We start from the raw sequence: 50537 nt of genomic DNA, 5'->3' as shown, positions 1-50537 counted from the left end.
GGTAAGTTGCAAAGCCCCCATTTTCTATCATAAATCTCCATAGACAATTTTTAACCTTTAACCAAGGAAAGGAGATTTATGATGAAAGACTATTACCAAAAATCCATGAGAGCCCTGCAACTCGCCGGCATGAGCGAACGTACACAGCAATGCTATACGCGCTCAGTTCGGATGCTGGTAGATTTTTACAGCAAAACCCCCGACAAAATTAGCGAACAGGAGCTTCAAGACTATTTCCTCCACCGGAAAAACAATGACAAGTGGGCCGCTGCAACCATGAGAATATGCTATAGCGGTATCAAATTCTTTTTCATCAACGTGCTCAGACGTGAGTGGCATACCCTGGAACTCATCCATGCCAAACGGGAACAAACCCTACCTACGGTATTAAGCGTCAAAGAGGTCTGGACCATCATCAATACGGTCAATACCATCCAAAACAAAACCTATCTCACCACCGTTTATTCTTGTGGCCTCAGGTTGCATGAAGCGTTGTTCCTTCAGGTAACCGACATCGACGCCCAGCGACTGCGCATTCATGTCCACAGGGGAAAAGGCGCCAAAGACCGATATGTCCCCCTGCCGCAAGCCACCCTTCATATCCTGCGCCAATACTGGATAACCCATAGAAACCCCAAATGGATCTTTCCAAGACTCGGACATGGAGGCAATCAAGGTCCAACAGCCCAGGAGCCCATGAGCTATACCTCCGTGCAAGGGGCCTTGAGACGCGTACTTAAGCAACTCAATGTCACAAAACGTATTTCCATTCACACCCTGCGCCACAGTTACGCCACTCATCTCCTGGAAGCCGGCGTTAATATCCGACGTATCCAACAATATTTGGGCCATAGCAGCCTGAACTCCACGATGGTCTATCTCCATCTCACCACACAGGGCCATGAACACGCCTATGACATCATTGACTCACTGATGAAAGGAGATGACCATGAGAATAAATGAGATATTCCAGGAATATGCCCATCAGTATATCGAGCGCTTCGGTGACTCCATGCCTTTGGATCACCGAAAGGTCATCAACGCGATCGTCAACTGCCGCACCTCATCTTGTGGAACCATGATCTATCAATGCGAAGAATGCGGTCAAACCCACATCGTGTATCGATCATGCGGGAACAGGCATTGTCCCAACTGTCAACACCATAAGACCCATCAATGGTTGATAAGGCAGATGGAGCGACAGCTCCCCGGGCATCATTTTATGATCACCTTTACCGTACCTCAAAAACTCCGACGGTTCATTCGCAGCCATCAACGTCTCTGCTACTCCGCCCTTTTCAAAGCCTCTTCCGAAACCCTCAAAAAACTGACAGCCGATCAAAGATATGTCGGCGGGGACCTGCCAGGATTCCTGGGCGTGTTGCATACATGGGGGCGGCAGTTGGCCTACCATCCCCACATCCATTATGTCGTCCCCGGAGGCGCCTTATCCAAAAAGGATGGTTCTTGGCATCCTTCAAGGATCGATTTCTATCTGCCGGTAAAGGCCATGTCCAAGATCTTCAAGGCCAAGTTCCGGGCTGAAATGAAAAGGAGCAAACTTGATCCCCATATCCCTGAAGACGTCTGGAATCAAGACTGGGTGGTCAACTGTCAGGCCATGGGGGCGGGCGCTCACAGTATAAAATACCTGGCGCCCTACGTTTTCAAGGTGGCGATTTCAAACAGCCGTATTGTCAAAGTCGAGAACCACAAGGTCTTCTTCAGGTATAAAAAGCACCACAGCAACCGTTGGCGGACCATGGTCTTGGATGTCATGGAATTCATGCGGCGATTTCTACAGCATGTCTTGCAATGCGGATTCATGAAAGTACGCTATTATGGCTTCCTGAGTCCGGGATCTTCGGTTCCTTTAGAGAGAATCGAGGCCCTGATCGAGCTGTCTTTCGGGTTTGAAATATCCAAACCCGATATCACTATCGAACCCTTTGATCCCCCCACATGCAATCATTGCGGAGGGAGTCTCAAATGTATCGTTTCAATCGCTTCCCTTAAACCGATTCGATCCGGCTCCGGATAAGACCGGATTCGAACGTAAAAATCCTTCATAAACATAACGACCGTATCCATCTGTCGGAACGGCATAGGACTGCTATACTCCGATGAAGCTGAATTCGGCCTTCTACGGCTATGAAAGGCCCTTTACCGAAATGGATTGGAGGTGTTTCCCTCAACTCAAACCTCTGACTACCCTATTAAATCACCTTTCCTCTAAACCCTGGCGTCTACTCCCTTGCCAGATGCCGATTCTTTACCCTATATAGCATTTTCAGAAAATCGGGCTTCTTGAACAACTGATAGAGCCCGACCTTATCAGGATCGGCTCTATCCTTTGAGGTTATGCCTAATCCATTATCTCACGGTCAGCCGTCAAATTCATCTCTAGCCCTTATTAAATATGCCAAATCCCTGCCAGGGGCTTTCTTCTCCTGCTCGAGCAATTCGATGTTTTGCCTCTTGACGGTAAACAATGCTTTGACAGTCTTTGTTGGTTTCAACCTAATCACGCCCTCAATCATTTCAGCAGGGATCATAAGTAACGTCTCAAAGACACCGTGTTTTAGTTTCATCTTGTACAGACGGATGTGTTCTTCATACTTTGCACAGTAGTATGCAATTTCTTCTAGGATATCATTGTAATTTGCCTCTCTCTTAGAAACCTCTGTGATCCAATGCCGAAGGTATGTAAGGAGTTTCTTTGTTTCAGGATCATTTCGGAAATCAATAATCCTTTCCCAGGTAACACTTTCACACTCCGGTTCAGGCAATTGTTCTATCACAAGCCTGATTATATCGTCTTTACCAGTCCCAAAATCATCATTTAAAGCTATGTTGTCTGAATATAGAGGAAACGCATTTAGGGAAAAGCCGGTTTTCAAATCTATAGCTATCCCCCGCCTATCGTAATCCAGTTGATTTTTGAAACGCACTATTGATGCACCAACCCTCTGAAATGGAATGCCCAGTTTGTAGTGGAGCTGTTTCCCTATTCTTTCGAATGTTTCTTTGATGGCTTTGGCCAATATCTCAAACAACGATGTCAGATTCTGTGCTGTATAGCTCTGTATAGGGAACTCCAATTCTTTTGCCAGGGCATTCTCTCTTTCTTCAATTTCTTTCAATCTCTTTTCATAAAGATTCTGTCCTATCTTCTTTAAATAAGTAGTTTCACCAATATATTCCTTCACAGGGTCAATAATGATCCCCGCATCTATTAAATATTCTATCGATCGAATTGGGCACGCCAGTAGGGAATCCCTGAAGATAAACTCTGATAAAACGTTGGGTATCGCGATTTTGTCGAAAAAAAGCGCTTCCCGTTTTAACGAAGTTCCCAACAAATCAAGAGGAGATATAACCCCGACATATTCAAGACTCTGGATCATGCAGTCTTCCTTTAAGCATAACGCCTCGGATGAACCGCTCCGGTGAGGCCGTTCGCGGCCTTACCGGAGTAAAAGGGGAAAAGGGGTCAGGTCTGCTGTTGACTCTTGTTTGCCGTACCTTGTTTCTCATGATCTCCGTTGTCCACTTCGACAAACACCACGCATTTTATCACATAATGTCTCTGATATTTAATAGTCATAAGGCAAAACCGTTGCATGAATCCGTATCGATGCTGCCCGATCCCCCAAGGTCACGGAGGGCCTGGACCAGGGGATTCAGGAATCTGTTGTATTTGGGCAGACGGTTGTGTTTTGCCATGCTGAAATTTCTGCGTTGGAAGTCCGCATTGATGTGGACCGGCCTATTCCGGGATTAAAATCGTTCTGTGTGTATGGTTATGAAAATCGATCCTTGCGGATCGGAGATAGCGTTTTTGCTCCCAACAGGAAAAAAAGTCCCCATCAGGAGCGGGGTATGGGGTATTTGAGAGGATGCTTCATAAGCTGAAAGCTCAAAGGCTTAAGGCTAATGATTCATGGATTAGAATTTGGAAAGCTATTTGTCCGAAATTGACCAATTGTGGGGGATCATAGTGCAACTGATGGGTATGTCAAGCAAAATGTGAGAAAATGGGGCAGGAGGGCGATGCAGCGGGGTCATCAAGGCGTCGTGGGATAAGAAGGCGCAATTAACAGAGTGATGAGGGGCTGGTCCATGGGCGGTTCAATCTATGACGGCTCGTCCACAGGGTCCCGCCTCTCCCGGGATACCGGGATCATGGGGGTTTCGTTGACGATCAGCCGGAAGATATCGGGCCTGGCGTAATGGCCGGCCACATCAAAGTCGAACTTCCCTCGGCCGATATCGTTGAGGTCCAGATCCGCGGTGAGGATGGTCTCTCCGTCATAGTGGGGACCTGCCAGCACCTCGCCCAGGGGGCTGATGATGGCGCTGCCGCCCCGCATCAGGACCGCGTCCGGCGAATCCCCGAGCGATACGCGGACCGTGTCGGGAAAGTCTCTCTTGCGGATAAACTGACAGGCGGTCAGGACAAAGCAGCGGCCCTCGAGGGCCACATGCTGCATGGAGGGGATCCAGGTGTCCCGATCGTCCGCGGTGGGGGCACAGTAGAGGGCCACGTTTTTGGCGTACATGGCCATGCGCAACAGCGGCATGTAGTTTTCCCAGCAGATGACCGAGCCGATTCTCCCATAAGGGCTGTCCACCACGGTGAGGGTGGAACCGTCGCCGAATCCCCAGATCATGCGCTCCAGGGCCGTGGGCATGAGCTTGCGGTGCTTGCCGAGGAGCCGGCCGTCCGGGCCGAAGAAGAGGACCGTACAGTAGCAGGTGCCCCGTTCCCGCTCGATCACCCCGATCACCACATAGGCCCCGGAGGACGCCGCGGCCTCCCCGAGCCGTTGGGTCTGGGGGCCTGGCACCTCAATGGCGGCATCGAGATACAAGCGGAATTCCTCCCGTCCGGCCGGATCGCGGGCCCCCACCACCAGGCCGTAGTTGAGGCCCTTGGGATACCCTGTGATAAAGGCCTCCGGGAAAACAACGACCCTGGCCCCGGCGCCCGCGGCCTCGTCCATGAGCCGGACGGCCTTGTCCACACAGGCCTCGGTGTCAAAAGGGACGGCCCCTGCCTGTACCACTGCCACACGGACGTTCTTATCGCTTCCACTTGCGTTCATCTGCTCGCCTCCGTTGGACGTTGATTTAAACCGAAATGAGACTGGGCACCATATTAACAGATCCGATGGGCAAAAAACAGGTCTGCAAACTGTTTGGGCCAACCAACCGCACGATGCATACCGGCGTTTTCGCGATGATGTGCGAGAATTCCCCAAATTGTCTTTACACCGTCATTCCGGCGAAAGCCGGAATCCAGTCCGGCTTCAGCGGGATTTCTGGATGCCGATCGAAGATCCCGTACTTGCGGGGATCGAGTCCGGCATGACGAAAATGTCGGTACTATTTCGAAACAGTTAATAAGAAGGCAAAGAGAGATCACGGCGGGCTCACATCCGGCTCCTGATGAGACTGGGAAAGCTGTCCTTCCTTTTCTTGATTGCCCATTGATTAAATTCTGAAAAAGAGCGCCGTCGCCGTCAACCGGCTATATGCTCAAACCCGCTGATGCAACTGTCTCAATTTCGGACAGCTCGTGTTTCATTCGTTGTTCAGCATGCCACAGGTCATACGCCTGCTGCATGCGCAGCCAAAGCCCTGGGCCGTTGCCGGCAAATTTTCCGATCCTCAGCGCCATCTCGGTTGTGATGGGATGGGTACAGGCCAGGACACGATGCAACTGTTGTCTGGAAACACCTAATCTCCGTGCGGCTTCGCTTACCGAAATTCCAAGCGCCGGGAGCACGTCTTCGCGCAGAATTTCACCGGGATGAATCGGTGGGCGATTTAAGGGACGCTTGGCGTCATATTCAGGCATAATTTACACTCGTGCCGGCAATTTTAAACGGGCTCGGGAGAAAAAGGAGGCTTCTTCACATCATCACAGGTTCCCGGCAGGTCGGCAAGACCACCGCGGCCTTGCAGATTGCGGCCACGTGGAATGGTCCTGTCATTCATCGCTCTGGCCAGGGCTGCTCTCAGGGCGGCGATGCTGTAGGGTTTGCCCAGGAAGGCCTGTGGCAATTGCGAACCCGTGCCTGCCATGACATGCGCCTGGTCGTATCCGCTGACCAGGATAACGGGGATATCAGGTTCAAACCCTCGAAGGGCCTCAATGGTCTCCCACCCGCTCATCCGCGGCATGGTCAGGTCGCACAGCACGCAATGGATTTCTTTTTGGTGTTTTTGAAACACCTCCACCGCCTCAATGCCGTCTTTTGCTTCCAGCACGTTCATGCCCAGGCGCGTCAACACCATTGCGCCTGTCTCTCGAGCGAGCGGATCGTCTTCAACCAGCAGCACTGTCTCGGCCTCCAGGCGATTGGCGGGTTCCATTTGCGGAATCGCCTGTTGACGGGAAACTGCCTCGGTCGTCAACGGCAGATACACGCGAAAGACGCTTCCCTGCCCCGGCGCGGTCTCCACCGTGATGCAGCCGTCATAAGATCTTACAGTACCCAGTGCCACGGGCAGACCGAGACCGCGGCCGATGAACTTGGTGGAGTAAAACGGATCGAATAGCTTCTCGATGACGTCCTCTGCAATGCCGCAGCCCGTATCCGCCACCTCCAGATACGCATATCCCGGTGCCCCTGCGCCAAACGCAACCGGCTGGCGATGGACCGATGGGATGTCTGCAGGGGATGCCGTTCCTATGCTTACCGATACCAAACCCGGCTGCTCCCCCATGGATTCACAGGCATTGATCGCCAGGTTTCTCAGGAGCTGTTGGATTTGAGCGGGGTTGGCCTTGATGGCCGGACCAGGTTCGGGCATGTCGGCCTTGAGGGTGACATGCACCGGCATATCGGATCTGATGTCGGGCAGAAACTCACGGCAGAGCATGGACAGGTCCAGCGGCTCGCGGTTGCCCGCCGTCTGCCCAAGGTAGGCCAGCATCAGGCCGGTGATTTCCGAAGCGCGACGGGTCGCGTTAATGGCTTTCGTGAGGTGGTCGCCGGCGACCGACTCCCGGGCCAGGTCCAGCATGGCCATTTCCAGGTTTCCCATCACGACGGACAGCAGGTTGTTGTAATCGTGGGCAATAGCGCCCGCCATACGGCCAAGGCTTTCAGCCTTCTCAACCAGACGGACGGTCGCCTCGGCCTGCTTGCGCTCGGTTGTCTCCACAAGGGAAAAAACCAAACCATCTACCTTTCCAGTATCGTCAAATACCGGCGAAAGTGTCCAGTCCCAGTACGTGATTCCACGTTCCGGCTGGTCCGGGAACTCAAACGGTTTGTCACGGAACGAGATAGACTGACCGGTATCCCGTACCCGCTTGAATAAGGCTTCGTTCTCTTCGTGGGGATATAAGAAGAAATGGTTTTCCCCGATGAGTTCTTCCGGTGTGCGATGGCACGTTTCCGCGTACACGGAGTTGACGGCGACAAAATTGAAATGGGTATCCAAATAGACAAGGTGGGTATGAGCATTATCAATAATGGCCTGATGTATCCGCTTTTGCTTTTCCAGCGCCTCCGCCGCCTGCTTGCGGTCAGTGATGTCCCGGGCTAAAGCCAAGATGTATTCACTATTTTGAAAAGCAACCTTGGAAACAGTCACTTCTGCCGGATATACAGAGCCGTCTTTTCTCTTGTGTCTTACCTCAAAAACAACGGCGGGATCTTCTGTTCTCATTGACTCCCAATGCGTTTGCCGATCATGCCGATCACGGGCATCCGGGTCGATATCAAACACACTCATTTTTTGGAGTTCTTCTCTGAGGTAACCGGTATTCTTGACAGCGGCCGTATTTACATCGATGATATTACCTTTCAGGTCGTGCAAAAAGAGCATTTCCGCAGCCTGATCAACTAAAGACCGAAATTTCTCCTCACTTTCCCGTAGCGCCTCCTCCGTTTGCTTACGGGTGGTGATGTCGTGCATGGTAACGATTGCACCGATTCTTCGGCCGGTTGCATCGGTCAGTGCCTGTCCGTTACAAACCAAAAAATGGGGATTGCGGCCTTTGGGGAACACCATAATCTCTGCATTGCGAACGCGCTCCCCTCCCAGGGCTCGGAACAGTGGGATATCCGCTTGAGATAACGGCGTAATAGCGTCCGTCTGATACAGGCCGTAGTGTTCGGCCCATTGATGCGGCGGAAGGGGTTCTTCTGGCAGACCGTGTAAGCGTCTCGCCGCCTCATTGAACCTGATAATCCGCTCATCCTCGCCGCAGATGATGATGGCTTCTTCTATATTGTCGAGCACTGCAGATAGGAAGGTGCGTTCGCTCTCGAGCGCTTCCTCCGTCTGTTTGCGCTCGGTGATGTCAACAACCTGAATCAGATAGCCGATTATGGACTCTTCTGGTGCCACGACTAACGGGGTAATTTGCACATCCAGATGGATTGTCCCCGATTTTGTTGCTCTGTACAGACGCTGTTCTTTTATCTTTTCAAAATCAAAGAATGCGTCATACCTTACTTTTTCGCCTTTCCTCAGCCGTTCCATATACTCTTCTGGAATATGCGGGTCTTCGAAAAGCTTGAATCTCCTCATTTCAGAAATACCTGACACGCCAAAAGCATCTAAAAAAGCATTATTTGCATGGAGTAATTGACCTTCAGGGTCATAGAGCGCGATTCCGATGGGTGATTCTTCATAGATAGCCGCTAACCATGTCTGTGACGCTTTACGCCCAAACAGTTCACCTTCCAATCCTTTGACCTTTTGTTCCAATTCCTCGTAGGTTGGTTTGCTGCCCATATTGGTATCCTCCAATTTCCCCCCCTATAAGAGAATATTTTCTGTATTAGAACACAGGCCCGGTGGCTGTTCCATAAAATGCGTCGTGCTTTTTCGTCGGCCCCTTCCATTATCATACTATGGAACCAATAAAATTTCAGTCATATAAAAGCGGCTCCTCGTGTGCGTTTTGAATGCTGAAATCTACGGACTTGCATCGAAGGTTCGCTCCCAACAGGCGGTACAGCTCCTGTCAGGAGATGGGTTGGGGTAGGTTTGGGTACTGCACGTGGGAATGAAGGCCTAATCTTCTCCTGTGGGTTCGAAGTTGCGCTTGGCCGCCAGAAACGTCGGGAGGTGGACAAGAAGATGCCAGAGGCTCCTTCGGTGCTGCCATAGCCTTCCGCGAAATCTCCTGCGCCAGCCCTCATCTGAATAGAACCTTTTGACAAATCGATTGTAAAGTTCGTCAAGCCGTTCTTTTGACCCGATCCCCTTTGGCACGAACACAAAGTTGAGGCAGTTCATTTTGCGCCAGTCATTGTCGAACGTCCCCTGTTCGAATATGGTGGACCAGACGGGCGCCCCGGGAAACGGCGTGAACTTGGACATGTTCATGTCGTCGAGCCCAAGCGACATGACAAAGTCGCCGGTCCTCTGGATCGAGGCCTCCGTATCTCCGGGGAGCCCCATCATGAACAGCCCCTTTGCCCTGAGCCCCGTCGCCTGGATACGTCTCACTGTATCCCTCACCGCTTCCAGGCTCACCCCCTCCTTTAAAACCTCTATCTGCTGAGGATCCCCGCTCTCGATCCCCACTGAGACCTGGAGGCATCCGGCATCTTTGAGCATTCGCAGCAGGTCATCATCCGCATGCCCTACCCGCACCGCACAGTTGAACTGCATGCCCAGAGGTCTTCTGATGAGACGGTCGCAGAGTTCCTGAATACGCCGGCGGTGGGCCGTGAACAGGTCGTCGTAGATATTGATATGACGGACCTTGAAACGCGTCCCCAGGTATTTCATGTGCTCATAGATATATTCGGCCGAGTTGTAGCGATACCCCTTTTTGAAGACGGACCGGTCGCAGAATGAACATTGATAGGGACATCCCCTGCTGGTGATCATGGTTGCGCCGGGTCCCAGGATGTAGCTGAACAGGGGGAGGTTGTACCCCTTTGGAAAGCCCGCCAGTTTTTCATAAGCCGGGAACGGGAGCGCGTCCATGTCAGGGATGTGGGCCCTGGGCGGGTTGGTTACGGGATGGCCGTGATCCCTGAAAATAAGACCCTCCATTTGGTGAGGGTCCTCCCCGGATGCAAGGGCTTCCAGGGTCCCCTCCCCTTCGCCCGGGCAGAGGAAATCGATGTTGGGGTAGTCCTCAAGGATGGCGGCGCCTAATGCAGAGATGTGCACCCCGCCAAACACCGTCCGGATCCGGGGCACGGCCTCCTTGATCATTGTTGCAAGCGCGTACCCGTCAAGGAATCCGGATGTGGTCGCGGAAAACCCGACCATGTCGGGACGATGGTCGAGGATGATCCGGGCGTTGGCCGCATTTCCCTGAGGGGCCCCGGGCCCCAGGCAGTCGTGGACAAATACCCGGTGCCCTCTCCTTTCGAGGAACGCGGCGATGGAGAGGAGACCCAGCGGCGCCATCCGATTGGCTGTTGGCGTGATATCCCGTTTTCCCGGCACCCAGTTGGACCCGGCGGGATGAACAAGTACGATTCGCATGTGAAATCCTCATTCGGGGCAAAATGATTGAAACAAAGACATTTGGCAGAATAATTTGGGGCAAAATGATTGAAACAAAGACATTCGGCAGAATAATTTAGACCTCTGCAAATTTCTTAGATCCCCCAATTCCTGAACTCAAAAATTCGCAATGCCAGGCAATGGCTTTCCGCCACAAAAAACAAGAAATCCTTTTTTGTCTCTTTGTGTCTCTGTGCCTTTGTGTGAGACATTTTCGGGTTGCGGCTACGTTGCAGCAGACCCGTTTTTTCGATGATCCAAGAGCTTCCGGTGCGGCCAGGGAAGAATGGATCTCAGGGTAAGCTTGGCGTTGAGCCGGCTGAGCCGAAGGTTGTCCCAAAAGAGGTGAAAATGACTAACCCGCGCCTCTCCCCGGGGATAATAGACCGAAATATCCGTTTCCAGCAATTCAACACCGGCCCAGGCCGCCTTGACCAGCACCTCGATCTCAAAGGTGTAGCGTTTTTCAACCAGTTTCAACCCTTCCAGGACCCATAAGGGGTAGACGCGAAAACCGCTCTGTGCATCTCCCAGATTCCTTCCGGTCTGGAGCCTCAGCCAGAAGTTGGAAATCCCCCTTCCCAATTGATTTGCACGGGGAACATCCGCATGTTCGAAATCGCGCTTCCCAACGATAACGGCATCCGGCGCTTCCTCTATCAAAGGAAGAAATCGTTTGAACTCCTTGGGGTTGTGCTGGCCGTCGGCGTCAATGGTCGCAATATGGGTCATCCCCAATCGTCGCGCCTCCCGGGTGGCGGTGATAATGGCCGCGCCCTTGCCGAGGTTTCGGGGATGACGGATCAGGTGCATGTTGAGGCCCTGAAGCAGGCCTGCAGCGTCATCAATGCTGCCGTCATCCACAACCAATACCTCCTTGTGGATCTGAAGCGCCTCTATGACAACGTTTCGAAGGGTGGCAGCGTGATTGTATACCGGTATGACAATGAGGATTTTGATCCGGGCCGGATCCGGCCGGTCCCCGTACGGGGTCGCCTGCAAACCGGAAACGGGAGGGGATGGATTCAAGGAGACCATTTTATTAATGGGATGGCGTCGAACATGCGTGGCCCAGTTGGACCAGGGTTTCGATCTCTTCCCCGTTGAAAAAGACCCTGCCGCGTCTGTCGAGACGGAGGGTCCCGTAGGATGACCGGCCGTCTTCCGGAACCTTTTCCAGTACAAAAAAGAGGGCGCCCGCAGGGCCTTTGACGGGCAGGAAAAATTCAGGGGGACACCCCGGATCGCAGAACCCGCAGACCATCTTTTCCACCTCACCACCGGCAATGCCCTCCAGAGCGGCATGCAGGCAGGCCAGCCCTGAAGGAGAAGCGTCATTGATCACGTAACCGGTCCCCGTAAGTCCGAAACATATTGCCGCCTCACCCAAAAAAGCGTTGGGAAGGGTATAGGAAAAGAGGGCCGGGCTGGCCATCCGCCCCCCGTCCGGCATCACTGTCTCGAAGTAGTCCATGTCAGTCCGGAGACACCCGCAGACACTGACAGCAATAATGCCGATATCCCGCGGTTGTGTCCATTCGGCCAGGTGCGCATCCTTCAACGCAAATCCGATGGCTGCCAGGCCCAGCCGGGACAGGTCGTCCATCCTTCCAAAGTGCGGGCAGGGGGTATCCAAAACCCGTTTTCGGGCGAGTCGCGGCAATTCACCGGCTGTCACGGCAAACCCCTTCCGGTCACCGCCCGGTCCCATCCCGGCGGCGGTTATCCAGCCCATACCAATGACCGCAGCGGTCATTCGGGGGTCCCCTTCCCCAGGATAATGGCGGCATTTATGCCGCCGAAACCCGAATTGGTAGACAGGAGACAGTCGCCGGAAATGCGCACAGGATCCCCGTGCACCCATCCTTCTGCGCCGGTTTCCGGTTCCAGAAATCCCGTTGTGGGAGGTACCGTCTGCCGGGAAAGGGCCTTTGCGCCCAAGGCCGCTTCAATGCCGCCCGCCGCCCCCAGGGCATGGCCGATAGCGCCTTTTACGGAAAACAGCGGGGGCGTATGGTTGCCGAACACCCGATGGAAGGCGGTCAATTCCATGGCGTCATTATGAACCGTCCCGGTACCGTGGGCGCAGACGGCGGATATCTGCTCCGCGGCCAGCCCCGCCTGTTTCAGGGCCCCTGTGACGGCCTTTATCAGACCCGAGCCGTCTCTTGCCGGGGCAGTAATATGGGAGGCATCGTTGGCTGCGCCCCATCCCAGGATTCTTCCCAGGGCAGGCCTGTTCTCCTTACGGGCCCGGTCCCGGCTCATCAACAGGAGGGATGCCGCGCCTTCCCCCAGAGACATCCCGCGCCGTCTCCGGTCAAACGGCATGCAGGGGACAGGGGACAACGCGCCCAATGACGAGAAGCCCGAAAACACGAATTCGGTCACCAGATCCGCACAGCAGACCAGCACCGCATCCCTCATGCCCGAAGCGATCATGGCCGCCCCCCTGGCCACGGCGATGGTGGAGGAGGCACAGGCCGCGCTGATGTTGATGCCCGCATGTTTCAGCCCGAGGCGACGGCCCAGGATTTCCGGCAGGGAGGAAAGGAGGAGATCCCGGTAATCGGCACAGCCCCCCCGCTGTAATCTTTCCAGGCTGTCTATCCCTCCCTTGGTGGTTGCAGTGATGAGAAAGGCGTCTGACGGCACCGGTCCGATCTCCTGTGCCAGTCGATGGAGCAGATCGTGCATCATGGATTTCCCGGCCACGGAAGCCAGATCGGGGATGCAGGCCGCAACATCGGACGTGTACCCGGCCGTAGAAAATCTGGACACCGGTCTGATGGCGGTCTGCCCGGCCAGGAGCCTCTCCCACAGTTCCTGAAGGCTGCCGCCCAGAGAGGTCACTGCGGCAAGGTGGACGATCCACGCCTGGGCAGGGTCGGATCTCATCGGCGCTTCATCTTTGCGGAAGTCCCTGTCAACCGTCAAGCCCCTTGTGATGACCCGTCAGTCTCTCCATGGCCACCCGTGTGGCCCACCGGAAAAATATCCTCGCATACTGGGCGCCGGCCAGATACATCCCGAGGATAAAGACCACATGGGACAATCCATAAGTCATGGGACCGCCGATGGCCACGATCAGGGGCTCATGCAGATGAAGGGAGAGGATTCCCAGCAGGCCCACCGCGGGCCATCCGATAATGTAGCTGATGCCTATGGCCGATATGCCCACAATCATTCGGGGACTCGGCCTTTGGCGAAAGGCGCTCAGATCGGCCCCCTCTTCCATTGCAGTGCGGACGAATCTGGTCCCCGCGATTCTTGTCAGGAGTTTTTCCATTAGCCGGTTCATGATTTCCGTCGTTTTTCAGAAGATCGCCAAATCAAAGACCCAACCGAAATTGGGTTGAATTCTCTCATGGAACTATGTAAAACCATGCCTGTGCGTGTTTCCTGTTTTCTTTCAAAATTGATGGTCTCGTAAAAAGTCGTCACCCCGTTGAAAAACGGGGTCCAGAGGTTTTGTAACTGATTGAATCCCGCTATTGCGGGACTGGATTCCGGCTTTCGCCGGAATGACGAAAAATGACATTTCCTGACTTTTTACAAGACCATCAAAATTCATTCTCAAAACGATCAACGAGATGCTCCAGGATCCCGAATCTCCTTTTCCGGAGGCATAGCGTCCAAGGGGTCCTTCGCCTGCTTCGTTGAACCGGGGTCCCCTCAGGGGTGTTCATTGCGTAGAAGTTGCAAAAAAAGAGTCTAAGCCAATCGCCGTTGAACAATCAAGTTTTTTCACAAGAAGGGCCCGTTAAAGGCGGCTCTCATCTCCGATTACGTCCGGTTGGGGGACCTGGGTGCGGGAGGAACAGTGACGGAGAATCTGCCGTGTACTGGGAGTATTTTGACAAAATCTACTGTATTTCGTTGATTGAACGTCCGGACCGGCGGGAAGAGGCCCAGGGACAGTTCAGGGCAGTGGGGCTGGCGGACAAGGTCGAATTCGTCCTGGTCCACAAGCATCCTTTTGACTGTGAAGAGGGGATCTATGAATCCCATATGCGCTGCATGAGAAAAGGGCTCCAGGCAGGGGCCGCCAACATGGTCATCTTTGAAGATGATATCTGTTTCGATCGGTTCAGGCCTGAGACCCTCAAAAACGCCATCGATTTCATATCCAAACAACCCGACTGGAACATATTGTTCCTGGGATGCATGGTCAAACAGAGCAGCAGAACAGCAAACCGATCCGTTCTGCATGTCCGGTTCCGAAGCCTGTGTCACGCCTATGTGGTGAACCCCCGCTTCGCAAGACACCTGGTGACCGTCCCCTGGCAGAAGGTGCCGTTTGACGATATGCTGCGCGACTTGAAGGAGGACCGTTTTTACGCAATTTATCCGTCTTTTGCATTTCAGAGCAATTCCCGTTCAGACAACCAGAGGTATCTCCCATTGGACAGATTCAGGAGAATGTGCGGGGGACTTCAGTGTTTACAGAAGATGAACGAATTCTATCATCTTAACAAGACCCTCATCATCGGAATCCATATCTTTGTCGTGATCCTCCTTATCGGCATGCTGGCACTGTCACACAAATGAAATCCATCACCATTAATTTTCGTGCATTGATTCTATCATCGGTTCTCGTAGCAGGCCTTTTCATTGCCGCCCTGTATCGGATCGAGATAGATACGGACATCACCCGTTATCTTCCCAGGAAAGATCCGGTGATCTCAGATGCGGGATATGTTTTCAGGAACCATCCTACACTGGACCGGCTCATCATTGATATCGGACATCCCGAAGGAGACCCGGATACCCTTGTCGAATTCAGCGAACAGGTGGAGCAAAAGCTGAAGGCGAGCGGGCTTTTTGAGGAGGTGGGGACGGAAAATTTTCAACGCCTCATGCCCCAACTGATCACCCATATCGCGAACCGTCTGCCGGTCCTGTTCACGGAAAAGGACCTCCACGACAAGGTGACCCCCCTGCTGGAAGGGGACGCCATACGCAAGCGGCTGAAAGACATTCAAACCGAATTGCACAGCCTGGGAGGAATCGGTCAAGCCCAATTCATCTCAACAGACCCTCTGGGGCTGAAAAATCTGGTCCTGGCCAGGCTCTCCCATCTTGCGCCGCTGCAGGAGATCGACATATACAGGGGTAAAATCATGACCCCTGACAGAAAGCACCTCCTCCTGGTCACCCATCCGAAGGTTTCCAGCACCGATACCGCCTTTGCAGGAAAACTGGCGGATCTGTTTGAAACCATAGAAGCTCAGATCCGCAGAGACTGCCCTGAAAAAAAGAACTGCATCACCTTCACCCCGGTCGGCGCATACCGGGCGGCCCTGGATAACGAGATCATCGCGAAACAAGATGTTCGGAAGGCGATCCTCCTGGTAACGGCGGGCATCTCGCTCCTCCTCATCCTCGGCTTTCCCAGACCGCTGCTGGGTCTGTTTGCCTTTCTGCCGGCAATCGCCGGGACCGTGGCCGCGTTTTTTCTCTTCTCCATCCTCCACAACTCAATTTCCATCATGGTCCTGGGATTCGGCGCAGCGGTCATCTCCATCACCGTGGATCATGCCATCGCCTTTCTCCTGTTTCTGGATCAGCCCCATGCCACATCCGGCAAAGAGGCCTCAGGAGAGATACGCGCCGTCGGGTTGCTGGCCGCCCTGACCACCATCGGCGCTTTCGGGGCCCTGAGTCTCTCCGGATTTCCCCTGTTTGAACAGATCGGCCAGTTCACCGCATTCGGCATTGCATTCTCATTCATATTCGTTCATACGGTTTTTCCGATGATCCTCCCCTCCATGCCCCCTGCAAAACCCAGGGGTCTTCCCCTCCGCCCTGTTGTGGAGACGTTATTTTCTTTGGGGAAACCCGGGGCAATTGCCGCACTCCTTTTCGCCGGGGGCATGCTTTTTTTTGCAAAGCCGGAATTCAATGTAAATCTGAATGCCATGAATACGGTCTCCGAGGACACCGCTGCCGCTGAAACAGAGGTGTCAAAGGTGTGGGGAACCGACATATTCCAAAAAACATTCCTGCTGACAGAGGGAGAAAGCGTCGAAGATATTCAGACCACGGGAGACAGGCTGCTCCGGGCCGTGGAAACGGATATGGCGACCCGGGTGATTTTCTCCGGGTTTGTTCCCTCGATGGTTTTTCCCGGCAAGGCGCGCAGCAAAGAAAATCTGGAGGCATGGACCCGATTCTGGAATCCCGGCAGGATTGCGGAATTGAAAGAGGGGTTTTCCGTAACATCCGACATGGGGTTTACCGCCGATGCGTTCGCGCCTTTCTATGAGATGCTCCTGAGTCCCCCGTCTCAGCCGGGATCCACGGATATTCCCGAAAACCTGCTGGACCTTCTTGGCATCGCAAAGAGAGACGACGGCCATGGATGGATCCAGGTGTCGAGTTTCACGCCCGGCGACTCCTATAATGGTGAGAAATTCTACACCGCATACAGCGCTTTCGGAAAGATATTTGATCCGGGCCTCTTTTCCGTGAGGATGGGAAATCTCCTCTTCTCCACATTCACCAAGATGCTGGTGGTGGTAGGGGTAAGTGTCATTCTTCTTCTCATCCTCTTTTTCCTCGACTGGAAACTCACGTTCGTATCCCTCTTACCCATCCTGTTTGCCCTGGTCAGTACCCTAGGGACCCTGAACCTCATCGGACACCCGCTGGATATACCGGGGCTTATGCTGTCCATCGTGGTTGTGGGCATGGGCATCGATTATTCCCTCTTCATCGTCAGGGCGTATCAGCGATACGGGGATGCCTCTCATCCTTCCTTCCAACTCATCCGGATGACGGTGTTCATGGCATCCGCATCCACCATCATCGGGTTTGCCGCCCTGGTGTTTGCCGAGCATTCGATGCTGAAAAGCGCGGGGGTGACATCCCTTCTCGGAATCAGCTATGCCCTCATCGGCGCGTTTCTCATATTGCCGCCCCTCTTGAACCATCTGTTCCGGGCCGGGGCAGGAAACCCCGAGACCCTTGGAAAAAATTCCGATCCCGTCCTGGGACGATACAGACAAATGGAACCCTATTACAGATTGTTTGCGCGTTTCAAACTCATGATCGACCCGATGTTTTCAGATCTGCCCCGCTTTTTTGATCCTTCCCGTGCGGTCGGAACCATCATCGATATCGGCATCGGCTACGGGGTCCCTGCATGCTGGCTTCTTGAACGGTATCCCAGGGCAAAGGTCTATGGAATTGACCCCGATCCCGAGAGGGTGAGGGTGGCCTCCATTGCCATTGGCGGACGGGGGGAAGTCCAATGCGGCAACGCGCCCCATGTCCCCACGCCCCCGGAGCCGGCGGATGCGGCCATTATTCTGGATGTGATCCATTTCCTGAACGATGAGGACTTGCGGGCAACCCTGGAGAACATCCGCAGTAAACTTGGCCGTGACGGCATTCTGGTGGTCAGGGCCGTTATTCGGCCGCTGAAAAGCGGCTCCTTCATGTGGAAGGTCCAGGCCATAAAGATGTGGATATCCAGGACACCGGCATACTTCAGATCTGTTGAAAAGATCAAGGAGATGATCGTTAATGGGGGATTCGCCTGCGAACCCGTAAGACCGCTCCAATCCAACGAGGAATCCGTATGGTTCATTGGAAAGGCCCGCGAGGAAGAGAAGGTGAGAAGGTAAGAGGATGAGAGGGTGAGAGGGTAAGAAGGTGAGAGGGTAAGAGAACTTGCAATGACCGAGAGTAAGCAGTACGCAGTAGACAGTAAGGAGTCAACGGCAATGAATAACCGGCAACGCGCAACGGGCAACGAGTATCTTTGGACAGGGGAATAAATGAACCTGCAACCAGCGGATTTCCATCTCTCCCCCGCGCATGTGGCGGGATTCGTCTCCTTCGCGGCAGCCATCCTCCTCTTCTTTGTGGAGCCAAGGCTCTCCGCAATGCCTCTGGGGATATATCTCCTCCTCTGTGTTGCGGCGCCCTTTCTACCCCGCTTCAGCTTCTTTCTTCCCGTGGTGAGCAAAGGGACATCAGGGGAAAAGGCCGTGGCCCTCACCTTTGATGACGGCCCCGATCCCCGATCTACCCCTGAATTGCTTCGACTCCTTCAAAAATATCAGGTCCCGGGGACGTTTTTTGTGACAGGAGAAAAGGCATTTCATCATCCCGAGCTGATTATGGACATCCTGTCACTGGGGCATTCCATCGGGAACCATTCCTACAGTCACGACAATTTCATCATGTTAAAGGGCGCCAAGACCCTCATGAAAGAGATTCAATCTACACAGGAGATTTTGCACAACTTCGGAATCAGGCCCCTGGCCTTCCGGCCGCCAGTCGGCATTACCAACCCCAGGCTGGGGAAGGTCCTTGGAAAATTGGAGATGTACACGGTGAACTTCAGCTGCCGGGCCGTTGATGCCGGGAACCGCCGGATCAGAAATCTCTCTGCAAGAATCCTGAAACGCCTCCGTCCCGATGACATTATCGCCCTCCACGATACCATGCCCCCGGATGACGCCCTTTCGCACTGGGTGAATGAAATCGAACTGATATTATCGGGCATCAGGGAACGGGGCTTCACCGTCTACCCCCTGTCTCAACTCATCGGCCGGCCGGTGATGGTGACCGAAACCAGGGACCATGCGCCGGATCAGGATTGCAAATAACCGTCCAAGCTGGTATTTTCTATTCCTGTAAGAATTTCCCGGCCGCTGTTCCAGATTACACTTGAGTCAGGGGCGTGGGTCACCCCGGCCCATAAGACCTATTGCCCTTTCCCGGACATGATCCGGTTTCATCGAAGCGTGATGCCCTGTGAAAAGGCGCTCCGGCATGCCGTTCGGAAGATAAAGGAACTGGATATGGAGATAATTGCACCGCAGCATGGAAGCGTCTTGAACCAAAAACAGGACATCCGCCTGGTGGCCGATGCACTGGAATCGCTCAAGGGTGTCGGGATCGACGGCCTGGTCCAGGAATAGGATCTCTTCCCTTTCAATCTTATCCCATACCTGTCAGGCCGTCTTTGGAAGACTACCGACCCTGCCGACCGGCCTCATATCCCTTCTGGTAGGCCTCTTTTTCGGAATCTTTGTGCTTGCCGTAGAGATAGCCGCTGCCCAGGCCGACCGCGCCGCCGATGGCCGCCCCAAGTCCTGCATTCCCCGCAATGGCCCCTACAATGGCCCCTCCGGCAGCGCCCAATGCCCCGCCGCTCAGGGTCCGCTGCTCTGTCTGGCTCATGCCCGCACATCCCCCCAGGGCAAGGCATAAGGCCAGAATCAATGATATTGTGATCTTGGTCATGACCGCCTCCCTTCTGATCCGTGGATCTAATTTTTGCATGGATAGGTTTCGATCAAAAATCTGAACCATGTATCCACCGGTTCTTCATTCAGATACTCGGGATGATTCTTGACCCAGTCCACAAACCGGGTTACGACCTGGACCCGTGGCGGCGGCGGATCGGGCGGGCACACCAGCCGTTTTCCATCGGGACCCATGGTGGCCACCACATGGTAGTGATAGGCTCCCACCAAAAAGCCGATGCAGAAATGCGTCGCTTCCTTGTGGAGCGGATCGCTCGCAGGCGCGGTGCAGAGTGCAATCAGGTCGCCCGTGGTGTCCACCAAGAAGTCATCCTTTTCTACCGCCCCGACCCGTCCGGGCATGAGAAAGGCAACCAGAAGTATCCACATTACCCATCCTTGTTTCATGTCCATCTTCCTCCTTTCCCGTTCTCCTTGTTAGGGGTTTGGTTTGTCGAAACCGCTTGGCGTTGCGCTTGCCCCCGTCATCTCTGTCGCAAACGCCACGACAGGGTTACCGATCCGACAGAGGCGTCAACGGCCAGAACAGGGGGACGACCGCCATGATGATGGCCAAGACCACCAGTGTGAGAAGTCCCCCCACTTTCAGGTAATCCTTGAACCGATAACCGCCGGGACCCATGACCAGGATATTGGCCGGATGCGATATGGGCGTCATGAAACTGGCGGATGCCGCCATGGCCATACCCATCATCAGTCCATAGGGTGAGATGGCCATCTGCTGGCTGGTATTCAGAATAATAGGCGCCAGGATCAGCACCAATGCGGCCGTTGGAATAAAACAGGTGGCCAGAAACGTGAGGAGGAGAAGCGCCAACATGACCGCCATGGGACCCAAAGGACCTACCGATGCCACAACCCCTTCGGCCAGGAATCGAGCGGCCCCGGACTGGTCCAGGGCCGTCCCCAGGGGAAACATGCCCGCGATGAGAAACACTGCTTTCCACTCTATGGACCGGTAGGCTTCTTCCATGGTGAGGCATCCGGAAAGCACCATCAGGGCCGCACCGATCACCGTGGCGATATAGATGGGAATCCAGCCCGCAATGACAGGAAAAAAAGTTGCCGCCATGACAAGGACGGACAGCCGCGCCTTTCCCACTCGCGGCGGGGCCTGGGCCGACTCCGTGAGTACGATGAAATCGGGCTCCTGCCCCAGCAGATCCAGCTTTTCCCTGGGGCCGTGCAGCAGGATCGCATCTCCGAAGTCCAGGGCCATGTCGCGCAGGTTGGTGACAGAGGCCTTCCCCCGACGCCATACGGCCAGGACATTGAGCCCAAACTTCTCTCTGAAGTGGAGATGCCGCAGGGTTTGGCCTGCCAGGGTGGATTGGGGAGACAGAACGGCTTCCACCAGACCGACCTTCTCTGATACGAGGCGCTTCAGGCTTGGCCTTGCAATAACGTCCACCTCAAGAGTCCGGAATCCCTGAAGAATATCGATGCCGCGCATATGCCCCTCGATCACCAGCTGGTCTCCGGGGAAAAGCGTTTCCGCAGATTCGGGCGTCAGAATGATATCTTCCCCACGGATGATGCAGAGAACCCGCATACCCAGGACCTCCGCCAGACGACTTTCCCGCAATGTCTTTCCGGTCACCGGCGATTCCTCGGGAACGGTCAGGAGGAGGAGACGTTCGTTTAAATGGTATCGCAGGTTCAGCATCTCCTGATTCACGCTTTCGCAGGCGTCGAATCCTTCTTGCTCGCATATGGATTGAATGTCCTCCCTTTTGCCCTGCACCAGCAGCCGATCCCCTATCTGGAGGACATCATCCTGGAGGCTCGCCCTTCGAATGCCGTCCTTACGTCCAATGGCCAGCACCATGGCCCTAAATCGATTTCGGAAGTCGGCTTGGCTCAAGGTCTTTCCCCTGAGCGGAGACGTCTGGGTCAGTTCTACCTCGGCGAATTCCACCTCTTTTGAAAAGAGTTCTTTCAGGGATACGGTCTGGATGTGACGGATGAGCGTCTCCCACTGCCGCAGTTCAGCCAGTTTTTCCTCTCTTCCCTTGACAATCAGGATGTCGTTCGGATGCAGCCGTTCTCCCGCTCCCGGCGCAAGAACACTTCGGTTCTGTCGGGTAATGGCCATCACATCCATGCTCAGGACCGTTCCCATCCTGGTTTCGGCAAGGGTTTTTCCGATGAGGGGAGACGTCGGCGGCACCCTGACCTGGAAAATGTGGTCTTCCATCTGATACTGGGCATTCAGATCGGTCTCCATAATGCCTTTGGTTTGCTCGAGAAATCCATGATCGGGAAGTAACCGCCGGCCCAGGAAACTCATGAACAGGACGCCGAATACGAAGATGAAAGCACCTACAGGTGTGAAATCAAAGAGCTTGAACGGCGTTAGGTGGTTCTCCCGCAAGAGGGCGCTCACCAGGATATTGGGCGGGGTCCCGATCTGGGTAAGCAGGCCTCCCAGCAGGGATCCGTAGGCCAGCGGGAGGAGCATGGCCGACGGGGAGCGTCTGGTACTCCGGCAGATATCCATCACCACCGGGAGCATGAGGGCGGCCACGGCCACATTGTTCATGAAGGCTGAAAGGATGCCTGTAACAACCATGACGATCATGATCAGGCGCGTGTCATTTCCCCCCGCCAGTTTCACCAGCCGATTGCCGATGATATTTCCCACGCCGGTCCGGGTCAAGCCGCCGCTCAAGATAAAGACGGCCCATATGGTAACCACAGCGGGGTTGCTGAAACCTGACAGCGCATCTGTCGGGTTTACCAGACCGGTAACCGCAAGACTCCCCAGCACCAGAAGGGCCGTCACTTCCATGGGCATCTGTTCGGTCACCAGCAAGATAACGGCCAGCCCCAGGATCGACAGGACCAGCGCAATCTCGAACGTCACGGGTGCTTAACCTCCGATTTTTTTTGAAACGGTCGGGATACGCCATCCCCTGATTCCATCAAAAGGTCTGGCCAGCGGTCATTCCATGGAAATGCCTGTTCGTAGAGATGCGCGGCCTGTAGGACCCGGTCGTCTTTGTGTCTGGGGCCGACGATCTGAAGGCCCGCGGGGAGGCCTGATCCGGTCAGGCCTACGCGGACCGTGGCTGCAGGATGGCCGGAGAGGTTGAACGGATAGGTAAAGGCCACGGCCCCAAGGAGGGGGATGGGATGACCGTCAATCTCTGCGGGGGGAGGTCCCTTGGCGGCAAAGGCCTCGGTGGGCATGGTGGGGGTCAGGAGGAGATCAAACTGATCGAAGACCTTCCACAGGACCCGGTTCAACTCTGAACGAATTTCTTGAATGTTCAGCCGGTGGGCAAGAGAAAGGTGGTTGACGCTGTCCAGGGATTGGACAAGGGTCCGTCCTAACTCAGGCCGGATCCTGTCCAGATCGTGATAAAGCTGTCCATATAACTCCCTGTTCATGAGATCCGACCATGCCCCGCTCACATCGGGTAGTGACCCTTTCCAGATCTCCACCTGATGGCCCATGGTCTCAAACCCGGCTGCGGCCTTCTCCACCAGGGTCATCACCTCGTTCTGAACCCGGGCATATCCCAGGTCCGGGCTGAAACAGATTCTCAAATCCTTAAGAGGTCTCTGAAGGGTTTCCATGTAACGAACAGCAGGTTGCGGGAGGGAGTTGGGATCTGCTGGATGATAGCCTGCTGCGCAATCCAGGTAGAGGGCAGCGTCCTCCACGGTCCGGGTGAGGGGGCCCAGGGTCCAGGTTCGGGTTGTGTAGAGACGTTTTACCGGGCCCAAGGGGATGCACCCGTATGTGGGTTTCATCCCAAAGCACCCTGAATAGCAAGCCGGAATGCGGATGGAACCGCCCGCATCCGACCCCGTTGCTATTGGGACCATGCCGGCGGCAACGGCCGCGGCCGACCCCCCGCTGGACCCGCCGGGGGTCCGCTCCCTGTTCCACGGATTTCGGGTAACGCCGTGGAGGCGGTTTTTTGTAAACCCTGTGAACCCGAATTCCGGAGTATTGGTCTTGCCCACGATGATGGCCCCCGCACGCCGCAGCCGGGCCACCTGAACCGAATCCCGGGCCGCCACGTGGTCTTTGTAGGGGATCGATCCAAAGCTGGTGACCATCCCCTCTACATCTTCCAGGTCCTTGACGCCCACCGGAATCCCTGCCAGCGGGCCGGGGTCCATGCCTCTGGCAATACGCGCCTCCTGTTCCTTTGCCTCTTTGAGGGCCTCCTCCGCACGCATGGCCACAAAGGCATTGATCAAGGGATTCACAGACGCGATCCGATCCAGGGTCTTTTCTATCAGCTCCACCGGCGAGAGCGCCCCGGAATGGATCTGCGCCGCCAGTTGATGCGCCGGCATGTAGTGAATGGGCTTCATGGGGACATCCTTCTTCCTGAAAGCGTTCGTCTATTACCAAACCGCCCTGCCCCGGCCCGTCCGAGACTGACCGGGACAAAGCGAGAACCCCCCGGAGGGCGGTTCGGCCCTCCAGGGGTATCCATCCCAAAAAACAAGACAACCCCCAAGGCGGCCTAACGGCCGCAACCAAAAAGGTATGGGTGCAAATCCCGGCAATTTTTGAGCGCGCGTGGGGGTCTCTTTCTCCCGCCCAAGGGCGGGACATTAAAATGGGACCATAACGCTCGACGACCGCCCCAGAGCTTTGAATACCTTTTACGGAAAGGCAGCAAGAACGACCGTTATATGAAAGCCTGTTCTTGGGGCTGTAACGAACCGCAGTTTAAAGCCCTGCTGCCGTTCCCACGAGCTGTTGCAGGTTTTTGTCCCGCCGACAGCGGGAGAAAGAGACCCCCACGCGCTTACCCATATGACGCCAACTTCTCCGAAGGGTGCAGAGAAGTTGGCATCAAAGATTCTAAAGCCGCCCTTCCCTTAGATCCACGGCAGGATCAGAAAAGCGATAGATGTAATGACAAAGTACACCAGAAAGATGACCATCAGATATCCCATGATGTCCCGGAAATTGAGCTTGGCCACGGCCAGCATGGCAATGGCCCAGAAGGGCTGGATCATGTCGGTCATCATGTCACCCCAGGCATAGGCAATCACGGTCTTGTTGGCCGCGATCCCCAACTCCTTGGCCGCCGGGAGGAGGTAGGGCGCAGTCACCGCCCACTCAGACCCGCCCGAGGGAATCAGGTAGTTGAGCAGACCGGCATACCAGTAGGTGACCAGCAGGAATGTCCCGCCGCTGCAAACGGTCACGAATGCACTGGTAAATACCGTGGCCAGGGCAGTGAATTTGAACAGACCGAATATCCCGGCATAAAAGGGGAACTGGATGACGATTCCCCAAACGGCCTTTCCCGCGTCCTCGGCCGCCTTGAGAAAGCTCCAGGGCCGCCAGTGAAACAGGACGCCCAGCATCAGGAAAAAGAGATTGATATTATTCAGGTTGATCGCCTTGGCAAAGCCCGCCTCGGCCACCGCTGAACCCAGCCACCAGAATCCGCCCGCAGCCACCAGAAGGTTCCACCCCCACCACCAGTTGGCCCAGTCTGAAAAGCCCGTGTATTTGGCCGGCATCGGGGGCGCCTCGTACAATTTGAGTCTGTCCATGAGTTCAGGACTGACCTTGAATGTCTTTTCCTCACTGGGGTGCATGAGGGCCATGAGAACGGTCACCACCACAATGATAATGATGAGAAGGATGAGATTAAAGGGAGAGAAGATGGTCGCGTTCGTACTGATGGTATCTGTAAGATAGCCGCCCTTGATCAGGAAATTATCGGGCGTGTTGACCAGCAACGGCGCAGAAGCGGAGAGCCCTGCATGCCATGTGCATCCAAGCCCCAGGTAGGCCGCGGCCACCAGAAGCCGGTAGTCCACCTTGGGATTGTTCTTGGCAATGTAGAGGGCCAGCATGGCGCTCCCGATTAGGCTCAGGCCCCAGTTGATCCAGGCAATCGCCATGGAGAAGAGGGCCATGATGACGATGGCCTGCCACGGCTTCTCCCGGTTCGCCAGACTGGAAAGCCCGTCCAGAAGTCTCCTGACAGGGGGCGAACAGGCCAGAATATAGCCGGTCATCATGATCAGGCACATCTGCATGGCGAACTGCAGAAGGACCCAGAAGCCCTTCCCCCATGCCTGAACCGCCCCTCCGAGCCCCACCTTGCCCCAGATAAGCGCCAGAATAAAGGTGATGATAGTAAGGACCCACACGATCACGAGGGCATCAGGAATCCACCGCTCTGTCCAGTTCGTCAAACCCGCTCCCAAATCCTTCAGAAATCCCTGGCTTGAAGTTTCATTTTGTTGCGCCATGACATCCTCCTTAGATAAGGGTTCTTGCCAGTCTGAACACCTGTCCGATTACCAGCTATCTTATCAAAGCGCTTCGGGCATCACCTCCCTTGGAGTTATGTGAAAGCCATGAGACTGAACAAAAAAAACCCCTGACGCGGGAATACCGCAACAGGGTTTTTTGCAGGAAGTTTCATCTGGCAACCTTTATGCCCTCAAGCCATCAAGGAAGAAGCTTTACCCGGATAGTTACTGAGCTGCCTGAGCTGCGCCAGTTTTATCAATCCTCTTTGATTTGTCAATAAAAAAGATGAAAACAGACAACTCTTATGCCGATTCGATCACTTTACGGCATTCAGCTCGGCATATTTTTCCAGGTAACGAACCGGCATCTGGAGGGCATCCCTTCGAAAGGGTTCTGCCAGTACCGCCTCTCCGCCCTGAATAATGGCATTGATGACGCACGGTCTGTTGGAGGCCACCGCCTCCCGCACGACCTCCGCCACCTCAGCCGGGTCTTCCACCCTGAACCCTATGGCCCCCATCTCTTCGGCCAGCCGGGCATAGTCGGGATTTCCCCTGAGATTGGCGCCCACAAAACGGTTGTTGTAATAATCGATCTGGTTTTTCTTTTCCGCCCCCCACTCAAAATTGTTGGCCACCACGGCGATCACAGGGATATTCTCCCTGACCGCGGTCATCACCTCGGCAATGCCGCTGATGCCGTAGGCCCCGTCGCCCTGAAATGCAAACACGGGCGCATCAGGCCTCCCGATCTTGGCCCCCAGGGCCGCGCCATAGGCAAATCCGCAATTCCCCCAGCTCAGGGCCGAGATATGCCGGCGCACATCCGAAAACCGGAGGTAGGCATTGCACATGGATGAATTATTGCCGATATCCGTGGACACGATGCTCCCCTCGGGCATGGCCAGGGCCACTTCCCGGAGGAGTCGCCTCGGATGCATCGGCCTCTCCCCGGATGTGGACCAGGATTCCAGCTCGTCGGCCCAGATGCGCTTTTCCGTGTCGATGCCCGCCAGACGCTGTGCATTGACAGGCAGATCGGGATGACGGGCCTTGACCGCCAGAAGCAGTTCCGCGGCAAACTCCTTGACATCGGCACAGCTTGCCACATCCACCCGCTTGCTCAGGCCCAGGACCTTGGCGTCCTTATCCACCTGGATGATTTTTGCATCCTTAGGCCAGTAATCGATGTCGTACTGGGGCAGGGTCCCGAACGGACCGAGCCTGGAACCGAGGGCCAGGACCACGTCTGCCTTGGCAATGGTCCGCATGGCGGACTTGGCGCCGCAATATCCGATGGGACCGACAGCCAGCCGGTGATGGGCAGGAAAGGAATCATTGTGCAGATAGCTGTTGACCACCGGTGCACTCAGATATTCGGCCAGGGCAACCGTCTCGGCCAGGGCATCCCCCTGGCTCACGCCGCCCCCGGCCACAATCGCAGGGTATCGGGCATCCATCAGGAGCCGGGCCGCCTCCTTCAGGCAATCCCTTGGACCGCAGCCCCTGGAAATGGTCAGGGTGGGATAGATCTCATCTTCGCACACGCCGTAAAAATAGTCCCTCGGGATATTGAGCTGGACAGGCCCGTTTTCCGTCTTGGCCATGTAAAAGGCCCGGCGGGCCAGTTCGGCCATCCGTTCGGGACGGTTGACCCGGACCTGATAGACCGTGGAGCGTTGAAACATCGGCATCTGATCCAGTTCCTGAAATCCCCCGGTTCCGATGCCCATGGTGCCGGTCTCAGGGGTAATGGCCACCACCGGACTGTGGGCCCAGTAGGCCGCGGTGACGGCGCTGACAAAATTGGCCGCGCCGGGACCGTTCTGGGCAATGCATGCCTGAGGCCGGCCCGTGACCCGGGCCAGCCCGTCGGCCGCATGGGCCGCTGCCTGCTCGTGGGCCACCGAAATAAACCGGATGCCCGCATTCGGAAAGAGGTCCAGGGCATCCATATAGGCCGACCCCACAATGCCGAATACCGTCTCCACCCCCTCGGCCACCAGGGTCTCCACCAGGGCCTCGCTGGGGGTCATTTTGACTTTGCTCATATCAGGTATCTCCTTATTTCATCGGATTCAGACGGGTCCAAAGCTGCACACCGCCTTCCCCCATCTGTAAATCGGCCAAACCATACTTCATTCGGCAAAGATGATCAATGACATTCACCGCTGCCGGGCAATTGTTCTTTCCTCGCCTTTTATGGCTGTCAGGCAGGTGCCGCCATGGAAGGTTGGGGCGGGGAAGGTCTGGACCGGGGGACTCTCTATTGAGATCCCTGCTACACCACCTCCGTGATATACTTCTTCTTCAACAACCTCCAGAACACCACGGCAAACGCAGTCAGAGGGATGGCAAGCATCATACCGATGATGCCGTCCAGCGCGACGCCCCAGAAGAAGATCGCAAAGATAATGAGGGCGGGATGAAGCCCGGTGCGATTGCCCATGATTTTCGGGGTGAGAAGATAGCCTTCGATGATCTGCACCGCGCTGAATACACCCAGCACCAGCGCCGTCCGCGTAATCCCTCCCCCGTCGCTGAAATAGGCCAGGGGCAGGGCAACGGCGAGACCCGCGATGCTCCCCAGGTAAGGGATAATGTTGAGCAGCCCCAGCAGCATCCCGATAACCGCACCATAGGGAAGACCCACCAGGAAAAATCCGATCGCATACAGTACCCCTTGGATAAAGGCGATGATGATCTGACCGCGGAAAAATGTCAGGAGGATGCAGATAAACTCATCGATCAGATAGATCACGTCTTTCCTGGTTTCCTCCTTCAGGAAAGGCAGAAATTGGCCAATCTGATCGGTTTGGAACGGTTTTGCCATGAGGAAGAATGCAAGATAAATCGGGAGGACCACCCACGCGAACAACCCCGCCGCGGACTGAAACATCTGGGCGATGGACCGGGCCATCCGCTCTCCCGAAGCATGGATGGCCTTGGTGACCATCTCCCCGGGGTTTTCCAGCAGGTCGCCGAACCTGGACATCAGATCGTACTTCTCCAGCACTTCGGTGACTTGCGGCCAATACGATTCACCCGCTCTCTGAATGGCGTTGATCACGGAGGGCAACTCGTCCAACAGCCGGAGAAATTGCGAGACGATCAAGGCGCCGGCGAACCAGAAAAAGGCCGCCAGGGGGATGAACGCTGAAACAAAAAAAAGAATCAGGGCAGCGGCCCGGGACCCGCGACAGACCTTGAGCAGAAAGTCGTAGTAAGGTCGTAACAGCATCGTCAGGATGCCCGCCACTACGGGCGGCAGCAATACATTCTTAAAGGCGCCCACAAAGTGGGCCAGCCCCCATACGATCGCACTGAAAATCAACACCAGCACCAGCACGGCCCCCAGCGTCATGGCAGCGGCAACGGTCATGCGTTGCTTGGGTCCCAGGTCGAGTTCTCTAATCATCATGCCTCCCAAGGCAGCCTATATTGAACCAAAGGTGAAATGCAAAAACCCTGTCTTCTCCCCTCCCGTCCATTGGTGGATCATTTAAAGCGCTGCATCCATAAGGGGTTGTAACACTCGGCGACCTTCCCTGTTCCTTGAAAGCCCTATGGGGAGGGGCTTAAGACATAACTGTCCAGATCCCGGCCGATTTCCGCCCTCTCGAATCTCTTTTTTGCGGCCTCCTCGAGCCCGGGGAGATCCCCTTCCCTGTAGCGGGGACTGGTGTGCACAAGTACCACCCGTTTGGCGCCGGCGCGGTTTGCGACGCGTGCAGCGTCATCCACGGTCATATGGGCCTTACGGACCGCCTCCTCCTGTTCCAGGGGATGAAACATGCCGTCCAGAAATGCCATATCCACATCCCGGCAGAGGCTGTACAAGGCTTTGGTTACGGCCGTATCCACTGCATAACAGATGGACCTGCCCGGCCGTCCGGGCCCAAGCACCTGCCGGGGGTGAATCACCCCCCCGTGGTCGAGCGTCACGGGCTCCCCTCTCTGTAGTTTTCCCCAGAGCCGTCCTTCCGGAACACCCAGGGTCCTGGCGGCCTTGACGTCGAATCTCCCCGGACGGGGATGCTCCTCCAGCCGATACCCCACACAGGTCGTGGTGTGTTTGAGGGGCGCCCATCTGATCCGGACCTGTTCATCCTCATAGGCGGTCTCCGGCGCCCGCTCATCCCATTCCACAAAGCGTATGGAATAGTCGATGAAAAAGTCGAGCGTACGCTGGACCTGGCTGATGAACTCCTTTATCCCTGCCGGTCCGAGAATAACGAGAGGACCGGGGTCGGGAACCTGGGAACGAAGCATTAACAGGCCCGGGATACCGAGACAGTGATCCGCGTGAAGATGGCTCACGCATATTACGGATAGAGATTTGATGCCCAGCCCACCTCGTTTCAGATTGATCTGGGCCCCTTCACCGGCATCAAAGAGATAGGAGACCCCGTTGAGGCGAACCATGAGAGCGGTGAGAAAGCGATGGGGCAGCGGCATCATGCCCCCTGATCCCAGCAGGGTACACTCCATAGCGGTGTTTCCCCTCTTCCTGTCCCTTTACCCTTGCCTGAGGGACGAAAATCCGATCGAACGTATGCGGTTGCCGTATCATATCCAAAAAGGGAAGGAAACGCAATGTTGCATGGACCTCACCCCATACTCTACCCCCCCCTGAGCATCTGCCTCATGCAGCAAACTCAGCCGTGAAGGTCACCCCTTTTTCGGCATTGGGACGAAAGGAAACCTTGCCCCCATGCGCCTCGACAATCTTCTTCACGTTTGCCAGACCCAGGCCGGTCCCGTCCTTTTTGGTTGAAAAGAAGGGCTGGAATATGTTTTCCCGGTCTTCAACGGCGATGCCCCGGCCACGGTCGATCACGTCCAGAGCCACCGCGCCGCCTGAACCACGGGTTCTTATGGTGACCTCCTCTCCTTTGGGGGATGCCTGGACCGCATTGGTCACCAGGTTCATAATGACTTGCCTGACCCTCGTGACATCCAGCATCAAAGAAGGGATGGACTGATCCAGCGCCATGAGGAGACCGACCCCCGCCTCTTGTGCAATGGATTGGGCAACCCCGACGGTTTCGGATACCACCTGATTCAGATCCGCAGGTGAAACGCTGAGTTCAAGGGGCCTGGCAAAGTCCAGCATGTCTTTGATCATGGCCTCCAGGCGGGCGGTCTCTTTCATGACGATGTTCAGCTTCTTGCGGCTGGCCTGATCATCTTTGTCTATGGCCTTGGCCAGCTGGGCAGAGAACCCGCCGATGGCCATCAAAGGGGCCTTCATGTCATGTGCAATCTCGGCAACCGTTTTACCGACAGCGGCAAGTCGTTCCGATCTTATGCTTGCCTGGTGTGCCTTTTCCATGTTTTGGATCATATATCCCAGGAAAAACCCTACCAGATTGTAGAAGATCAGTTGAAAAAGATTTCCCCACAGGGACTCCGCAGAGGTCGCCAAAACATTCAGCATCATATTGGGATCAAGGGAGGGATGGGGCTTCATCAGAGAAAAGATATGCGGAATATAGATCAGGGATATGGCGATGCTGGTACACAGGCCGCCCTTTTTGCCTCCCCAGAGACCGGCCAGGATAATGGGCACGAAGTACAGCTCCCGATAGACAATATGGAGGGACGGCATATTGACGGGGGTCATAAAATGGAGTCCGGTGATAAGGACCACAAGGCCGGCGATGAGAATAATCTGCCATCTGCTCACTCAACTTACTCCTTCCTCGTTCGAGTTCTCCGGAATCGGCAGCTCACCCGGACTGCCTGCCGCTGGTGCCCAATGAAATCTTCTGTCTTCTCCCGTCGAATCGGTCTTCTTGGCCTCATCTTTTCTGGATCCAAGTTTATCAGTCTGACCAAACCCCGGATGACGTGCAATAGGGCAATCCGTGTATTCTTTTCGAAAAAGAGGGGTATTTCGGAAACAGAATGAGGGGTATACCCCATTAACATCCTCCCCATGATGCCTTACATGGTGGAAATATGATTCCCCCCTCTCCCCATGTTGTTCAAAGGAGGTTTATGATGAAAATCCATGCACGGAAAAGGATCATCCCGGCATTATGGCGGATCGCCCTCTACCTGACGCTTTTGACCTTGCCGGCCGTTCCGGCGCCCGCCCTCGCCAAGACCTTCCTCAATATCGCCATCCTGAAAGAACCCAAGAACCTGAACCCGTTTCAGCCCGGCGATGCCTGGACAAAAAGGGTTATCCAGCTGATTTACCAGCCCCTCTATCTGGTCGATCCTGACAGCCAGACCCTTATCCCCTGGCTTGCCCAAGACCAGCCGGTCTATGATCCCGAAAGCAGAACCGTGACCTTTCATCTGAGGGAGATGCGCTGGGATGACGGCGAGGAATTCACTGCCGAGGATGTGGTCTTCACCGGAGAGCTATTCAAGAAACTCCGCATCCCGAGGTATCACGCCTACTGGGAGCCTGTGGAGAAGATGGTGGCCGCTGACAAGAGGACAATCCGAATGACGATTCGGAAACCGACGGCCATTTTTGCCAGGCGCACCCTCACCAGCTGGGTCATTCAGAAGAAGCAATGGGAGCCCCTGGTAAGGCGTGCGGAAGCGCTCCTGTCAGGCTCGGGGGACTCAAATCCATCGGAAGCCATAGAGGAAAGGCAGAGAGAGGCTGCCCTCAAGATGATCCAGTCCCATATGGTCAGCGATCCTGTAGGACTCGGCCCTTTCAAGATTGCCTCTCGGAAAAAAGGGGCTTACATCCTCCTGGAGAAAAACGATCACTTTTTCGGCCAAGGGAAAAATATCGCGGGAAGGGTATTGGGGCCTTACATCGACGGGGTCCTGTTTAAAATCTACGGGACCCTTTCCGGCGCGACACTGGCATTAAAAAAGGGGGAGGTGGATTTTCTCTGGAAGGGAATCAGCCACGCCTTTGTAAAAGAGCTTGTTCAAAACCCCCATATCAGTGTCCCCATGACCCTGGATGAGGGCTACCGCTACCTGGGATTCAACCTCAGAAAACCGCCCATGTCCGATCCTGACTTTCGTCGCGCCGTGGCCTACCTCATCAACAAGGACTTTATCGTCAAGCGGATCCTGCACGACCATGGCCAGCGGCTGGATACCTTTATCCCCCCGTCAAACACCTTCTATTACAATCCCGACACCCCTGCCTACGGCAAAGGGATGGATCGGAAGCGGCGGACACAGGAGGCCTACGCCATTCTGACTGCCCGGGGGTATCAATGGGAAGTCCCTCCCCTGAACGCCGAGGGATCATTGCAGAAAGGGAAGGGGCTTACCATGCCGGACGGCAAGGCCATGGGGCGCCTGACGCTGATCACCCCTCCGGCCCATTACGACACGGAGATGGCCGCCTCCGGGCAAGCCATTCAGGAATGGCTGGGGGAATTCGGGATACCTGTGTCCTGGGATTCCACCGCCTTCGCCAATCTGATTCGCCAGGTCAAAGTCGACCAGGATTTTGACATGTTTATCCTGAGTTGGAGAGGTCTGTCCCTGGACCCCGACTACCTGAGGCGATTCTTCCACTCCGCTTACAATCTTCCGAACCAGTGGAACTTCTCTGGTTACCACACTGACAGATTCGACAGACTGGCTGAAATGCAGATGCAGGCCCTTGACCTTAAAGAACGACGGCGGATGGTGATGCGGCTTCAAAATCTGCTTTCAAGGGATCTCCCCGCTATCCCATTGTATGTACCGCATCAGATGGAGGGGGTCCGGACGGACCGGTTTACCGGGTGGGTCAAGGAGGTGGGAGGCGTTGGCAATATCTGGACGTTCTGCATGTTAAGACCTGTTCAACAAAACTGACATTTCAAAGGCCCGGCCCATTGCACATCATGAAGGCCGGCCCTTTGCCCGACATCCAACGGGCCTGTCTATCAACGCCCTGCTTCAGGGCAGACGTTCCGGATGCGCCGAATTCGGCAAATGGTTACCCCTGTGAACCGAGGTGTGACGCCAGCCATCCTTCCACAAAGCTTAGAACTTGATCATGCTCCGGTTCATTGAATACTTCATGGTAGAGCTCATCATAGATCTTGATGGTTTTATCCCTTGATGTAATCTTTTCATAGAGCATCCGGGCCCCTGAAGGATCCACCAGCCTGTCTTTCCCCCCTTGGATGATCAATACGGGCAGGGTGATCCCGGCGCCTTCAGCCGATACCCGCTGCATCGCCTTGAGCAGTTCGGCAGCCAGCCGGGCGGGGATCTTCCCGCTGTAAACCATAGGATCATTGACATAGGCCGCCACAACCGCCGGATCCCGGCTGATCCCTTCTGCCTCCAGCCGTATCACGCCAAGTTTAGGGATCAAGGCGGAAAACATCTTTCCAAAGAAGACCGTGATGGGCGACGTGTTGTCGGAGACCTTCACGCTGGGACCGGTGAGTACGGCCCCTGTTATCTCTGACTGGTGTTCCAGGAGATAGACCGCGGAGATCAATCCCCCCATGCTGTGTCCTACCAGGAAGACCGGCGTTTCAGGATGCCATTGTCCTACCATGTCACGGAAGATCTTGAGGGTACCGGTGTAATCCTCAAACCGCTGGACATAGACCCTGGCGCCCTCGGACTGCCCATGCCCGATATGATCCATCCCATATACGGCGTAACCCAGGGGCACAAAGTGATCGACAAGATTCATGTACCGTCCCGAGTGTTCGGCAAGTCCATGCACCACGATCAGGATGCCTTTCGGATCGCCGTCAGGCAACCAGGTGTGATAGTATATCCGGGTATCCCGGATGCCTTTGAAAAACCCGTCTTGATGTTCCATTTGTCTATTCTCCAGCAGGTGTTTCTCAGTAATGGAATCGAATCTTCATGATAACGGCAACTGCGATCAATTATTTTGTCTTGATGGTTCAGCCGGTCCGATGAATGACAGCTGCACAGGGCCGTTTGCAAGGGGTTCGGGTTTGGATTTCCGTATTTTAACGGGTGACCTGAAGGTTTTTTCTTGAATCAAAGCGGGAAACAAGGTGGGTTGACAGTACTCCTGATAATCGGGACAGTTCTTCACCCTGCATCGGGTACAGACCTCAATGCTGACCTTTGGATGTGATTTTTTTTTGGTGCAGGTGACGTATGGCATAATTTATCAGGGTATCAAAGGGGGTTCAACCCCTCGGGGTGAACTGTTATCCGACCTTTAACGAATACTGAACTACCGCAAAGCCGCAGACTGAATCCCGTCTGCCATCATTCCGAAAAGCAGACGTCACGGGGTGTCAATACAGCGGCAGCTTGCGCAGCGGGGTAAACGTGAACCGCTGACCGCCGACGCTGGCTTCAAACATCAGGCCACCCTTGGCAAGGGTGAACACCAGCACGCCTTTCTGGTAGTTCGCATCGGCGGCCGCTCCCTCGGAGGCGGCGACGGCCGTGGCCTGCGCGCTCAACGCCCACTGACCCTCTGCAAACCTGTCCAGGGCGACTTTGTCCCGGAAGAAAATCACCTCGGCGTATTCCTGAGCCCCTAGTTGCAGGCCGATAGTGCCCTGGCTCACCGAGGAGAGGCCGATCAATCTCCCGTCGGCAAACACCTGTCCGTCCCCATGCGCAGCACCGATGCCGATAGCCCCCTTGGTCACCGTCGGAAAGACCGCATATCCGGCAGCGGAGTCAAAAAGGTTTTGCATGGTGCGATCGCTCCTCGTGAACAAGGTAATGGCAGCGGCGGTTTCCTGATCAAAACTGCCGCCGCTGACATAAGGCTCCGTGGCGCACCCGGTCAGCCACAGCAGCACGGTCATACCGACAATCAACATTGCAGCGTTCGAACGGTTCATAGTGTGGTCTCCATTGGATGGTATTCTGAAGTTTTTGGAAAAAACAATCTCTCAATACTTACTCCACAGTCCAAAGTTCTCGTAATGTATTGATTTTATTGAATGCATAAATTCCAGGCCGTCATTCCGGCGAAAGCCGGAATCCAGTGTCTTTTTGATAAGTTAAATGTTCTGGATGCCGGTCGAAGATCCCGTACTTGCGGGGATCAAGTCCGGCATGACGTGAGAACTTTGGACTCTCAAGATACTTACAAAAGGGAACAAATTCCCCAACCATGCAAGACATTATTTCCATATTCCAATCTCACGACAATGGGGCAAAACCCGTATTCCGATGAGTAAAAAGACAACGGGGGCGCCCATACGAATCCGTGGGTAAAATTGAGTTAATCAGAAGCCCTGGCCGCTTCATAGTGTATCCGGGTGGATCATCAGTGTCAAGGCGGCTTTCCATATTGAGGGCCCCTGCATGCATATGGCCTCATACGTAAATGGATGACCCGATGCCAAAATCAACTTTAGATAGTACCCGAACGGAAACCCGGAAAATCAAGAAATAGTGAAATATGACAAGAGGTTCTGTTAATGTAAATTTTGTTCCATCAATTTTCAATTTTCAATTCTTGAATATTCAATTGTGCCTGAACGGGGTTTTCGTTCAGGCACTGCAAGATATATGGATGCAGGCATCCAAGGCGCATCTTGACACGATATTTCTGTTCCCCTTATGATGCAGGATATGGAGAAAAGTCTTTGGCAGATCCATCTTGGCGCAGCCCCATTAACCGCGGCGTCATAGCGTTATTCTCTCCCTGAACCCGAATTTGATCTGATTGTCCAGGTAGTAAACGATTCGGGGATCCAGCCTGTAGAAACGAACCTTGAATCGCTTGACAAAGTTTTCCAGGTTCAATGCCTGACCGGCGTCAAAGAACTCTCTGACAAATCTAAATTTTCTGGTATATGCGCGAATGGCTTGAACAGCGGTGATACCGGGTGTCAATTGCCGAACGGCGCCGGACATCTGAATTCCCTTGATGCCCTGCCAGGTGTCGGCATAGGGGTAGATGGCGGCTGACGCCTGTTTGCTTTCCATCGCTTCGATAATATGTCTGGACTCCGGATCTGAAAAGAAGAAAAACGCGGATTGGTAAAACACGTAGTACACCGGCGCGGCCCAGGGCGTATTATCACGGGCCGTGGCCAGGGTCATGGTGCTCTGCCGGTTGATGAGTTCCAGGGCCTGTCTTTTGAGTTCAGAATTATCCTTCATAAGAAATCTCTCTCAAGCCCTGACATCTCGGCACCTGAATCTGCCTGGCAAGAACTTCCCTCCAGGTTCATTCCAGGGCCTTCTGGTCGCGTTTATTCAAGGCATCGGGGCGGTCGTTCGGAGCGCACCCCCACCACATCACAGATGTGCGTCCTCTTTTTCCCCGAGGACACATTTTAACCGTGCGCCGGTCAAAATCAGATCAAAACAGCCGTTACACGAGATGCAGGTGGGCCGGCGTTCCTCACCGGTGCTCCAGGAGGCGATTAGGTCCGGCTCCCGAATCAACGGCCGGCACAGGGCCACGAGGTCGGCGTGACCCGCGCTTAAGACCTCCTCCATCAGGTCTCGACTGCGCAGTCCCCCCACCATGGTTACCGGCACATTGACTTTCGCCTTGACTTGCCGGCACCATTCCCGGAAGTAACCCTCTTGCTCCCTTTTGACGATCTTCGGGCGGAACTCGGCTTGGGTGAAGTCACCCCCCCTGAGACCCTGGCTGACCTCGATAGCGTCATAGCCGAGGTCAGCCAGTTGCACCGCCGCCTGCAAACCTTCCTCAAATTCGAGCCCGCCGGCGAACCCGTCCGCCACCCCCAGCTTGATCATTACCGGGTATTTCTTCCCCACTGCCTTTCGCACCGCGGCATAGACCCTTTTGTGCAGTCGAAGGCGGTTTTCAAGAGGACCGCCCCAGTTGTCTTTTCTCCGGTTACTTTGGGGGGAGAGGAACTGGGAAAGGAGGTAGGCGTGGGCGCCATGTACCTGCACCGCGTCGGCCCCCGCCCTCTTGACCCGGCCCGCAGCCTTTCCGAAGGCATCGATGACGGCCTCGATTTCCTCAGCTGTCATGCCCCTGCAGGCACCTTCAAAATAAGGGTCCTCTCCCGGCTCCAGATCCGAGGGACCCAGGGCACGCCGACCCAACGCCCCCTGACGGCGAAAGGCCTCCCTGCCGCCGTGAAAGAGCTGAACCGCCAGTTTGGAACCATGTTCATGAACCGCGTTGACCAGCCATGACAAGCCTTCGATGGAATGATCCCGTTGGATTGAGTTTTGAGACGGGGAAATCTTTCCCGCTGAATCCACGTTAAAGATGCCGCTGACGATCAGCCCGACCTCTCCTCTGGCCAGGGCGGTGTACAGGTCAATCTGCCACTCTGAAACAAATCCGCCAGGGTCCGCTCCCCCATCATAGGTGGCCGAACGGACGAAACGATTCTTTAGGGTAAGATCTCCGATCGCAAGCGGGGTGAACGGGATTTTCATGAAATCCTCCTCCATGATACATCTTAATCTCCGTTTAACGCGGAAGGAAGATGCATTTCTAACATTTAGTAATCCATCTTTCAATAAAATCTCAATACATACCTTTTGCCGCCGGGATCAATCCCGTTAAGGGCGCTTCTTGACACGCCGTGCATTCTTGACGTACACTTTACCATCAAAACAAGCTTTTATCAGTGGCGTCAATTCAGATGGAGGTGTCGTATGGAATCAAGATCTTTCCTTCACAGATGTTACGCAATCGTATGGGTCGTTCTCCTGGGCTTCTTTTTTGCATCTTGCGGCATACCCATGACCAGGGGCCAACACTGGCTGGATACGAAGACAGCCGAACCGGAAATTAATGTTTCAGGCGCATGGAATTCACCGGAATGGGGTGCCGCGGAGTTCACGCAGGAAGGCCGTTCAGTTACCGGAGTTTTGGGAGACTATCATGTCAATGGGGTCGTCAGCGGGAGCAGCCTATATCTGGTGATGTATTCAGGGGATAGAGTACACTACACTGCGGATTTAAAGGCTGCGAACAAAGACTCTTTTAACGGTCTTTATTCCAAGTATACGATTATTGACGAGGTGATCAAGGAGCCGGGTGACCGCGGAGTTATCAGACCGATCACCCTTACGAGGGTGTCTGCTTCGCAATCTCAGTAACTCCTTTTCACGCTAATCTTTTTACCTTACCGGACTTCACAAAGTCATCCATTGATCAATCATCGTCGTCGTCATCCCCGACAAGCTCATTTTCATGGCAAAGACCGCAACCGATCTGCGTACCCTTGGGAATGGCGACAATACGATCTTCCACCTCAAAAATTCGGTCTGCCGCGGCCTTTGAAATCACCGTCCCGTCTCCGGTCGCACCATGGCACGTCCCACAGGCCGCCTGAGACTTGAATTCTTCATGGTCCTTGACCCATGCCTGACTGTTTACATTGTGAATGCCATGAGGTCCGTTAAGGGTCAAGGGCAATCCGCTTCCATGGCAGGCCGCACATTCAGTGATCATGCCGTCATGACCCTGAATCTGAAGGGCTGCCAAGTTGTCATTCGCTTCCCGTGAAGGCCATATGGCATGGGGACTGCCATGACAGGACGGGCAGCTCACACCGTTATGTCCGACGCTGTTCCGATAAAGCGTCCCGGCCTGCTCGGCAAATCGCTTATTGGCTGCAACAATAAAAGTGGCCTGATCCGGGCTGTCGGCATAGGTCCTGCGTCGAATGATCTGGCCGTCATAATTGTTGAGGGCATCCCCCGTGTGGCAGGACTGGCACGTGGGGAGATCCGTCCAGGGGGTCCGGTTTGCATGGCCCACGGCGGTCAGGGTGCCGTGACAGTCCGAACAACTCAGACCCGCCGTATCCATGGCCCCTCGAGCACATTGGGTATTTTCACCCGGATGGCAATAATAACAGGCATTTCCACTGGGTGGATCCACAGGGGTCCTTGTGGCGTGATATCCATGTACGGCCCGGGAAAGGGTCGGGTTGGTTATCTGCGGTCCCACCGGTCCGGCATGGGTCAGGTCCAGGGCCGGAGAATAGTGACAGGAGGCGCAGAGAACCGGCTGACTGTTGAACAGGTTCGTGCCGTTTCTATAATCATGAAGGATCAGGACGTTTTCCCTATACTGGATCGCCGGGTTGGCATTGGCGCTCCATGGCAGGCCGGAAATGGAAGCCCCCACATTTCCGGTGGCATGACAGACGTTGCAATTCATCTCATCCGATATGGGAACCACCACGGGCAGGGAGGAAAGGACAGCGGTGTTTAAAGGATCCATGGCCTTAACATTCATCAGGGGATAGGAGTTGACGTTCAAATTGTCGTCCAAGGAAGTAATCGGAATTCCTGCGGCACTAAACCAATACACATTTTCCCCTTCCCACGGAAGAGGTTGGGGTTGATTGGTGATGCCCGGCATCTTGGCCCCCATGAGCCCTTCATCCACCTGAAGATCGGCGCCGAACAGGGGGAGGACATAATCCCAGAAATTTGTCTTGCCGGCGCTTGTCATGTTGATGGAGCCGGTCTGATCGGCCATGGCCTGGTACGTGACCGAGACGGCCGGACCCATGATCTTGGGAGCCGTCCCCTTTTGGATCACCTGCGCATTCAGCACATTGTAAAGCGGCAGGATGCTGAATACCGAAAAATCCGGGTCGTAGCAGTGCATGCCCAGGTCATTAAAGGCAAACACCTGAAACTCCCCGGAAAGCGGCCCCGGATCTTCAATGACAACCTCTACGATGTTGGAATACGGACTTACTCCCGAAGCATCGCGAGACTGAACCGCCATGTAATACGCGGCTCCGGGCCAAAGGTAGACCGACAGACGGGTTTGCATCCCCACATCCACGGTTACGATGGATCCAAAGCCCGTGGAGGTCTTCGGCGCATAAGAAAGGGTATAGCCGGTTGCCCCGCTTACCCCGGTCCAGGAAAATTGGGCCCAGGTCCCGGAGACGAACGGGGTCACCACAGGAGGCTGAGGTTGGGACAGGGCTGTTCCGGGTCCGGAAACCATAATCGCACAGAACAGAATCAGTAAGAATGTGTTCCATTTCATGACGTTCCCCCTTATGAAACTCTCTTTTCCGGTTCTGATGTATTCGATAAGGCGACGAATTCATCGGCTTTCATATATGGTGATTCTGGTTGCGGCGGGTCACCAACAGAAAAATCATCCCATTTTCTTTGCCCGGTTGTGATAGGCTATGTTTATGTCTGTAAATTCACCTTTGAAATGACCTTCGAACTGTATATCTAATTTAATGGCTGAACGGAAACCCGGAAATTCAAAAGGGGTCGAATCGAAAAATTGCTTTTATTAATTTAAACTTTATTCCACCAATTCGGAATTCCTCAATTCCCAATTCTGCCTGAATCACGCCAAGGCGTGATTTTCGTTCAGGCTCTAATTATACCCCGGATGGACCGCAATAAAATCAGGTCAACACCCTATTCTGTTCTGCAGTGCTACTTATATGACATGGCGTCAGGCCAACCCATCCGAAGCCGGGTTGCGAGACAGGGTGAGTCTGCCGGCTCCGGGAGGCTGATCCGGAGCCTGCGCGCTTTGCTAATCCATTTTCACGGGAAATGAAGACAAAGGGCTTGCCCAATCGGTCCACGGTCATCTATTGGAAGAGGCCCACACTGATCCGGGAGGAGCTGTCTGAGTCTGAGGCGGGTCATCGGATGGGTCATGATACGCCTAGGATGTCACCCGCCTTTCGATCCTTGGATCCTCTTGAGTTGACGATCATGCGCCCTGGAGAGAAGAACCAATGCCGATATCGCGCCCAGCAGTGCGAAGGCCATATCCGATTGGGTATCCCATACATAGCCCTGCGTAGCTAAAAAGGCCTCGGCAGATTCACTGGAGACAAGGGCACCCCACCATTCAATAAGCTCGTAGAATGCACTCAATGCAAGGCACACGCATACGATAAGAAAGTTTTGCCATGCGCCATTCTTTATAACCGACTGCCTCATGAATATCTCCCGTGCAATAATGGCAGGAACAAAACCCTGGGCAAAATGCCCGACCTTGTCGTAGTTGTTTCTCTCAAGTTCAAGATAATCCCGTATCCAGTTAAATAACGGGACCTCTGCATAGGTATAATGGCCTCCGATCATCAGAATAATGCAATGGATCAGTATCAGGGTATAAGCAAGACGTGTAAGACGGAATTTCTTATATGTGGCGCACAAGGCGATGAACCCCGCCAAAGCGGGCGCCACCTCCAGAAACCAGACCAGTGGGTATTTCGGAGATATCCCGGACCATGTTAACACGCCGAAAAATATGATAAGCCAGGCTGTCCTCATCTGCTTTATGTGTGGGCGGGACGCCCTCAATTTATATTCACCGTGGATCCGTTTTCTGCATGAAATCCAGGGCTGAGTGTAACTGTCGGTGCTGTGAAGGTCACGGTGGCGCCGCCTTCAACTTTGACATTGCTCCCCAATACGATGGATGCGCCATTGGAGCACGAACAGGTGGTGCCTGTGGCATATGTTACATTCGTAATCATGCCACTCGCAGGACAATCGGGGCATGAAGAAACGGCTGAGATCACCATAGACGCGGCAGGATCACCGTAAAGGTTGAAATCAAAGAGATTCATCCAGCTCTTCCCACCCCAATCGCTATCCTCATTCATATTGGCCCCCATGTCGCTCTTCACATCAAAAAGCGCCTTGGATGCCTCCTTCCTGTTAGCGACTAACTCCTGGCCATAATAATACCCGATGCTTGCATTATCGCAATAATATTTCAAGCTGGTCTCCCACCGGGTTACAGCATACCAGCTCACTCTGCTGGCAGAGGTCGTTGTGATGGCGCCGTTGTAGAGGAGGGCCGTCCCCAAATTGTCTGCATTTTCAGGGTAACCGTTAAGACAAGAACACTGATAAACATGTGATGGATAATTGTCGTTCAGCGCAGCAGCATCGCTGCTCTCAATAATTCGAGGGGACCATAACGGGGGGCAACCGTCATATCCGATGTCGGCCCCGGTCTGGCTTCCGTGGCCCCACCACCATACCATCCCGTAAGGATAGTAGCGCCACCGTTGCCAGGAGACATCGTTTAAGAGCTCCTGATCACTTGAATAGGACGAATCGGCGGCGCTGCAATACGTGCCCTGCATGTACAATGTGTATTCGGAATAACCTGTTGGATTCAGATAATTATTGATCATCGCCTCAGACAGGTGAGCCCCGTCTGTGGATGCGTCTGAGAAGCTCATAGGCATAAGAGCGCTCTTTCTCCAGTCAATACTCGTTGCATTTCCGTAATTGATCGTCTTCGTCAAAACCGAATCCAAATGAGTGACGCCCGAGTAGACCGGAATCCTTCCCACATAGACTTCATTCGCAAAATCTACCCCACCACTCCCTTTGTCCCCGTCATAATCCCCAAAATACCCATCGCCGTTGAGATCCCAGTTCCCGGTGAGATCGGCATAAAAATAGGCTATTGGTGATTCTCTAAAACACTCTTCCCCTTTTCTCGGCCAGCACATCTTCATGGGCACATCTCCTACTGAATCGCTGCCGCTGCTCGGATCATCCGGATCAGGGTTCCCTATCAACAATACATAGATGATTCCCAAACTGCTGTAATTATTTATCAACCATTGTCGTATCCTTTCGGCAGTGCCATCGGGAGATTGCCCGGTCAGGCCACCGTATTCATCTTCGGTTATGATTAGAGGAGAATATCCTCTGCTGGAAAGGTGAAAGACAAAGCTACTCAGCTTTGTGCTGTTGCGCTTGATCCAATTCGTTGTGATGATAACATAGTCATGGGCCGCAGATGGTTCTGCCTCAGCTTTGACCGGTCTGTACCAGGCCGTTGCTTCTGAATAGTTTTCAAAGAGTTGTCTCGCCCTATCATCCATTTTAGCATCCGCAAGTCCAGCTTCATGAGCCGAACTGCCGGGCGCGCGACCATAAGTGATGGTCACCGCCACTTCAGGGATATATCTCAATTCTCTGCTCATGGGATTGTATTGAAAGGGGGTATATTTCACATTGATAAATTTCCATTTCCTCATCTGGGAAAATCCCAAATATTCGATCGTTTCCCGGGGAAAATAGGCGTCTTTTGAATAAACCTCAGCCTTTCCCCCCAAGAGTAGTCTGTTGCCATCCCTCGTTCCCATGGGGGGCAATTCTCTGATATTGAATTTACCGACATTTTCTGTTCTCCTCACAGAATATGACACCTCAATATGTTGCGCTCTCACGTCATAGGGCACAGCGAATCGAAAAATCCTGCATGGCAAGTCAGGGTAGCCTGGTACTGCATAAGAGAAATAACCGTCGATCAGGACCGCGTCGAAACCATCGCCCATTGCTTGTATACGGTAGGCCGGCGCTTTCAGGGTATAGGTCAGTGTGGCAGCGTCATCTGCAGTTGCCGGCTGGTTTAAGAAAACAAATGCCGAAACCCACGCCAAAAGAAGAGAAAAGACACCCTTTGATGCTCTGCATATCATTCAGTACCCCTGTATGTCCGTCATTCTGGGACGCCCTCAATTTTTTAGGTTTGGGTATCTGCCAGCTGAAAACTGTTTTCCAAGGCGATCACCTTCCCTGATCATTATGTGCTGGGAAAAACGAGATGCGCTCGTCAAGTCTTGGTAATCCAAGTATACCTTATGTGTTTATCTCATTCAAGAAATCGCTGTCAACTTTGAAACCTATGGCCGCCCTGAAGCCCTCACTCGGAGAAAGGCATAAAAACATAGGTCTCTCTCTTCCCTGGGCCTTTCACCGGATCATCTCGAAGGCATGACACCCCAGCGCCGGGGTCCAGACGGCCCCTGCCGGGCCGCACCTCTCAGAAGGCATTCGTCCGCGGATTGAGGATCTTTTCGTTGACAGCTGCGACATGACGGGCTATGGAATCAGCGAGATCTTTCTTAGGGTATCTCTCCCCTAAAGGACCTCCCATGAGGGTTTCGGGGTATGAGATCATGGGGACCGCATACGGATGTGGGCGAGGGGAAGGGCCGGGGCGTGGGGCGGGGAGAAGAAGGTGGTGAAGACGTAGGCCCCGGTCATCAGGATGGTCAAGGCCGAGATCATCCGTACTGTCAGGGGCTCGGCGTGGACAACGCAGAGACCCACAGTTGCTATGACCCGTTTTCCTCGGAAGATGCGTGCGGGAGATGCGAGAGTTGTGTGCAGAGGAAACGGGGGTTCAAGGAAGAGCGTCTCCCACAGGCATTTGAAGAGATACGGCCGTTTGTGAACCGATGATGCACGGAGGCTCACATGAAAGTCGCTGTCATTGGCGCTTCGGGCTACCTGGGAGGCTTGATCGTTCGACATGTGGGGGCCGACCCGAATGTTGAATCCATTTTGGGATTGGATATTGTCCACCCGAAATCCCTTGCACCCAAGATGACCTTTCAAGAGGCCGACGTGCGCTGCGCGGATTTTGCCCGTCTCCTCGCGGGCGTGGACGTGGTCTACCATTTGGCGTTTATTGTGGAGCCCCCCAAAAAACTGTCCATGCGGGACATTGACCAGATCAACATCGAAGGGAGCCGGCGCATATTTGAAGGGGCGATCTCGGCGGGGGTGCCAAAGATCATATACGCCAGTTCAGTAGCGGCATACGGCGCCCACCCGGACAATCCGGTTCCCCTCCGCGAAGGCTCTTTACTGCGACCCAACAACGACTGGTATTATTCCAGGACGAAGGGCGCAGTTGAGGATATTCTGAACACGCTACAGAGACACAGCCCTTCCACCATCATCATCCGTTACAGGCCCTCCATCTTTCTTGGCCCGGGCATCAACAACACGGTCGGGAAGGGGCTGTCGGGAAAGACCCTTTATTGTTTTCCCGAAGATCCAAAGATCGACCTCTGCTGGGACGAGGATGTTGCCGAGGCCTTTCGACTTGGTCTGGGTTACCAGCGTTCCGATATCTTCAACCTCGCCGGTAAAGGACCGATGACGACAAGGGAAATGGGTGTCTTGATGGGGAAGCGTGTGGTTGTGTTGCGTCCATGGGTTTTCTTCCCGATATGTCGTCTGGCCGCAAGACTCGGAATGATTCCCCAGGGAGTGCCTGGATGGGCCGGGTGCTTGATGAGGTACCCGGTCCTGGTCAGCGCAAGGAGAGCAGAGGAGAGGCTCGGGTGGCGACCCAGGCACGATGCCGCGCAGACGCTCCTTCGGTTTATGCAAGGTATGGCCCCGGGGAACTGAAAGAAACGGCCCCATCCTGTTTCGCGAAGGGGGATCCAAAGGATTGCGAATGAAGCATCCCGCAAGGATTCGGGGCATTCTGTGAGATCCGATATGGTTATGAGCCGCTCCTTCGAATGCCGTTCTTTTTCATCTTATACCTGAGCACCCGTTCACTGATGCCCAACTGCTCCGCGGCCCGGGTCTGGACCCAGTCGCTCTTTTCAAGGGCCGAGAGGATCATTTCCCGTTCCACCGCCTCCAGTCGTTCCTCAAGGGTGCCCTGGGTCGTGGCCTGGAAATGCCGGATTTCGTGGGGCAGATCGGCCGGCGTAATGGAATGCCCCCTAGTCAGGGTAACCGTCCGCTGCACCATGTGCTCCAGTTCCCTGACATTGCCGGGAAAAGGGTACTTGATCAGCATGTCTTCTGCTTCGGGCGTAAACCGAAGGGGAGCAGAAGCATACCGTTTCAGGAAGAGTTCCAGAAGCGAGGGGATGTCTTCACGTCGGCGCCGCAGGGGAGGGATCTCGATCTCCAGGACCCGAATGCGATAGAATAGGTCTTCCCTGAAAGTTCCGCCATCGACCATTTTTCTGAGGTTGCGGTTGGTAGCGGAAATCAGCCTGACATCCACATCCTTCTCCTCCTCGCTCCCCACCGGGCAGATCTTCCCTTCCTGGATTGCCCTGAGGAGCTTGGGCTGAAGGGAAAGGGGCATCTCACCCATCTCGTCCAGCATGAGCGTTCCGCCGCCGGCCAGTTCAAATCGCCCCCTTCGGCCCTGGGAGGCCCCGGTAAATGCCCCCTTCAGATGCCCGAACAGCTCGCTTTCAAAAAGCGGCTCCGGTATGGCCGCACAGTTGACTACGATGAAGGGAGCGTCGGTTCTCGGGCTCAGAAGGTGTATCAGGTGCGCTGCCAGTTGTTTCCCGGTCCCGGTTTCACCGGAGACAAGGACCGGCCAGTGACTCCCCGCCATCCTTCTTACCAGGGAGAGCACATCTTTCATGGCCTGGCTTTCGGCGATGATCTTGAGGGGGAGCGGTCCCTCCGCCACCACCTCTTTCACCTCAGCCACATCTTCATCAACGGCGATCTCCTGCTCGATCTGCCGGATCATTTTCAAGAGCACGGACAGGTCCACGGGCTTTTCCATGAATTCGGACGCGCCCAGTTTCATGGCCGTGACAGCCGTGTCCACATCGCCGAAGGCCGTGATCATGATGATCCGCACCCTCGGGTTCATCCCCTTCATCTTTTCCAGCACCACGGCCCCGCTGATCCCGGGCATCCGGTGATCCAGAAGCACCAGGTGGACCGGTTCCCTTTCAAAGAGGCGGAGGGCCGCCGGGCCGTCAGGGGCCGTCAGGACGGAGTAACCCTGCTTTTCCAGGAACCCCTTCAGCAATTCCCGCTGGGTAGGATCATCGTCAACGATCAGAATTTTCATTCAGAGGCCCCTCCATCTGTGCTCTTTTCTCCTGTTGTCCCTCTTCCGGCCCTGGCAGCGGGGAGCCAGACCGAGATCTCCACGGTCCCGGGCTCATGGACCTGGACCGTCATCCGGCCCCCGTGGGCCTCCACGATCCTTCGGGATATGGTCAGGCCCAGACCCGTCCCATCCGCCTTGGTGGTAAAATAAGGTTCCAGAATACGTTCCGCGGCTTCCGGTTCCAGGGAAAAGCCCCTGTTGGTCACCTTCAGGCAGACCCCCTGGTCCTGTCCGGGGGACACCTCCACGTGGATAACCCCCCCGCCGGTTTGAGCCTCGATGGCGTTCTTCAGGAGGTTCTCCGCCACCTGCCCCAGGAGGCCGGGATCTCCCGGAATCGACCTTCGGAAGCTGATCTGCCGGGACACCTCTATACCCGACGCCTCGCAGCGGTGGGCGTACAGAAGGAGCATGTCCTCGACCAACAGATCGAGGCGCATGGCTTTTTTCAATGGCCTCTGGGGGCGGGCATATCTCAGAAGTCCCTCCACGCTGGTGTTGGCGCGTTTTACCGCATCGAGCATTAAATCAACAAGGTGGCGGTGATCATCGCTCAGCTCGTCAGCCTCTATCAGGAGCCTCTGGAGGCCCATGCCCAAGACATTTAGGGGATTTCGGACCTCGTGGGCAATAGCGGCTGCGGAGCGGCCCAATGAGGCGTTTTCCCGCTCCAGGGCCAGTTGCCTGTCAAACTCCTTGACCTGGGCAATGTGGGCAGCCTGGCGCCTGTAGAGGATCAGCGACAGGACGATGCCGAGAGATGCAAGGGCCGCGCTAAAGATGAAGAAATCGCGCCACAGACGTCCAATGGAGCGGTCCAGATATCCGGCGTCCAGGGCTACGGCAATCTCCGCTCCATCCATGGGGACCCGGGCCTCGGCAACCCTGCGGCCGCCCTCCTCTTTCATGATCACGAAAGCCGTCTCCGGGGACCCCATTACCGCGCCCGGGGCCGTCTTCATTCGCACATAGCCTATTCGGGGAATCCCCGCAAGGGTCCGGATCACATTGTCTAATCCCAGGTGCTCCTGAATGGTCCGGACCTGCGCATCGCTCATGCCCACCATCACCCGGCCCGGAGCCCCCTGATCAGCCCCTGAAAAAAGATACAGCCCTTCTTTCGGCAGGTGTCGAAGCCCCGGAGCAGGAGACCGGGCCGAATCGTGGTTTGGGAGCCACTCCGGCGGGCCTTCCACATATTCTCCGGGTCCTCGGTGGATGCCGATCCCCGTGAGTCCGGCCTCTTGCGAAAAGGCGGTCAGTTCTTCTGCCGTAAACGGCTCCACCTTGTCCAAATAGTCCACAAAACGGGCCGTGTTACGCAAAAAAGACTCGAGGATTTCCTCTGCCGCCTGTTTGGAGAGGACGCCTCCCCGGGCGCTCAGTTGAATCACTTCTGCCATCAGGACCGCATGTTCGCGCACGTGTGACAGGAAGTCCTCCTTGGCCTGGTGGACCTGCCACAGGAAATAGGCCGTCACAACACAGAAAAGAAGCGAGAAGACAAACAGGTTGGCTGCCCAGAGGGGGAGACCGCGTCTAATTCCTGCCATGACCCTTGCCGCCCCCCTTTCCGCCATACTGGCCTCTGCCCTTGCCGATACGGCGTCGTACCCCGGTGGCGTCTTTCCCCCCGGCGCCGCTCCCTGTTGCGTAGATCCTGGCGGCATTGAGGACGCCTTCCATCTCGGACCTGTCGCCCCATATCCTGACAATGCTCCCCGAAGAGAGATTTTTCGGAAGCCGATCCGGATGGATGGCGACCTCCACGGATTTTCCGGCGCCTCCCTCTCCCTCCATCCCATCGGATTCTTCTTCAAGGAGGAGGACGGACAATCTTCCGGCATCCCGGTCCACGGAAACGACGCGGCCCAAAAAGAGGTCCTCGCCCGAGGCGTCGAGAACCCATCCGTTGAGCAGGACGCCCATCAGAATGAGTATGAAAATCCGCATTGAAAAACCGTCTGGGTATAGGATTCATAGTCGAGGGGCGCATCGCCGGACTTCCACCCCGCCTGCCCAAAGAGTTCGAAATCGCCCCAGAACCTGCTGACCTGGATCCCTGCGGACCAGGTGTCATTGGACTGTCTTACGCGGGTCATGCTTTCCGGGACCCGATGGTAGTCTGTCCGGAACCACGCGGCCTCCAACCCCACCAACCATTCAGGGGCCGGAGCCCACGAAAGGGCGGCCCCCGCCTGGATCTCCCTGTACGATTCCATATCCAGCGACGCGTCCAGGTCTCCATAGGCCCCATAGACCCGGCCGGTCAGGGAGGAGAGGATGAAAACGTCCAGATTCAGGGCCGTCGCCAGAAGGCGGTTGTCCCGTGGGGGGTAAAGCGTATGCAGGGGGCGGTTCCCCTTCTCACCAGAATCCGGGCGCCACGGGGACGGTTCCCCTCCCTTCTCAGGGCGAAACGCGGGAGAAGACCGCTTGCCGCCTTTCCCGCCCTTTACCTCCTGTCTCCCCTGTCCCTTGCCGGAAAAAGGCATGGCCCAGTTCAAATAGCTGAGCCAGCGGCAGGTCTGCTCGAACCCCAGGGTCAGTCGGCTGGACATGATCCAGTCGGCCCGAATGCCCACCATGGCCTCGTTCCGATCGTCGGCCTCGATGAGCGCATCCCGATAGGCGGCCACCTCTCCCATGAGTGCCGGCAGGAGCTTGCCTTCGGCCAGGGAGTACGTGATGGCCCCATCGGCCTGCACCCGATAGTTGTCGCCCACGCTCCAGTAATCCTGGTATCTTCCCTCTACGGACAGGTCGAGGCTCAGATCATCGGTCAAACCCAACGGCTGGCCGGCCCTGAGCCCATACACGGAAAACCCGGAGCCCTCGGACGGATCGATCAGGGCCGGATTGGAATCATACCCGGCTGTCAGTTCGGCCGTCAGGTCCACGGCCAGGGAATGGGGGACCATCAGAAGAAAATAGAGGCAGGCCGCCCCCACGAGTCCTGC

General features: G+C 55.1%; 39 protein-coding genes and 1 pseudogene. 11 read left to right on the top strand and 29 right to left on the bottom strand.

Annotated features, from left to right (window positions below):
• The first annotated feature begins 78 nt into the window (after window positions 1–78).
• On the top strand, window positions 79–963 hold the full coding sequence (locus tag K9N21_17795) for a site-specific integrase (protein ID MCF8145767.1): 885 nt from the start codon (window positions 79–81) through the stop codon (window positions 961–963).
• Window positions 950–2041, top strand: a complete 1092-nt coding sequence (locus tag K9N21_17790) for a transposase (protein ID MCF8145766.1) — start codon at window positions 950–952, stop codon at window positions 2039–2041. Before K9N21_17795 ends, K9N21_17790 begins: the two co-directional genes overlap by 14 nt.
• A 343-nt stretch (window positions 2042–2384) precedes the next feature.
• On the opposite strand, the gene K9N21_17785 is transcribed toward K9N21_17790, so the two are convergent.
• From K9N21_17785 to K9N21_17745, 9 genes are all read right to left on the bottom strand, one after another.
• Entirely contained in the window at window positions 2385–3407 is a 1023-nt protein-coding gene (locus K9N21_17785) for a hypothetical protein (GenBank protein ID MCF8145765.1), read from the bottom strand.
• Window positions 3408–4136: 729 nt separating this feature from the next.
• Complete coding sequence (locus K9N21_17780; GenBank protein ID MCF8145764.1) at window positions 4137–5108, bottom strand: nitrilase; 972 nt, start codon at window positions 5106–5108, stop codon at window positions 4137–4139.
• A gap of 425 nt (window positions 5109–5533) precedes the next feature.
• A complete protein-coding gene (locus tag K9N21_17775) occupies window positions 5534–5863 on the bottom strand; it encodes a HigA family addiction module antidote protein (protein MCF8145763.1) in 330 nt (109 codons plus the stop codon).
• 23 nt (window positions 5864–5886) lie between these two features.
• Window positions 5887–8775 carry a PAS domain S-box protein gene (locus K9N21_17770; GenBank protein MCF8145762.1) on the bottom strand — a complete coding sequence of 963 codons (2889 nt, stop codon included), beginning with the start codon at window positions 8773–8775 and terminating at the stop codon, window positions 5887–5889.
• Window positions 8776–9042: 267 nt separating this feature from the next.
• The gene (locus K9N21_17765) at window positions 9043–10476 is read right to left on the bottom strand and encodes a B12-binding domain-containing radical SAM protein (GenBank protein MCF8145761.1); all 1434 of its coding nucleotides are present in this window, start codon (window positions 10474–10476) and stop codon (window positions 9043–9045) included.
• A 246-nt stretch (window positions 10477–10722) separates the two neighbouring features.
• Window positions 10723–11526 carry a glycosyltransferase family 2 protein gene (locus tag K9N21_17760; GenBank protein MCF8145760.1) on the bottom strand — a complete coding sequence of 268 codons (804 nt, stop codon included), beginning with the start codon at window positions 11524–11526 and terminating at the stop codon, window positions 10723–10725.
• Window positions 11527–11539: 13 nt separating this feature from the next.
• Window positions 11540–12253 (bottom strand): beta-ketoacyl synthase, encoded by a 714-nt coding sequence (locus K9N21_17755; protein ID MCF8145759.1) that lies wholly within the window; start codon window positions 12251–12253, stop codon window positions 11540–11542.
• Window positions 12250–13395: a beta-ketoacyl-[acyl-carrier-protein] synthase family protein gene (locus K9N21_17750; protein MCF8145758.1), complete on the bottom strand. Its 1146-nt coding sequence runs from the start codon at window positions 13393–13395 to the stop codon at window positions 12250–12252. Before K9N21_17750 ends, K9N21_17755 begins: the two co-directional genes overlap by 4 nt.
• Before the next feature lie 28 nt (window positions 13396–13423).
• The gene (locus tag K9N21_17745) at window positions 13424–13798 is read right to left on the bottom strand and encodes a hypothetical protein (protein ID MCF8145757.1); all 375 of its coding nucleotides are present in this window, start codon (window positions 13796–13798) and stop codon (window positions 13424–13426) included.
• A gap of 539 nt (window positions 13799–14337) precedes the next feature.
• On the opposite strand from K9N21_17745, the gene K9N21_17740 reads away from it, so the two are divergent.
• From K9N21_17740 to K9N21_17725, 4 genes are all read left to right on the top strand, one after another.
• On the top strand, window positions 14338–15048 hold the full coding sequence (locus K9N21_17740) for a glycosyltransferase (GenBank protein ID MCF8145756.1): 711 nt from the start codon (window positions 14338–14340) through the stop codon (window positions 15046–15048).
• Window positions 15045–18128: a methyltransferase domain-containing protein gene (locus K9N21_17735; protein ID MCF8145755.1), complete on the top strand. Its 3084-nt coding sequence runs from the start codon at window positions 15045–15047 to the stop codon at window positions 18126–18128. The genes K9N21_17740 and K9N21_17735 overlap by 4 nt, the downstream gene beginning before the upstream one ends.
• Before the next feature lie 153 nt (window positions 18129–18281).
• Complete coding sequence (locus K9N21_17730) at window positions 18282–19118, top strand: polysaccharide deacetylase family protein (protein MCF8145754.1); 837 nt, start codon at window positions 18282–18284, stop codon at window positions 19116–19118.
• 141 nt (window positions 19119–19259) lie between these two features.
• Window positions 19260–19433, top strand: coding sequence for a hypothetical protein (locus K9N21_17725; GenBank protein ID MCF8145753.1), 174 nt, complete (start codon window positions 19260–19262; stop codon window positions 19431–19433).
• A gap of 52 nt (window positions 19434–19485) precedes the next feature.
• Here the strand turns inward: K9N21_17725 and K9N21_17720 are convergent, their stop codons facing one another.
• From K9N21_17720 to K9N21_17680, 9 genes are all read right to left on the bottom strand, one after another.
• Window positions 19486–19758 carry a hypothetical protein gene (locus K9N21_17720; protein MCF8145752.1) on the bottom strand — a complete coding sequence of 91 codons (273 nt, stop codon included), beginning with the start codon at window positions 19756–19758 and terminating at the stop codon, window positions 19486–19488.
• 26 nt (window positions 19759–19784) lie between these two features.
• Window positions 19785–20168 carry a hypothetical protein gene (locus tag K9N21_17715; protein MCF8145751.1) on the bottom strand — a complete coding sequence of 128 codons (384 nt, stop codon included), beginning with the start codon at window positions 20166–20168 and terminating at the stop codon, window positions 19785–19787.
• 106 nt (window positions 20169–20274) lie between these two features.
• A complete protein-coding gene (locus tag K9N21_17710) occupies window positions 20275–22647 on the bottom strand; it encodes an anion permease (protein ID MCF8145750.1) in 2373 nt (790 codons plus the stop codon).
• Window positions 22644–24113, bottom strand: a complete 1470-nt coding sequence (locus tag K9N21_17705; GenBank protein ID MCF8145749.1) for an amidase — start codon at window positions 24111–24113, stop codon at window positions 22644–22646. Before K9N21_17705 ends, K9N21_17710 begins: the two co-directional genes overlap by 4 nt.
• Before the next feature lie 516 nt (window positions 24114–24629).
• Window positions 24630–26024 (bottom strand): TIGR00366 family protein, encoded by a 1395-nt coding sequence (locus K9N21_17700; protein ID MCF8145748.1) that lies wholly within the window; start codon window positions 26022–26024, stop codon window positions 24630–24632.
• A gap of 320 nt (window positions 26025–26344) precedes the next feature.
• On the bottom strand, window positions 26345–28078 hold the full coding sequence (xsc, locus tag K9N21_17695; protein ID MCF8145747.1) for a sulfoacetaldehyde acetyltransferase: 1734 nt from the start codon (window positions 28076–28078) through the stop codon (window positions 26345–26347).
• 230 nt (window positions 28079–28308) lie between these two features.
• Window positions 28309–29448: an AI-2E family transporter gene (locus tag K9N21_17690; protein ID MCF8145746.1), complete on the bottom strand. Its 1140-nt coding sequence runs from the start codon at window positions 29446–29448 to the stop codon at window positions 28309–28311.
• A 143-nt stretch (window positions 29449–29591) separates the two neighbouring features.
• Entirely contained in the window at window positions 29592–30518 is a 927-nt protein-coding gene (gene rnz, locus K9N21_17685; protein ID MCF8145745.1) for a ribonuclease Z, read from the bottom strand.
• 154 nt (window positions 30519–30672) lie between these two features.
• The gene (locus K9N21_17680; protein ID MCF8145744.1) at window positions 30673–31716 is read right to left on the bottom strand and encodes a hypothetical protein; all 1044 of its coding nucleotides are present in this window, start codon (window positions 31714–31716) and stop codon (window positions 30673–30675) included.
• Between the two features lie 314 nt (window positions 31717–32030).
• Between K9N21_17680 and K9N21_17675 the strand changes: the two genes are divergently transcribed.
• Window positions 32031–33821: an ABC transporter substrate-binding protein gene (locus K9N21_17675; protein ID MCF8145743.1), complete on the top strand. Its 1791-nt coding sequence runs from the start codon at window positions 32031–32033 to the stop codon at window positions 33819–33821.
• Window positions 33822–33945: 124 nt separating this feature from the next.
• On the opposite strand, the gene K9N21_17670 is transcribed toward K9N21_17675, so the two are convergent.
• The gene (locus K9N21_17670) at window positions 33946–34791 is read right to left on the bottom strand and encodes a lysophospholipase (GenBank protein ID MCF8145742.1); all 846 of its coding nucleotides are present in this window, start codon (window positions 34789–34791) and stop codon (window positions 33946–33948) included.
• A gap of 454 nt (window positions 34792–35245) precedes the next feature.
• Window positions 35246–35806, bottom strand: coding sequence for a hypothetical protein (locus tag K9N21_17665; GenBank protein MCF8145741.1), 561 nt, complete (start codon window positions 35804–35806; stop codon window positions 35246–35248).
• Between the two features lie 167 nt (window positions 35807–35973).
• Here K9N21_17665 and K9N21_17660 point away from each other — a divergent pair.
• Window positions 35974–36027, top strand: a pseudogene (locus K9N21_17660) (hypothetical protein).
• Between the two features lie 572 nt (window positions 36028–36599).
• Here the strand turns inward: K9N21_17660 and K9N21_17655 are convergent.
• Window positions 36600–37079, bottom strand: coding sequence for a pyridoxamine 5'-phosphate oxidase family protein (locus K9N21_17655; protein MCF8145740.1), 480 nt, complete (start codon window positions 37077–37079; stop codon window positions 36600–36602).
• 138 nt (window positions 37080–37217) lie between these two features.
• Window positions 37218–38348: an NADH:flavin oxidoreductase gene (locus tag K9N21_17650; GenBank protein ID MCF8145739.1), complete on the bottom strand. Its 1131-nt coding sequence runs from the start codon at window positions 38346–38348 to the stop codon at window positions 37218–37220.
• Window positions 38349–38570: 222 nt separating this feature from the next.
• On the opposite strand from K9N21_17650, the gene K9N21_17645 reads away from it, so the two are divergent.
• On the top strand, window positions 38571–39017 hold the full coding sequence (locus K9N21_17645) for a hypothetical protein (protein ID MCF8145738.1): 447 nt from the start codon (window positions 38571–38573) through the stop codon (window positions 39015–39017).
• Between the two features lie 55 nt (window positions 39018–39072).
• On the opposite strand, the gene K9N21_17640 is transcribed toward K9N21_17645, so the two are convergent.
• From K9N21_17640 to K9N21_17630, 3 genes are all read right to left on the bottom strand, one after another.
• A complete protein-coding gene (locus K9N21_17640; protein ID MCF8145737.1) occupies window positions 39073–40935 on the bottom strand; it encodes a cytochrome C in 1863 nt (620 codons plus the stop codon).
• Between the two features lie 656 nt (window positions 40936–41591).
• Window positions 41592–42200: a DUF2238 domain-containing protein gene (locus K9N21_17635; protein ID MCF8145736.1), complete on the bottom strand. Its 609-nt coding sequence runs from the start codon at window positions 42198–42200 to the stop codon at window positions 41592–41594.
• A gap of 26 nt (window positions 42201–42226) precedes the next feature.
• Window positions 42227–44377 (bottom strand): hypothetical protein, encoded by a 2151-nt coding sequence (locus K9N21_17630; GenBank protein ID MCF8145735.1) that lies wholly within the window; start codon window positions 44375–44377, stop codon window positions 42227–42229.
• Between the two features lie 472 nt (window positions 44378–44849).
• Here K9N21_17630 and K9N21_17625 point away from each other — a divergent pair, with 472 nt between their 5' ends.
• Together K9N21_17625 and K9N21_17620 are read left to right on the top strand one after the other, a co-directional pair.
• Window positions 44850–45143: a 7-cyano-7-deazaguanine synthase gene (locus tag K9N21_17625; protein MCF8145734.1), complete on the top strand. Its 294-nt coding sequence runs from the start codon at window positions 44850–44852 to the stop codon at window positions 45141–45143.
• 15 nt (window positions 45144–45158) lie between these two features.
• Window positions 45159–46103, top strand: coding sequence for an NAD-dependent epimerase/dehydratase family protein (locus tag K9N21_17620; GenBank protein MCF8145733.1), 945 nt, complete (start codon window positions 45159–45161; stop codon window positions 46101–46103).
• 97 nt (window positions 46104–46200) lie between these two features.
• On the opposite strand, the gene K9N21_17615 is transcribed toward K9N21_17620, so the two are convergent.
• From K9N21_17615 to K9N21_17600, 4 genes are all read right to left on the bottom strand, one after another.
• On the bottom strand, window positions 46201–47535 hold the full coding sequence (locus tag K9N21_17615) for a sigma-54 dependent transcriptional regulator (protein MCF8145732.1): 1335 nt from the start codon (window positions 47533–47535) through the stop codon (window positions 46201–46203).
• Window positions 47532–49130, bottom strand: a complete 1599-nt coding sequence (locus K9N21_17610) for a GHKL domain-containing protein (GenBank protein MCF8145731.1) — start codon at window positions 49128–49130, stop codon at window positions 47532–47534. The genes K9N21_17615 and K9N21_17610 overlap by 4 nt, the downstream gene beginning before the upstream one ends.
• The gene (locus K9N21_17605) at window positions 49117–49530 is read right to left on the bottom strand and encodes a hypothetical protein (GenBank protein MCF8145730.1); all 414 of its coding nucleotides are present in this window, start codon (window positions 49528–49530) and stop codon (window positions 49117–49119) included. Before K9N21_17605 ends, K9N21_17610 begins: the two co-directional genes overlap by 14 nt.
• A partial coding sequence (locus tag K9N21_17600; GenBank protein ID MCF8145729.1) for a hypothetical protein occupies window positions 49506–50537 on the bottom strand: 1032 nt, incomplete at its 5' end. The genes K9N21_17600 and K9N21_17605, both read right to left, overlap by 25 nt.

Source organism: Deltaproteobacteria bacterium, from assembly GCA_021737785.1.
Classification (GTDB): Bacteria; Desulfobacterota; DSM-4660; order Desulfatiglandales; family Desulfatiglandaceae; genus AUK324.
The sequence above is the reverse complement of the archived record's forward strand: the minus strand, read 5'-3'. Positions and strand labels throughout refer to the sequence as shown.

What these genes read in the sequence shown, in the direction of transcription:
- K9N21_17700 (MCF8145748.1), bottom strand. Translation starts at nt 26,024, where the DNA reads ATGGCGCAACAAAATGAAACTTCAAGCCAGGGATTTCTGAAGGATTTG.
- K9N21_17650 (MCF8145739.1), bottom strand. Translation starts at nt 38,348, where the DNA reads ATGAAAATCCCGTTCACCCCGCTTGCGATCGGAGATCTTACCCTAAAG.
- K9N21_17645 (MCF8145738.1), top strand. Translation starts at nt 38,571, where the DNA reads ATGGAATCAAGATCTTTCCTTCACAGATGTTACGCAATCGTATGGGTC.
- K9N21_17755 (MCF8145759.1), bottom strand. Translation starts at nt 12,253, where the DNA reads ATGACCGCTGCGGTCATTGGTATGGGCTGGATAACCGCCGCCGGGATG.
- K9N21_17735 (MCF8145755.1), top strand. Translation starts at nt 15,045, where the DNA reads ATGAAATCCATCACCATTAATTTTCGTGCATTGATTCTATCATCGGTT.
- K9N21_17720 (MCF8145752.1), bottom strand. Translation starts at nt 19,758, where the DNA reads ATGACCAAGATCACAATATCATTGATTCTGGCCTTATGCCTTGCCCTG.
- K9N21_17620 (MCF8145733.1), top strand. Translation starts at nt 45,159, where the DNA reads ATGAAAGTCGCTGTCATTGGCGCTTCGGGCTACCTGGGAGGCTTGATC.
- K9N21_17705 (MCF8145749.1), bottom strand. Translation starts at nt 24,113, where the DNA reads ATGAAGCCCATTCACTACATGCCGGCGCATCAACTGGCGGCGCAGATC.
- K9N21_17795 (MCF8145767.1), top strand. Translation starts at nt 79, where the DNA reads ATGATGAAAGACTATTACCAAAAATCCATGAGAGCCCTGCAACTCGCC.
- K9N21_17690 (MCF8145746.1), bottom strand. Translation starts at nt 29,448, where the DNA reads ATGATGATTAGAGAACTCGACCTGGGACCCAAGCAACGCATGACCGTT.
- K9N21_17765 (MCF8145761.1), bottom strand. Translation starts at nt 10,476, where the DNA reads ATGCGAATCGTACTTGTTCATCCCGCCGGGTCCAACTGGGTGCCGGGA.
- K9N21_17750 (MCF8145758.1), bottom strand. Translation starts at nt 13,395, where the DNA reads ATGAGATCCGACCCTGCCCAGGCGTGGATCGTCCACCTTGCCGCAGTG.
- K9N21_17625 (MCF8145734.1), top strand. Translation starts at nt 44,850, where the DNA reads ATGAGATCATGGGGACCGCATACGGATGTGGGCGAGGGGAAGGGCCGG.
- K9N21_17630 (MCF8145735.1), bottom strand. Translation starts at nt 44,377, where the DNA reads ATGATATGCAGAGCATCAAAGGGTGTCTTTTCTCTTCTTTTGGCGTGG.
- K9N21_17670 (MCF8145742.1), bottom strand. Translation starts at nt 34,791, where the DNA reads ATGGAACATCAAGACGGGTTTTTCAAAGGCATCCGGGATACCCGGATA.
- K9N21_17635 (MCF8145736.1), bottom strand. Translation starts at nt 42,200, where the DNA reads ATGAGGACAGCCTGGCTTATCATATTTTTCGGCGTGTTAACATGGTCC.
- K9N21_17610 (MCF8145731.1), bottom strand. Translation starts at nt 49,130, where the DNA reads ATGGCAGGAATTAGACGCGGTCTCCCCCTCTGGGCAGCCAACCTGTTT.
- K9N21_17790 (MCF8145766.1), top strand. Translation starts at nt 950, where the DNA reads ATGAGAATAAATGAGATATTCCAGGAATATGCCCATCAGTATATCGAG.
- K9N21_17785 (MCF8145765.1), bottom strand. Translation starts at nt 3,407, where the DNA reads ATGATCCAGAGTCTTGAATATGTCGGGGTTATATCTCCTCTTGATTTG.
- K9N21_17730 (MCF8145754.1), top strand. Translation starts at nt 18,282, where the DNA reads ATGAACCTGCAACCAGCGGATTTCCATCTCTCCCCCGCGCATGTGGCG.
- K9N21_17675 (MCF8145743.1), top strand. Translation starts at nt 32,031, where the DNA reads ATGATGAAAATCCATGCACGGAAAAGGATCATCCCGGCATTATGGCGG.
- K9N21_17665 (MCF8145741.1), bottom strand. Translation starts at nt 35,806, where the DNA reads ATGAACCGTTCGAACGCTGCAATGTTGATTGTCGGTATGACCGTGCTG.
- K9N21_17655 (MCF8145740.1), bottom strand. Translation starts at nt 37,079, where the DNA reads ATGAAGGATAATTCTGAACTCAAAAGACAGGCCCTGGAACTCATCAAC.
- xsc (MCF8145747.1), bottom strand. Translation starts at nt 28,078, where the DNA reads ATGAGCAAAGTCAAAATGACCCCCAGCGAGGCCCTGGTGGAGACCCTG.
- K9N21_17640 (MCF8145737.1), bottom strand. Translation starts at nt 40,935, where the DNA reads ATGAAATGGAACACATTCTTACTGATTCTGTTCTGTGCGATTATGGTT.
- K9N21_17725 (MCF8145753.1), top strand. Translation starts at nt 19,260, where the DNA reads ATGCCCTGTGAAAAGGCGCTCCGGCATGCCGTTCGGAAGATAAAGGAA.
- K9N21_17715 (MCF8145751.1), bottom strand. Translation starts at nt 20,168, where the DNA reads ATGAAACAAGGATGGGTAATGTGGATACTTCTGGTTGCCTTTCTCATG.
- rnz (MCF8145745.1), bottom strand. Translation starts at nt 30,518, where the DNA reads ATGGAGTGTACCCTGCTGGGATCAGGGGGCATGATGCCGCTGCCCCAT.
- K9N21_17775 (MCF8145763.1), bottom strand. Translation starts at nt 5,863, where the DNA reads ATGCCTGAATATGACGCCAAGCGTCCCTTAAATCGCCCACCGATTCAT.
- K9N21_17605 (MCF8145730.1), bottom strand. Translation starts at nt 49,530, where the DNA reads ATGCGGATTTTCATACTCATTCTGATGGGCGTCCTGCTCAACGGATGG.
- K9N21_17615 (MCF8145732.1), bottom strand. Translation starts at nt 47,535, where the DNA reads ATGAAAATTCTGATCGTTGACGATGATCCTACCCAGCGGGAATTGCTG.
- K9N21_17745 (MCF8145757.1), bottom strand. Translation starts at nt 13,798, where the DNA reads ATGAACCGGCTAATGGAAAAACTCCTGACAAGAATCGCGGGGACCAGA.
- K9N21_17780 (MCF8145764.1), bottom strand. Translation starts at nt 5,108, where the DNA reads ATGAACGCAAGTGGAAGCGATAAGAACGTCCGTGTGGCAGTGGTACAG.